At 67.3% G+C, this 50480-nt stretch carries 49 protein-coding genes (1 of these 49 cut by a window edge); 14 read left to right on the top strand and 35 right to left on the bottom strand.

Annotated features, from left to right (window positions below):
- Positions 1 to 435 precede the first annotated feature (435 nt).
- Complete coding sequence (locus KRX52_RS05710) at positions 436 to 2121, top strand: methyl-accepting chemotaxis protein (RefSeq protein ID WP_217680261.1); 1686 nt, start codon at positions 436 to 438, stop codon at positions 2119 to 2121.
- A 135-nt stretch (positions 2122 to 2256) separates the two neighbouring features.
- Here KRX52_RS05710 and KRX52_RS05705 read toward each other — a convergent pair whose 3' ends face one another.
- The 27 genes from KRX52_RS05705 to fliE all read right to left on the bottom strand — a co-directional run bounded on the left by KRX52_RS05705 (position 2257) and on the right by fliE (position 32010).
- Positions 2257 to 2658, bottom strand: a complete 402-nt coding sequence (locus tag KRX52_RS05705; RefSeq protein WP_254797418.1) for a flagellar protein FlhE — start codon at positions 2656 to 2658, stop codon at positions 2257 to 2259.
- A complete protein-coding gene (locus KRX52_RS05700; protein WP_217680260.1) occupies positions 2655 to 3167 on the bottom strand; it encodes a hypothetical protein in 513 nt (170 codons plus the stop codon). The genes KRX52_RS05705 and KRX52_RS05700 overlap by 4 nt, the downstream gene beginning before the upstream one ends.
- Positions 3167 to 5545, bottom strand: coding sequence for a flagellar biosynthesis GTPase FlhF (gene flhF / locus KRX52_RS05695; protein ID WP_217680258.1), 2379 nt, complete (start codon positions 5543 to 5545; stop codon positions 3167 to 3169). The genes KRX52_RS05700 and flhF overlap by 1 nt, the downstream gene beginning before the upstream one ends.
- On the bottom strand, positions 5545 to 7608 hold the full coding sequence (flhA, locus tag KRX52_RS05690) for a flagellar biosynthesis protein FlhA (RefSeq protein ID WP_437439689.1): 2064 nt from the start codon (positions 7606 to 7608) through the stop codon (positions 5545 to 5547). Before flhA ends, flhF begins: the two co-directional genes overlap by 1 nt.
- Before the next feature lie 17 nt (positions 7609 to 7625).
- A complete protein-coding gene (flhB, locus tag KRX52_RS05685) occupies positions 7626 to 8792 on the bottom strand; it encodes a flagellar biosynthesis protein FlhB (protein ID WP_217680254.1) in 1167 nt (388 codons plus the stop codon).
- Positions 8793 to 8937: 145 nt separating this feature from the next.
- Positions 8938 to 9987, bottom strand: coding sequence for a methyl-accepting chemotaxis protein (locus KRX52_RS20930; protein ID WP_217680252.1), 1050 nt, complete (start codon positions 9985 to 9987; stop codon positions 8938 to 8940).
- A 40-nt stretch (positions 9988 to 10027) separates the two neighbouring features.
- The gene (cheZ, locus tag KRX52_RS05675) at positions 10028 to 10711 is read right to left on the bottom strand and encodes a protein phosphatase CheZ (protein ID WP_217680251.1); all 684 of its coding nucleotides are present in this window, start codon (positions 10709 to 10711) and stop codon (positions 10028 to 10030) included.
- 24 nt (positions 10712 to 10735) lie between these two features.
- Positions 10736 to 11125, bottom strand: coding sequence for a chemotaxis response regulator CheY (gene cheY, locus KRX52_RS05670; protein ID WP_136491549.1), 390 nt, complete (start codon positions 11123 to 11125; stop codon positions 10736 to 10738).
- 107 nt (positions 11126 to 11232) lie between these two features.
- Positions 11233 to 12948, bottom strand: a complete 1716-nt coding sequence (locus KRX52_RS05665; RefSeq protein WP_254797417.1) for a methyl-accepting chemotaxis protein — start codon at positions 12946 to 12948, stop codon at positions 11233 to 11235.
- A 36-nt stretch (positions 12949 to 12984) separates the two neighbouring features.
- A complete protein-coding gene (locus KRX52_RS05660; RefSeq protein WP_217680250.1) occupies positions 12985 to 14046 on the bottom strand; it encodes a protein-glutamate methylesterase/protein-glutamine glutaminase in 1062 nt (353 codons plus the stop codon).
- Positions 14047 to 14189: 143 nt separating this feature from the next.
- Positions 14190 to 15065 (bottom strand): CheR family methyltransferase, encoded by an 876-nt coding sequence (locus tag KRX52_RS05655; protein ID WP_437439688.1) that lies wholly within the window; start codon positions 15063 to 15065, stop codon positions 14190 to 14192.
- 20 nt (positions 15066 to 15085) lie between these two features.
- On the bottom strand, positions 15086 to 16807 hold the full coding sequence (locus tag KRX52_RS20925; RefSeq protein WP_217680249.1) for a methyl-accepting chemotaxis protein: 1722 nt from the start codon (positions 16805 to 16807) through the stop codon (positions 15086 to 15088).
- 146 nt (positions 16808 to 16953) lie between these two features.
- Positions 16954 to 18669, bottom strand: coding sequence for a methyl-accepting chemotaxis protein (locus KRX52_RS20920; RefSeq protein ID WP_217680244.1), 1716 nt, complete (start codon positions 18667 to 18669; stop codon positions 16954 to 16956).
- Between the two features lie 63 nt (positions 18670 to 18732).
- Complete coding sequence (locus KRX52_RS05640; protein ID WP_367890524.1) at positions 18733 to 20058, bottom strand: methyl-accepting chemotaxis protein; 1326 nt, start codon at positions 20056 to 20058, stop codon at positions 18733 to 18735.
- 57 nt (positions 20059 to 20115) lie between these two features.
- Positions 20116 to 21762: a methyl-accepting chemotaxis protein gene (locus KRX52_RS05635; RefSeq protein WP_217680242.1), complete on the bottom strand. Its 1647-nt coding sequence runs from the start codon at positions 21760 to 21762 to the stop codon at positions 20116 to 20118.
- A gap of 166 nt (positions 21763 to 21928) precedes the next feature.
- A complete protein-coding gene (locus KRX52_RS05630; RefSeq protein ID WP_217680240.1) occupies positions 21929 to 22423 on the bottom strand; it encodes a chemotaxis protein CheW in 495 nt (164 codons plus the stop codon).
- 2 nt (positions 22424 to 22425) lie between these two features.
- Positions 22426 to 24627 carry a chemotaxis protein CheA gene (gene cheA / locus KRX52_RS05625; protein ID WP_217680238.1) on the bottom strand — a complete coding sequence of 734 codons (2202 nt, stop codon included), beginning with the start codon at positions 24625 to 24627 and terminating at the stop codon, positions 22426 to 22428.
- Positions 24628 to 24635: 8 nt separating this feature from the next.
- On the bottom strand, positions 24636 to 25547 hold the full coding sequence (motB, locus tag KRX52_RS05620) for a flagellar motor protein MotB (protein WP_217680237.1): 912 nt from the start codon (positions 25545 to 25547) through the stop codon (positions 24636 to 24638).
- The gene (gene motA / locus KRX52_RS05615; RefSeq protein ID WP_217680235.1) at positions 25544 to 26431 is read right to left on the bottom strand and encodes a flagellar motor stator protein MotA; all 888 of its coding nucleotides are present in this window, start codon (positions 26429 to 26431) and stop codon (positions 25544 to 25546) included. The genes motB and motA overlap by 4 nt, the downstream gene beginning before the upstream one ends.
- A gap of 186 nt (positions 26432 to 26617) precedes the next feature.
- The gene (flhC, locus tag KRX52_RS05610; protein ID WP_217680234.1) at positions 26618 to 27217 is read right to left on the bottom strand and encodes a flagellar transcriptional regulator FlhC; all 600 of its coding nucleotides are present in this window, start codon (positions 27215 to 27217) and stop codon (positions 26618 to 26620) included.
- A gap of 11 nt (positions 27218 to 27228) precedes the next feature.
- A complete protein-coding gene (gene flhD, locus KRX52_RS05605; protein ID WP_217680233.1) occupies positions 27229 to 27552 on the bottom strand; it encodes a flagellar transcriptional regulator FlhD in 324 nt (107 codons plus the stop codon).
- Between the two features lie 367 nt (positions 27553 to 27919).
- The gene (locus KRX52_RS05600) at positions 27920 to 28192 is read right to left on the bottom strand and encodes an EscU/YscU/HrcU family type III secretion system export apparatus switch protein (protein WP_217680231.1); all 273 of its coding nucleotides are present in this window, start codon (positions 28190 to 28192) and stop codon (positions 27920 to 27922) included.
- Positions 28179 to 29333, bottom strand: coding sequence for a flagellar hook-length control protein FliK (gene fliK / locus KRX52_RS21035; RefSeq protein ID WP_217680228.1), 1155 nt, complete (start codon positions 29331 to 29333; stop codon positions 28179 to 28181). Before fliK ends, KRX52_RS05600 begins: the two co-directional genes overlap by 14 nt.
- Positions 29330 to 29698 (bottom strand): flagellar protein FliT, encoded by a 369-nt coding sequence (locus KRX52_RS05590; RefSeq protein ID WP_254797416.1) that lies wholly within the window; start codon positions 29696 to 29698, stop codon positions 29330 to 29332. Before KRX52_RS05590 ends, fliK begins: the two co-directional genes overlap by 4 nt.
- Complete coding sequence (fliS, locus tag KRX52_RS05585) at positions 29698 to 30102, bottom strand: flagellar export chaperone FliS (protein WP_254797415.1); 405 nt, start codon at positions 30100 to 30102, stop codon at positions 29698 to 29700. The genes KRX52_RS05590 and fliS overlap by 1 nt, the downstream gene beginning before the upstream one ends.
- Positions 30103 to 30132: 30 nt before the next feature.
- A complete protein-coding gene (fliD, locus tag KRX52_RS05580; RefSeq protein ID WP_217680226.1) occupies positions 30133 to 31500 on the bottom strand; it encodes a flagellar filament capping protein FliD in 1368 nt (455 codons plus the stop codon).
- 180 nt (positions 31501 to 31680) lie between these two features.
- Positions 31681 to 32010: a flagellar hook-basal body complex protein FliE gene (gene fliE, locus KRX52_RS05575; protein ID WP_217680224.1), complete on the bottom strand. Its 330-nt coding sequence runs from the start codon at positions 32008 to 32010 to the stop codon at positions 31681 to 31683.
- Between the two features lie 275 nt (positions 32011 to 32285).
- Here fliE and fliF point away from each other — a divergent pair, with 275 nt between their 5' ends.
- The 13 genes from fliF (at position 32286) to fliR (ending at position 43338) form a co-directional block, all read left to right on the top strand.
- A complete protein-coding gene (gene fliF / locus KRX52_RS05570; RefSeq protein ID WP_217680222.1) occupies positions 32286 to 34046 on the top strand; it encodes a flagellar basal-body MS-ring/collar protein FliF in 1761 nt (586 codons plus the stop codon).
- Positions 34039 to 35034 carry a flagellar motor switch protein FliG gene (fliG, locus tag KRX52_RS05565; protein ID WP_217680220.1) on the top strand — a complete coding sequence of 332 codons (996 nt, stop codon included), beginning with the start codon at positions 34039 to 34041 and terminating at the stop codon, positions 35032 to 35034. Before fliF ends, fliG begins: the two co-directional genes overlap by 8 nt.
- Positions 35027 to 35764, top strand: coding sequence for a flagellar assembly protein FliH (gene fliH, locus KRX52_RS05560; RefSeq protein WP_217680218.1), 738 nt, complete (start codon positions 35027 to 35029; stop codon positions 35762 to 35764). Before fliG ends, fliH begins: the two co-directional genes overlap by 8 nt.
- A 3-nt stretch (positions 35765 to 35767) precedes the next feature.
- Positions 35768 to 37156, top strand: a complete 1389-nt coding sequence (fliI, locus tag KRX52_RS05555; RefSeq protein ID WP_217680216.1) for a flagellar protein export ATPase FliI — start codon at positions 35768 to 35770, stop codon at positions 37154 to 37156.
- Positions 37157 to 37179: 23 nt separating this feature from the next.
- Positions 37180 to 37650, top strand: coding sequence for a flagellar export protein FliJ (gene fliJ, locus KRX52_RS05550; RefSeq protein WP_217680214.1), 471 nt, complete (start codon positions 37180 to 37182; stop codon positions 37648 to 37650).
- Between the two features lie 8 nt (positions 37651 to 37658).
- A complete protein-coding gene (locus KRX52_RS05545; RefSeq protein WP_217680212.1) occupies positions 37659 to 38939 on the top strand; it encodes a flagellar hook-length control protein FliK in 1281 nt (426 codons plus the stop codon).
- Between the two features lie 123 nt (positions 38940 to 39062).
- Positions 39063 to 39551 (top strand): flagellar basal body-associated protein FliL, encoded by a 489-nt coding sequence (fliL, locus tag KRX52_RS05540; protein ID WP_217680211.1) that lies wholly within the window; start codon positions 39063 to 39065, stop codon positions 39549 to 39551.
- 3 nt (positions 39552 to 39554) lie between these two features.
- Entirely contained in the window at positions 39555 to 40607 is a 1053-nt protein-coding gene (gene fliM / locus KRX52_RS05535; protein WP_217680209.1) for a flagellar motor switch protein FliM, read from the top strand.
- Entirely contained in the window at positions 40600 to 41079 is a 480-nt protein-coding gene (gene fliN, locus KRX52_RS05530; protein WP_217680207.1) for a flagellar motor switch protein FliN, read from the top strand. Before fliM ends, fliN begins: the two co-directional genes overlap by 8 nt.
- Positions 41076 to 41507, top strand: coding sequence for a flagellar biosynthetic protein FliO (fliO, locus tag KRX52_RS05525; protein ID WP_217680205.1), 432 nt, complete (start codon positions 41076 to 41078; stop codon positions 41505 to 41507). The genes fliN and fliO overlap by 4 nt, the downstream gene beginning before the upstream one ends.
- The gene (fliP, locus tag KRX52_RS05520; protein ID WP_217680203.1) at positions 41504 to 42256 is read left to right on the top strand and encodes a flagellar type III secretion system pore protein FliP; all 753 of its coding nucleotides are present in this window, start codon (positions 41504 to 41506) and stop codon (positions 42254 to 42256) included. The genes fliO and fliP overlap by 4 nt, the downstream gene beginning before the upstream one ends.
- Positions 42257 to 42278: 22 nt before the next feature.
- Positions 42279 to 42548, top strand: coding sequence for a flagellar biosynthesis protein FliQ (fliQ, locus tag KRX52_RS05515; RefSeq protein ID WP_217680201.1), 270 nt, complete (start codon positions 42279 to 42281; stop codon positions 42546 to 42548).
- Between the two features lies 1 nt (position 42549).
- Entirely contained in the window at positions 42550 to 43338 is a 789-nt protein-coding gene (gene fliR, locus KRX52_RS05510; protein WP_217680199.1) for a flagellar biosynthetic protein FliR, read from the top strand.
- Here fliR and flgL read toward each other — a convergent pair whose 3' ends face one another.
- The 8 genes from flgL to flgE all read right to left on the bottom strand — a co-directional run.
- Positions 43339 to 44259: a flagellar hook-associated protein FlgL gene (flgL, locus tag KRX52_RS05505; protein ID WP_217680197.1), complete on the bottom strand. Its 921-nt coding sequence runs from the start codon at positions 44257 to 44259 to the stop codon at positions 43339 to 43341.
- A 19-nt stretch (positions 44260 to 44278) separates the two neighbouring features.
- A complete protein-coding gene (gene flgK / locus KRX52_RS05500; protein WP_217680195.1) occupies positions 44279 to 45907 on the bottom strand; it encodes a flagellar hook-associated protein FlgK in 1629 nt (542 codons plus the stop codon).
- 106 nt (positions 45908 to 46013) lie between these two features.
- Positions 46014 to 47051, bottom strand: a complete 1038-nt coding sequence (gene flgJ, locus KRX52_RS05495; RefSeq protein ID WP_217680194.1) for a flagellar assembly peptidoglycan hydrolase FlgJ — start codon at positions 47049 to 47051, stop codon at positions 46014 to 46016.
- Positions 47051 to 48163: a flagellar basal body P-ring protein FlgI gene (locus tag KRX52_RS05490; RefSeq protein ID WP_217680267.1), complete on the bottom strand. Its 1113-nt coding sequence runs from the start codon at positions 48161 to 48163 to the stop codon at positions 47051 to 47053. Before KRX52_RS05490 ends, flgJ begins: the two co-directional genes overlap by 1 nt.
- A 23-nt stretch (positions 48164 to 48186) precedes the next feature.
- Complete coding sequence (locus KRX52_RS05485) at positions 48187 to 48867, bottom strand: flagellar basal body L-ring protein FlgH (RefSeq protein ID WP_254797414.1); 681 nt, start codon at positions 48865 to 48867, stop codon at positions 48187 to 48189.
- 14 nt (positions 48868 to 48881) lie between these two features.
- The gene (gene flgG / locus KRX52_RS05480; RefSeq protein WP_217680190.1) at positions 48882 to 49664 is read right to left on the bottom strand and encodes a flagellar basal-body rod protein FlgG; all 783 of its coding nucleotides are present in this window, start codon (positions 49662 to 49664) and stop codon (positions 48882 to 48884) included.
- Between the two features lie 29 nt (positions 49665 to 49693).
- Positions 49694 to 50449: a flagellar basal body rod protein FlgF gene (locus tag KRX52_RS05475; RefSeq protein WP_217680188.1), complete on the bottom strand. Its 756-nt coding sequence runs from the start codon at positions 50447 to 50449 to the stop codon at positions 49694 to 49696.
- Positions 50450 to 50461: 12 nt separating this feature from the next.
- Positions 50462 to 50480, bottom strand: the end of a protein-coding gene (gene flgE / locus KRX52_RS05470; protein ID WP_217680186.1) for a flagellar hook protein FlgE. 1211 nt of this gene lie beyond the right edge of the window; 19 of the gene's 1230 nt are visible here — the last part of the coding sequence; its start codon lies beyond the right edge, outside the window — the gene reads right to left on this strand; it ends in the stop codon at positions 50462 to 50464.

Raw genomic sequence — 50480 nt, 5'->3', positions numbered from 1 at the left:
CAGGGGAAGCCCCCGGCAAATGCTCTTCGGGGGCAGGAAACTGAGTCCAGGGGGATGAAGTAGCCCGATTTTGGCCTGCCGAGCAGGTCTGTCGCGAATGGGGAGGGCTATTTCAGACCTTCCTTAGTGCGCAATTAGACGCACTGGCTTTGAACAGAACAACTGCTGTTCTTCGCCCATATAACGGCAATAGGCGCCTGATGAATCGCCACCTAAAAACAGCGCTCGAAAGTGGCTCGCCAGACCATTACCAGATGAGTATCGCGGCAACCAAACCGGGCACTCCAATCGAAACCATTGGAGCACCCTGACACAGATACGCCGCAGCGCTCAGTACTGGGTACACCCCTGCCCATTACATGACGCAGACAGGGAAACCACAGCGCATGCAACCCTGGCTTGAAACCATACTTAATTACCTTATGGCTGGAACTCATGAGCAGCAATAATTTCAACGCCCGCGAATATAACCTCAGCAACGATGACTTCCTGATTTCCAGGACGGATCTGTCCGGCAGGATCACCTACGCCAACCCAGCCTTCATCGAGGTCAGCGGTTTCTCGTGGGGCGAGCTGCGGGGTGCCGATCACAACATCGTCCGCCACCCGCAGATGCCGCGCGCCGCCTTCCAGAACCTCTGGGACACCATCAAGGCCGGACGCGCCTGGAACGGCGTAGTCAAAAACCGTCGCAAGAATGGCGAATACTACTGGGTACAAGCCCACGTCATTCCGTACTACGAGGGCGGCAACCTTGTCGGCTATGCCTCGGTGCGCACCAAGGTCGACGCCCAGCAGGCGGCTCTGGCCGAGCGCGTCTATGCCGACATCAACGCCGGGCGCAATCCGGGCTATACCCTGATCGATGGCGAGCTGCGTCGCCAGGGCCTGGCCGGCATGCTGGCGCGGATCAACCTGGCCTCGCTGCGCCTGCGCAGCCATGTCAATGCAATGATCGCCATCGGCATGCTCATCGCCAGCTATCTGCTCGGCAGCGGTGCCGGCGTCTTCCCGACCGAACTGGCGCTGATGATCCTCGCCACCTTCGCCCTGATCCTGGCGCTCCTCGGCTACGGCACCGCGCGCTCGATCGCCCGGCCGATCGAGGAGGCAATGCACTTCAACTCGCAGATTGCCGCCGGCAACCTGAGCGCGCGCCTGCCCGACTTCGGCCGCAGCGAGTTGGGTAGCCTGGCCCAGCTGATGGACATCATGCGCAAGAGCCTGACCAGCATCGCCAGCGACGTGAACCGCGGCATCGACAATGTTTCGCAGGCCTCGGGGAATATCGCCGGCAGCAATGACGCGCTGGCAGCACGCACCGAGGACCAGGCCGCTTCCCTGCAGCAGACCGCGGCGAGCATGGAGCAGATCACCTCGACGGTGGAACAGAACGCCAGCAATGCGCGCCACGCCAACCAGCTCTCCGAGCAGGCCTCGGCGTCGGTACGCGAAAGCGGCGAGGTGATGCACCAGTTGGTCAACAAGATGGAGGTGATCGCCGAATCCTCGCAGAAGATGAGCGAAATCATCGGTCTGATCGACGCCATTGCCTTCCAGACCAACATCCTCGCCCTCAACGCCTCCATCGAGGCGGCACGGGCCGGCGATCATGGCCGCGGCTTCGCGGTGGTCGCCACCGAAGTGCGCCACCTGGCCGGTCGTTCGGCGGCAGCGGCCAAGGAAATCCATGAGCTGATCGCCAATTCGACCACTGAGATCGCCGATGGCGTGACCCTGGTGAATACCGCCGAGCAGTCGATCGACGAGGTCATCAACTCGGTAACCAAGGTCAGCGACATCATGGCCGAGATTTCCGCGGCCTCGGCCGAGCAGAGTTCGGGCATCGCGCAGATCGGCCAGGCAATCGTCCAGCTGGATACCGTGACGCAGAAGAACTCCGGCATGGTGCAACATGCCAAGCACGTGTCGCGCAACCTCAACGATCAGGTGCAGGATCTAGCCCAGGCAATCACCATTTTCCAGACCGGCCAGCGTGACCTGCCGCCAGCTCCTGCGGCACACACCGAGCGGCCTGCACCGGCCGTGGTTCAGGCGTCCGAACTGCAGCGCGCCAGGCCACGCCAGGCCGAGAAAGTGGAGGAGTGGGAAACCTTCTGATCGACCCCGGGGGTGTTGTCGGATCAGCTGCCGCGGCGAGTCATGGCCTAGCCATGGGCGCCGCACTGGACTAAAAGCAGCCAGCCAACACCCACCAGTGGCGCCCCGCCACGGCCAGCAGTCAGCAGTCAGCAGTCAGCGGTACTCGACCAGCAACTGCAGATCTGCCAGCCGCAAGCCGGGGCCGGCAGCGGGCAGACGGAAGCACAGTTGCAGGGGCTGGCCGGCATCCAGACCGGCCAGCGCACGGGTGCGCCCGCGGTTACCGGACAGTGCGGTGCAATGTTGCGGATGACACAGCCAGGCAAGCAGCGGTGCGTCAGGCGGCGAGCTGAACTGCCAGTGCAGGCTGGCCAGCTGGCGGCCCCTGGCCAGTACGGGAGGTGTCAGTGGCTGCGCACAGGTGGCACGGTCGCTGCGAGCAACCAGCAGGGCCGGCGCCCTGCCCTGCCAACTGCCGGAGGCTCCCTCTGCGGCAGCCGCCTGGACGGCCGGCAGCCCGCCGAGCAGGGCGACCAGCATGGCCAGGCGGATCAACCTACGCCCCCCGGCACCTCGGGCAGCAGCAGCAACTGGGTATCGAGAAAGCCGTCCGCCGCCTGCTGCAGGTTACGCAGCAAACCCGCGTGGCTGGCGATACCGCTGTGCAGCACCAACAGGCGCTGCGGCCCGCCCTGTTCGCGCAGCAACCGCAGGGCGCGGTAGGCACGCCGAAAGCCGTCGGCGTCGTCATCGACCCACAGCGCCCAGCGCGACTGCTGGCTGGCCAGCACGGCCAGATGCGGGCTGTCCGCTTCCAGCGCCACCACCTTCCAGCGCGCCAGGTCGCCGACCCAGCGATGACCATTGGCCTGCCAGCGCGCCAGGGTCGCCTGTACCCGGCGGGTCTGGCTGCGCGGCGACCCGGGCACACCGATCACCAGCAGGGTGACCGGCTCCACGGCGCGCTCGACGGGCGCCGCCTCGACGCTGACTTGCGCAGCGCCGACCGGACCGAACTGCTCGGCCCAGCGGCGCAGGCCGGCGGCCTGATCGCCTCTCGGCATCAATACACGCCGGCTGCGCTGCCGGCCACCTGGCGGAAGGTGTCGCGGGCGGCCAGCAGGTGCAGCAGCGCATCCAGCTGCTGCTGGGCGCTGCGCTGGCGGCGACCGCCGGCCAGGCTGAGCAGCTGGGCACGCACATCCATGGCCCAGTCACCCTCGGCCCGCTCCAGGTGGCTGGCAGTGGCGGCCAGGCCGGCAACGAGGAACAGGCGCAGCTCGGCCTGCAGGGGAGCGAGCAGCCCTTCCAGGCTGAGCCAGGCACGGCCGGCCAGGCTGGCCAGGTCGTCGCTCTGCAGCTGGCGCAGCAGCAGATCCTGCTGCTGTTGCAGCCCCTGCTCGCCCGGCATGGCGCTGCTGGCCAGCCAGAACCGCTGCATAGGCGGCCGGCCGCTGTCGAGGTCGTGCAACTGGCCGAACCAGGCCTGCAGCGGCCAGGCGCCGCTGTGCTGGCCGCGCTCGCGACCGGCATCGAGGCCGACGTCCAGCAGGCTCAGCTCGAGCTGCACACCGTGGCTGCGGTAGCGGCAGGCCAGGCTGGCCTGCGGCATGGCGATCTCGGCCAGGGTCTGCAGCGCGTAGCGCTCGCCGAGGTAGTCGACCCGGCTGTTGCCCTTGGCCGCCGCCAGCCAGGCGCCGCCTTGCGCCGCCAGGGCGCGCAGGGTGGCCGGTTCCGGACTGGCCGCCAGCAGGTGCTCGGCCTGCGGCCACTGCTGGGCGGCCCACTCCAGCCGCGCCGTGGCGCCGGCCGGCAGTTGGTGAGCCAGCCACGGGCGGGCCTGCAGGCGACCCTGGGCGTCGAACGTCAGCAGCGGCATCTGCCAGGTCTGCCCCGGCTGTGCGCCGGTGCGCCCCCACAGCAGCAGGCCGGCATCGGCTGGCGGGCTGGCGGCGAGCAGGTCGGCCAGCCGCTCGCCCTGCAGGCTGCGCGGCAGCGCCGCCAGCTGCCAGGCGGCTTCGAGCAGGGCAAAGCCATCGACCTCGCGGCGCAGGCTGTCCAGTGCCGCGGCCATCGCCCGGCCGTGGCCGAGCAGGCCGCGCGACAGGGCTTCCAGGCGCGGGCCGGGGGCGCTCGGTGCTGTCGTGTCGGCGGCCACGAAGGGCGAAACCTGGCTGGCGGCCAGGGCCTGGCGCACCAGCGCCGGCGCCGCGGCCGGATGCAGGTCCTCGGGCACCTGCTGACCGCTGGACAGGTAGTGCAGGCGCAGGTTGTGGCGGATCAGGATGTCCAGCACCGGGCCGAGCCGGGCGGCCTCGTCGCTCTTGGTGACGATGCAGTCGTCGAGGCGACTGCCTGCGGCGCGCGCGGCACGCTGGTAGGTGGAGACCACTTCTTCGAGGGTGTCGCCGTGGCTGGCGGCGTTGAGCAGCAGCATCAGGCGCACCGCATGGCCGGCGCCGCCGAGCTGGGCGATCTGGCCGATCAGGCGCTGGTCGCGCTGGCTCATGCCGATGGTGTCGATGATCACCAGGCGCTTGCCGGCCAGCTGCGCCAGCACCGCGTCCAGCGCCGCTTCGGCGGGCAGCGCCTGCACCTCGACGCCGAGCAGGCGGCCGTAGATGCGCAGCTGCTCGTGGGCGCCGATCCGGTAGCTGTCGGTGCTGAGCAGGGCGACCTGGCCGCTGCCGTGGCGCATCACGTAGCGCGCCGCCAGCTTGGCGGTGGTGGTGGTCTTGCCCACGCCGGTGGGGCCAACCAGCGCCAGCACGCCACCCGCGTCGAGCAGATCGTTATCGTCGTCCGTCACCGGCAGACGCGCGGCCAGCTGGCGCTCCAGCCAGGCGCGGGCAGCCGGATCGTTGACCGTGGCGTTGCCCAGTTCGGCCGGCAGCGCGGCGAGGATCTCGTCGCACAGGTGGACGCCAAAGCCGGCCAGCAGCAAGAGCTGACGCAGGCGGCCGGCACCGCTGTCCGCGCTGGCGGCCGGGGTCATCTGCCGGTTGAGCAGTTCGCGCATGCCCTGCATCTCGCCGAGCAGCAGCTCGCCGAGGGCGGCGAAGTCCACCGCTGGCGCTGCGGGAGCCACAGGCTGCGGTGCGGCAGTGGCCGCCACGGCAGCGGCCGCCGCGCTATCCTCCTGGGTGCGCTGGTAGGCGGCGGCGCGCTGGGCGGCAAAGCCTGCCGGCGGCAGCGACGGCGGCTGGCGCATACCGGGGGGCAGATCCAGCGGCGCTGGCGACGGCGCCGGGCGTGCCACGGGAGCCTGAACCGCGGCCGGCTCGGGCACCAGCCGCTGGTGTTCGTCGTCGGCCATGGCGAGGATCTCCACACCCTCGGCCGTGGTGCGGTTGGACAGGATCAGGGCATCCTCGCCCAGCGCCGCGCGCACCTGGCGCATCGCCTCGCGGCTGTTGGCTCCGACAAAACGTCTGACACTCATCAGTTGTTGCCTCCGATCAGGCTGGTCACGCGCAGCATACGGTCATCGGGAATCTCGGCCAGCGACATCACCACCAGGTGGCGCAGGCGCCGGCGCAGAAAGCGCGCCAGCAAGGCGCGCAGGCGGTGCTGGACCACCAGAACCGGCGCATCGCCGTTGGCTTCCTGGCGGCCGAGAGCAGTTTCGGCCAGCTGCATCAGGTTGCCGGCCAGGCCGGGCTCCAGCGCGCCACCGTTGTTCATCGCCTGGGCCAGCACCTGCTCGAGGCCAGCGTCGAGGCCAATCACGCGCAGCTCGCCCTGGCCGGCGAACCACTGCTGGGTGATCGCCCGGCCGAGGGCCACGCGCACCACGCCGACCAGATCCTGGGCATCGCTCTGCGCGCTGGCATGTTCGGCCAGGGTGTCGAGGATGGTACGCATGTCGCGGATCGACACATCCTCCTCCAGCAGGCTCTGCAGGATGCGTTGCAGGGTGGTGAGGCTGATGGCCTTGGGCACCACTTCCTCGACCAGCGCCTTGTTGTCCTCGCCGAGCTTGTCGAGCAGCTGCTGGACTTCCTGGCGGCCGAGCATGTCGCTGGCGTGGCGGTGCAGCAGGTGGTTGAGATGGGTGGCCGCCACGGTACTGGCATCCACCACGGTGTAGCCGTAGACCTGGGCCAGCTCGCGCTGCTCGAGGTCGATCCACACCGCCGGCAGCCCGAAGGCCGGGTCGGTGGTGGCCTGCCCCTCCAGCTTGCCGGACACCTGGCCGGGGTCGATGGCCAGCCACTTGCCCGGCTGCAGCTCGGCGCGACCGACCTCGACGCCCTTGAGACGGATCACGTAGGTATTGGCGCCCAGCTCGAGGTTGTCGCGGATATGCACCACTGCCGGCAGGAAACCGACCTCCTGGGCAAACTTCTTGCGCACGCTCTTGATCCGTCCGAGCAGCTCGCCGTGCTGGCGGTGGTCGACCAGCGGGATCAGCCGGTGGCCGACCTCCAGACCCAGGGTATCCACCAGCTGCACGTCGTCCCAGCTGGCCTCGGGCGCCTCGGCCGGCGGCGGCAACTCGGGGTTCGCCGCCTTTTCCAGCAGCTGTTCCTCGCCCTGGCGGGTCAGCCACCAGGCCAGGCCGCCGAGCAGCGCCGTGAACAGCAGGAACACCAGGTTGGGCATGCCCGGCACCAGGCCGAGCAGGCCCAGCACGCCGGCCGCCAGCCACAGCACCTTGGGATTGGCGAACAGCTGGCCGATCATCTGCTGGCCGACGTCCTGGTCGGTGTTGACCCGCGATACCGTGACGCCGGCGGCGGTGGAGATCACCAGCGCCGGGATCTGCGCCACCAGGCCGTCGCCGATGGTCAGCAGGGTGTAGGTCTCCGCCGCCTGGGCGAACGGCAGGTCGTGCTGCAGCATGCCGATCAGCAGGCCGCCGAGCACGTTGACCACCATGATCACCAGGCCGGCCACCGCATCGCCGCGGACGAACTTGCTGGCACCGTCCATCGAGCCGTAGAAGTCGGCTTCCTGGGATACCTCGCGGCGGCGCTTGCGCGCCTCCTCCTCGCCGATCAGGCCGGCGTTGAGGTCGGCATCGATGGCCATCTGCTTGCCGGGCATCGAGTCGAGGGTGAAGCGCGCGCCCACCTCGGCGATGCGCCCGGCACCCTTGGTGATCACCATGAAGTTGATGATCACCAGAATCAGGAACACCGCCAGGCCCACGGCGAAGTTGCCGCCGACCAGGAAGTGGCCGAACGCCTCGATCACCTTGCCCGCCGCATCGCCCCCCTCATGGCCGTGCATCAGCACCACCCGGGTCGAGGCGACGTTGAGCGACAGGCGCAGCAGCGTGGTGAACAGCAGGATCGCCGGGAAGGCGGCGAAGTCCAGCGGCTTCTGGGTGAACATGCTGACCAGCAGCACCATGATCGACAGGGCGATGTTGAAGGTGAAGAACAGGTCGAGGGCAAACGGCGGCAACGGCAGGATCATCATCGACAGGATGATGATGATCAGCAGCGGGCCGGCGAGCAGCTTCATCTGGCCGTTGCCGCCCAGACCGGCGCGCCCCAGCCAGTCGGTCAGTGCATTCATGGGGATTCCTCGGGCTTGTCGCGCCGGTCAGGTTCATCGAGTTCGGCCGGTACCGGCAGGTCGTGCGGCGTCGGCGGCAGCTCGCCGCCCTCCTCGCGCACGCGCTTGAGTCGGTAGGCCCAGGCCAGTACCTCGGCCACGGCGGTATACAGTTCGGCGGGGATCTCCTTGTCGAGATCCACATGGCGGTACAGCGCGCGGGCCAGCGGCGGCGCCTCCAGCAAGGGCACAGCGTGCTCGCGGCCCAGCTCGCGGATGCGCGCGGCCACCAGCTCGGTGCCCTTGGCCACCACCCGCGGCGCGCCCATGCTGCCGTCCTCGTAGGCCAGCGCCACCGCATAGTGGGTCGGGTTGGTGACGATCACGTCGGCAGTCGGCACCTTGCTCATCATTCGCCGCCGCGCCACCGCCTGCTGCTGGGCGCGGATGCGGCCCTTGACGTGTGGATCGCCTTCGGACTCCTTGTGCTCCTGGCGCAGGTCCTCCTTGCTCATGCGCAGCTTCTTGGCATGGCTCCACAGCTGGTAGGGCACGTCGATGCCGATCACCAGCACCAGCGTCAGCACGCACCAGGCGCAGGCCAGCGCAGCCAGGTGCAAGGCATTGGCGAGCGCCTGGGACAGCGGCTGCCCCATGAGCGCCATCATCTCGCCCACATGCCCGGAGATGAACTTCACCGCCACCAGACCGACCAGCAGCGCCTTGGCAAGCGCCTTCGCCAGCTCGGCGAGCGCGTGGGTGGAGAACAGCCGCCCAAGCCCCTTGATCGGGTTGAGGCGGGAAAACTGCGGGGCTAGCGACTTGGCCGACAGCAGCCAGCCGCCGAGCAGCATCGGCGACACCAGGGCGATCAGCAGCAGGAGGATCATCAGCGGCAGCAGGGCGAACAGGCCGCGCTGGGTCAGACTCACGAAGTGCGCGACCATCACCGCCGGGTCGAAGGCGACGCGGCGCTCGAACAGGAACGACTGTTCCACCACCAGGCCGAGCTGGGCGTACAGCACGCTGCCCATCGCCCACAGTCCGCCTACCCCGCCAGCCAGCAGCAGGAAGGTGCTCAATTCGCGGGAACGGGCGACCTGCCCCTCTTCGCGCGCCTTCTCCAGGCGCCGGGGTGTCGCCGCTTCTGTCTTGTCGTCCTGATCGCTGCTGTCGTCAGCCATGGCCTTGTGCGCGCCTGCGGCGACTCATACGGGCAAAAAGGCATTGTGCGACCGCAAGGCGGTCGGCAATCGACGAAACAACGCGAAAATTCGCCGGTTTATCGCGCCGCGGGCGCTGGCCTGTACCGCCCCGGCGTGCCGGCACTCAGAGCTGGCGCATCAACTCGTCAATGCAGTTGACCACCACCATGCTGGCCTCTTCCATCTGCTCCAGCGCCTCGCGCATGCCCTGCAGGTCGCCTGCATACCCGGCCTGCAGGGCACGCTGCCCGGCTTCGTGCACTTCGCGGTGCGGTGCATCGAGCGCCTGGAAGCTGTGGACATGGGCATAGTGCCGGGCACCGTAGCCCTGGAAATACCATTTGCCGAGGCGGCATTCGGTATGACAGGTCAGCTGCACGCCAAACTCGGCGTTGTGGATGTGCCGGTAGACCTGATTCTTCCACACGGCATGATCGAGCTTGGTGGCATTCAGGAAAGAGGTCGTGGTGGTGTCGCGAATGATCTGCTGCAGATGCTCGGAGCGCTCGATCATCACACCGACCACCGCGTTGATCTGCAGCGAGGACGCCGAGACCTCAGTGGCGCTGTCCTGGGTCAGCAGCACGGCATCGCGGATGCTGGCGATCTGCTCGACGATCTCGCCGACCAGCGCATCGATCTGCGCCGTGGCCACGCCGGCACGCTGCGCCAGCTGGCGCACCTCGCCTGCCACCACGGCAAAGCCGCGCCCGGCCTCGCCGGCCCGCGCCGCCTCGATGGCGGCATTGAGCGCCAGCAGGTTGGTCTGGTCGGTGATCTTCTGGATATTCGCCACCAGGCCCTTGATGCTGCCGGCCGCGTGGTCGAGCAGTTCGGCGCTGCGCGTGCTGCTCTGGGCATGCTCGTTGATGCGCTGCGAGCGGCTGTCCAGCGCACTCACCGCACTGCGCGCATCGCCGAACACCTCGCCCAGCTTCTTCAGCTCCTTGCGCTCCTCGACCAGCGCCTCGGCGCGCTCAGCAATGCTCTGGCGCACCACCTCGAGCATGCCGCTGCCCTTGAGGTGACTGGCATAGACGTGGCTCAGCCCGTCCCGGGTCTGGTCGGCAGACTGCAATTGCTGCTCGAGCTGCTGGATATCCTCCAGCAACTTGCGAGCCTCCTGCTCGGCCGCTGCGCGCTGCGCCGCCTGTTTCCTGCTGGCAAATATCATTCAGAGAACCTGTGAATCACGTTGACCGATCCCGGCAGGATCAGAACCCCAGCTGGTTGAGCAGGTCGTCGACCTGATCCTGACTGACCACCGCATCACCGGCGGTCGGCTTGACCTGCGGGCCGTTGAGCAGCTGCTTGGGCTTCTCCGGCTCCCACTCGCTCTCGGCCAGGCGCTTGAGAATGATCGCCTCGCTGCCGTCCGGCACGCTTTCGATCAGCACCTGGATCAGCTGGTGCTCGATCTCGCGGATCACCTCGTTCATCTTCTTGATGACCTGACCGGTGAGGTCCTGGAAGTCCTGCGCCATGAGGATTTCCATCAGTTCGCGCTGGGTCGCCTGGGTATGGCGCGGTACCTCGGCCAGATAGCCGCGGGTATCCTTGACCAGCTCGCGGGCCTCCTCCAGCTCCACGGGGTTGGCGAACCACGCCTCCCAGCGCTGGTCCAGGGCGCTGGCACCCTTGGCCAGATCGTCCTGCAGCGGCTGGGCACGATCGATGGCATTGAGCGCCCGCTCGGCGGCCTGTTCGGTCATCGATGCCACATAGGTCAGGCGGTCGCGGGCATCGGGAATCGCCTCGGCCGCCTTCTCGATCTCCTTGTCCAGACCGAGCTCGCGCATGCTGTCACGCAGCATGCGGGTCAGTTGGCCGATGCGCTGGATCAGTTCGTCGGGGGCCACGTCCCAGTTGGCCGCTGCTTGCTGTGCGTCACCGCTCATAGCGCTGTCTCCTCGGGGCGTCGATTACTTGCCCAGCTTCTCAAAGATCTTGTTGAGTTTTTCTTCCAGGATCGCAGCAGTGAACGGCTTGACCACATAACCGTTGGCACCGGCCTGGGCCGCCGCGATGATGTTTTCCTTCTTCGCCTCGGCGGTCACCATCAGCACCGGCAGGTGCTTGAGGCTGTCGTCGGCACGAATCTGCTTGAGCATGTCCAGGCCATCGAGGTTGGGCATGTTCCAGTCGGAAACCACGAACTCGAACTTGCCTGAGCGCAGCTTGTTGAGGGCGTCCTGGCCGTCCTCGGCTTCCTCCACATTGTTGAAGCCCAGTTCCTTGAGCAGACTGCGCACGATCCGGCGCATGGTCGGAAAGTCGTCCACTACCAGCATGCTCATGTTCTTGTCGGCCATCGTCTTTCCTCGTCGTGTCATGGCGCTTGTCGATTCGGTGCGCCGTCACATCACTGCGCCGGCAACGCCCTGATTGCTCACTGTCCGCCGGGCTCGCGCCCGCCGGCTCAGAATTCTTCCCACTGCTCCTGCGCACTGGCCGGAGCACTCTGCCGGCGGCTCGGCGCCGCCTGCGCAAACTCGGCGTCGGCCGCAGCCTCCGCCCGGCGCACCGCCTGCGGCGGCCCGGCGACGGCGCGGGCCGCCGTTTCATGGCCGAGGCGGAACACCGCCACGGCTTGCTCCAGACGGTGCGCCTCCTCGTCCAGCGCGGAGGACGCGGTGGTGGCCTGCTGCACCAGCCCGGCGTTCTGCTGGGTCACCTCGTCCATCTGCGCGATGGCCACATTGATCTGGCCGATGCCGTCGCTCTGCTCCTGCGAGGCGGCGGAAATCTCGTCGATGATGTCGGTCACCCGCCGCACCGCAGCGACCATGTCGACCATGGTCCGCCCGGCCTGCTCGGCCAGCTGCGAACCTTCCTCCACACGGAGGGTGGAGTCCTCGATCAGCGTCTTGATCTCCTTGGCCGCCTCGGCGCTGCGCCCGGCCAGCGTGCGTACCTCGCCGGCCACCACGGCGAAGCCGCGGCCCTGTTCGCCGGCGCGCGCCGCCTCCACCGAGGCGTTGAGAGCGAGGATGTTGGTCTGGAAGGCGATCGAGTCGATCACGTTGATGATGCTGGCGATCTGCTGCGAGCTGGCGGCGATGCCCTGCATGGTGTCGACCACCTCGGCGACCACCTCGCGGCCCTTGCCGACGGTGTTGGAGGCGTCGCTGGCCAGCGCGCTGGCGGTGCGCGCGTTGTCGGCGTTCTGCTGCACAGTGGAGGTCATCTGCTCCATGCTCGCCGCGGTTTCCTGCAGCGAGGCGGCCTGCTGCTCGGTACGCGACGACAGGTCGACGTTGCCGCGGCTGATTTCCTGGGCGCCCTCGTAGATGGCCGCGCTGCTGGCGCGCACGGTGCCGACGATTTCACGCAGGTTGTCCTGCATGTCGCGCATCGCCTGCTGCAGGTGACCGACCTCGTTATCGGCGCTGACCTGCACCGTCTGCGACAGGTCGGCCTTGGCCAGGCGCTGCAGATGTACCACCGCTTCCTCGATGGGGCGCACGACCCGGCCGAACAGCATGGCGCGCAGCAGCAGCAGAACGAGAATCGAGCAGCCCAGCGCCAGGCCGCCGAGCAGCGCATACAGTTGCAGCGACTCTTCGTAGCGCTTCATTTCGGCATTGGCGAAGCGCGAAAAGAACGCGAACAGATCGACCATCGCCTCTTCCAGCACCGGCTGCTCCTGGCCGAGCACGCGCTTCTCCAGGCTGCGGTAGACGTCCAGGTCGCCCTTGCGCAGCGCCGCGCTCTGCTGGCGCAGCAGGTCGACCATCAGCCCCAGCTGGGCCTGGTAGCGCTCGACAGCCATGCGCCCCTCATCGGACACCAGTACGGGCATCTTCTGGAAGCGCTCGAGATAGTCGGCGGACTTGCCGATGTGCTCGTCGATCTCCTCCAGCAACTTGCGCTTGCTGGCCTCGTCGGCCTGGCGGCTGCCCTGCAGGCGCTCGTAGGTGATCATCGCGATCATCGCGTTCAGGCGGTTGCGGTCGGCGGTCTGCGCATAGTCGGACTGGTCGACGGCGATGCGATTGATCCGCTCGATCTCCAGCTTGGCGCTATGGCTGCTCAGCACGCCCAGGCCGGATACCGTCAGCAGCAGCAACAGGAAAACCGCCACCGCCCGGTTCACCGTCGCCTGAATGCTTTTACCCCGTATGTGTCGCAACATCGCTGCCTTCCTCAACTCGAACTTACGATTCGTCACTCAAACCCGCTGCGCTCGACCGGAAGCCGCTACCTGCTTGAGAATCCGCTCGGCCATCTGCTCCAGCGCTACCACCTCGCAGGCACCGCCCATGGCGATGCCTTCGCGGGGCATGCCGAACACCACGCAGCTGGCCTCATCCTGGGCGAAGGTGAAGGCGCCGGCCTGACGCATCTCCAGCAGGCCGCGGGCGCCGTCGCGGCCCATGCCGGTGAGCAGCACGCCGATGGCGTTGCGTCCGGCGCTTTCCGCCGCCGAGCGGAACAGCACGTCTACCGACGGGCGGTGGCGGTTCACCGGCAGGCCGTCGTCGAGGCGCGCGACATAGTTGGCGCCGCTGCGTACCAGCTTGAGATGCGCGGTACCCGGGGCGATGTAGGCATGCCCCGGCAGGATGCGCTCGCCATCCTCGGCTTCCTTGACGGCGATGTTGCACAGGCGGTTGAGGCGCTCGGCGAACGACTTGGTGAAGCCGCCCGGCATGTGCTGGGCAATGAGGATCGCCGGGCTGTTGGCCGGCAGCGGCTCGAGCACGGCGCGGATCGCCTCGGTGCCGCCGGTGGAGGCACCGATGATCACCAGCTTCTCGCTGGAGATCAGCGGCGCCTTGAGTACCGGCGGACGCGGCGCAGTGGCGGGGGCCGACTGGCGTGGCCGCGAACGGGCGGCGGCGCGCACCTTGTCGGCGATCAGCTCGCTGTAGTCGAGCATGCCGTGGCGGATACCCATTTGTGGCTTGGCGATGAAGTCCAGCGCGCCCAGCTCCAGCGCGCGCAGGGTGACTTCCGAGCCAGCCTGGGTCAGCGACGACACCATCAGCACCGGCATCGGCCGCAGGCGCATCAGGCGGTCGAGGAAGTCGAGGCCGTCCATGCGCGGCATTTCCACGTCGAGGGTCAGCACGTCGGGGTTGTGCTGCTTGATCAGGTCGCGCGCCACCAGCGGGTCGGCGGCCACCGCCACCACTTCCATGTCCGGCTGCGAGTTGATGATCTCGCGCAACAGGTCGCGTATCAGCGCCGAATCGTCGACGCACAGAACCTTGATCTTGGGGACACTCAAGCTGCTCTCCTTCGCGTTCAGCTCGCTGGCCTGCCGCCGGGCGCCTCTCTCACGCCAGGGTGAAAGAGGCGGCAATACCGCCCGCGGCGGGCAGCCGTGATGTAGTTCACAGCGGCATTGGAAGTCTTATCGGCCGCTGAGCTTCAGTCTTTAGGCCGGGCGGCGGAACGCAGGGTGTATACGGTCTGCCCGCGCAGCACGAAGTCGTCGCTGATGTAGGAAAAGTTTTCCGAGTGGCCGGTGATCAGCAGGCCATCCGGCTTCATGTACGGCACGAAGTGCTTGAGGATCTTCGCCTGACTCGGTTTATCGAAGTAGATCATGATGTTTCGGCAGAAGATCACGTCGAAGGGGCCGCTGATGTTCCATTGCGCGTCGTGCAAGTTGAGCTGGCGGAACTCGACCATGTTCATCAACTCCTGACGCACCCGCGCCAGGCCAACACGCTCGCCGCTGCCACGCAGGAAGAAACGGTGTGCCCGCTCCTCGCCCATCTCCAGTACCTGCTTGAGCGGATAGACTCCGGTCTTCGCCTTGCCCAGGGCATCACTGTCGATATCGGTAGCGATCACCCGCGACTGGCTGGCCAGTTGCGGGCCGAGTGCCTCGCTCAGGGTCATGGCGATCGAGTAGGGTTCCTCGCCGGTCGAGGCCGCCGCACACCACACCCGCACCGGCTCGCGCCGACCGGCCACATGGGCGGCCAGCAACGGGAAGTGGTGCGCCTCGCGGAAGAACGCGGTCAGGTTGGTGGTCAGCGCATTGGTGAACGCCTCCCACTCCCGCGCGCCGGGCTGGCGCGCGAGACGGTCGAGGTATTCGCCGAAATGGCTCATGCCGTGCAGACGCAGACGCTTGGCCAGACGGCTGTAGACCATCTCGCGCTTGTTGTCGGCAAGCACGATGCCGGCACGGTCGTAGATCAGCTGACAGATGCGGCGAAAATCCCCATCGGTCAGGATCAGGTCGCGGCCAAAGGCGGTGCTGGATACGGCTTCAGCGGTCATCGGATTGCTCATGACCTATTCCCTGTGAGTTGTCAAAATTCGCTCCACTCCTCGACCGCCGGGGCTTCGCGGCGAGCGGCCGGGGCAGTGGCTGGGGGCGTGGCCGGGGCACGCGGCTCGACGCGGCGCTCGCCCATGACCTCGCGGCGTGGCGCCTGGGCCGACGCCTGGGCCGGCTGGCTGCGCAGACGGAACACACCCATGGTGCGCAGGGCATCGGTCAGGTAGCCCTCGAGGTCGGCCGATGCCTTGGCCGCGCTCTGCACCAGACCGGCGTTGCGCTGGGTCACGTCGTCCATCTGCGCCACGGCCTGGTTGACCTGGGCAATGCCGCTGCTCTGCTCGTCGGAGGCCGCGGCAATCTCGCCCATGATGTCGTTGACCTTGGTCACCGCCGCCACCACGCCCTCGATGCTCTGCTCGGCGCGCTGCACCAGCTGGGCGCCCTCGTCGATCTGCTGCGAGGAGCTGACGATCAGCCCGCGGATCTCCTTGGAGGCATCGGCCGAGCGGCTGGCCAGGTTGCGCACCTCGCTGGCCACCACGGCAAAGCCGCGACCCTGTTCGCCGGCGCGCGCCGCCTCGACCGAGGCGTTGAGGGCGAGGATGTTGGTCTGGAAGGCGATCGAGTCAATCACGTTGATGATTTCGGTCATCTTGCGCGAAGTCGTGGTGATCTGGCTCATGGTGCCCACCACCTGCCCCATCACCTCGCCACTCTCGCGTACGGTGCTGGAGGCGTCGCTGGCCAGCTGGCTGGCGTGACGGGCGTTGCCAGCGTTCTGCTGTACGGTGGCGGTCAGCTCCTCCATGCTCGCCGCGGTCTGCTGCAGCGAAGCGGCCTGCTGCTCGGTCCGCGAGGACAACTCCTCGTTGCCGCGGGCAATCTCTTCCACCGCCACCGACAGCGAGTTGACGCTGCGGTTAACGTCACGGGCGATGCTGGTGACGCTGTTGCGCACCGCCGCCTGGAAGCGGATCAGCTCGGCCATTTCGCTGATCTGGCAGTCGGCCAGGCGAGCCTCCAGATTGCCGGCGGCCAACTGCGCCATGTAATGGACCGACCCCTCCAGCGCGCGATGCACCGTGCGGCCGGTACGCACCATGCGAACCAGCAGGAACAGGCCGACCAGCGCCATACCCGCCTCCTCGACCAGATCCGCCGGCCCTGCCCCGTTCATAAGGGCGAGGACCAGGTCGGTGCTGCTGTCGACGACCACCAAGCCGGCGGCGGCCATGATGCTCCACAACCGGGCCCGCAGGGACGGCCGACGCAGGTGAACCAGCCAGCCGAGCGGCCCACGGCGCACCAGGCGACCCCGATCCAGGCCGAGAAGCGTGCCGCGCCCCTCGCGGATCGCCCGATAGGCCTGGCTCGCCGCATCGATCTCGCTGCGGCTCGGCTTCGAGCGCACCGAGGTGTAGCCCACCACCCGACCATCCTCGACGGTCGGCGTGACGTTGGCGCGTACCCAGTAGTGGTCGCCGTTCTTGCGCCGGTTCATCACCAGGCCGTTCCAGGCGTGGCCCTGCTGGATGGTTTCCCACAGGTTGGCGAAGGCCGCCGGCGGCATGTCCGGATGGCGTACCAGGTTGTGGTTGGCGCCGTGCAGCTCTTCCCAGTCATAACCGCTGACCTGGATGAAGGCGGGGTTGGCATACACGATCCGGCCCTTGAGATCAGTACGTGAAATCAGGAAATCGCTGTCCTGAAGCTCGTACTCGCGCTGGGTGACCGGCTGGTTGTTACGCATACAGACTTGCTCCACGGGTGTTGCCGGCCGGCTGGTCGCCGGCGAATTTAGTGTTCAGCCGCCTGCGGCGGGGAAAACCCGCAGCGGTCGGCGTTGAATCGCGTCCGGAGACACTCCATGCGAAACCTCCGTGTTTATCGAACCCCTCAGAACTCGCTCCACTCCTCGACCGCCTCGGCGTTGCTGCGCCGGGCCGTTGTAGTTTTCTGCGCCGGGACTGCCATGCGCCCGGACGCCTGATCGGCCGCCGCGCGCCGCGGTGGCGACACCAGCGCCTTCTTTTGCTGGCCCTCCAGCTGGAACACGCCCATGGTGCGCAGGGCATCCTCCAGGTGGCCATGCAGCTCGGCCGAGGCCTGCGCCGCGCGCTGAACCAGACCGGCGTTGCGCTGGGTCACGTCGTCCATCTGCGCCACGGCCTGATTGACCAAGGCAATGCCGCTGCTCTGCTCGGCAGAAGCGGCAGCGATCTCGCCCATGATGTCGTTGACCTTGGTCACCGCGGCCACCACACCCTCGATGCTCAGCTCGGCGCGCTGCACCAGTTGGGCGCCCTCGTCGATCTGCTGGGAGGAGCTGACGATCAGGCCGCGGATCTCCTTGGAGGCCTCGGCCGAGCGGCTGGCCAGGTTGCGCACCTCGCTGGCCACCACGGCAAAGCCGCGGCCCTGCTCGCCGGCGCGCGCCGCCTCGACCGACGCGTTGAGGGCGAGGATGTTGGTCTGGAAAGCGATCGAGTCGATCACGTTGATGATTTCGGTCATCTTGCGCGAGGTCGCAGTGATCTCGCCCATGGTGCCGACTACCCGGCCCATCACCTCGCCGCTCTCGCGCACGCTGCTGGAGGCGTCGCTGGCCAGCTGGCTGGCATGCCGCGCGTTGCCGGCGTTCTGCTGCACGGTGGCGGTCAGCTCCTCCATGCTTGCCGCGGTCTGCTGCAGCGAAGCGGCCTGCTGTTCGGTGCGCGAGGATAGCTCCTCGTTGCCGCTGGCAATGCCATCCACCGCCATCGCCAGCGAGCTGACGCTGTTGTTCACGTCGATGGAGATGCCGCGCACGCTCTTGCGCAGAGCCTCCTGGAAGCGCATCAGCAGGGCGATCTCGCTGATCCGGCTGTGACTCAGGCGGACATCGAGGTTGCCCGCGGCCAATTGCGCCATGTAGTCGGCCGATGCCTCCAGGCCGCGTAGCAACACCCGCCCGGCACGATGAGTCATGACCAGCAACAGCACACCGAGCACGGCCATGCCCCCTTCGGCCAGCATCTCCAGGCCAGCACGGCCCTCGAGGTACTTGGTCACCAACGACACACTGTTGCCGGTCACCATCAGCACGGCGATCAACTGGATCAGGCCCAGGCGAAAGCGCATCGAGGACGTCTGCAGACGCGCCAGCCAGCCGGCCGGGCCGCGTCGCACCAGGCTGCCGCGGTCGAGGCCCAGGTGATTGCCACGCCCCTCGCGAATCAGCCGATAGGCCTCGCTGGCCGTCTCGACCTCGGTGCGGGTCGCCTTGCGGCGAATCGAGGTATAGCCGACCACCTGACCGTCCTCGACGGTCGGCGTGACGTTGGCGCGCACCCAGTAGTGGTCGCCGTTCTTGCGCCGGTTCATCACCAGCCCGTTCCAGGAGTGGCCACCCTTGATGGTTTCCCACAGGTTGGCGAAGGCCACCGGCGGCATGTCCGGATGGCGTACCAGGTTGTGGTTGGCGCCATGCAGCTCTTCCCAGGAATAGCCACTGACCCTGATGAAGGTCGGATTGGCGTAGGTGATCCGCCCCTGGAGATCGGTTCGCGAAATCAGGAAGGTGTCATCCGCCAACTCGTACTCGCGCTGGGTGACCGGCTGGTTGTTGCGCATTCGGACTCTCCATGGATGGGACAGGCTTTTTATTGTTGTGGGGCTGTCAGGGCTGGTTACGGGTTAGAACGTCTGCCAGTCGTCGTCCGTATTCGAGGGCTTGGTTGCGCCTTGCGGCGCAGCAGGGCGAACCTGCACGGCCACTTCGCGCTCGGCGCTCTCGTACTGCTGGCGCGCCCAGGAGTCGGCTGCCGACTGCCGTGACGGCGGTCGCTGCGACTGTTGCTGGGCGATGCGGAACACCTCGACCGCCTCGCGCAAGCGCTGGGCTTCGCCAACCAGATCGCTCGCCGAGCGGGCAGAGTCCTGCACCAGTCCGGTGTTCTGCTGGGTGACCTGATCCATCTGGGTGACCGCCTGATTGACCAGGCCGATGCCGTTGCTCTGCTCCTGCGAGGCCGCGGCGATCTCGTCCATGATGTCGGCGACCTTCTGCACCGCCTGGACGATTTCCTGCATGGCGTTGCCGGCCTGGCCGACCAGACTGCTGCCGGTCTCGACCCGCGCCACCGACTCGCCGATCAGGGTACGGATGTCCTTGGCGGCATCGGCGCTGCGGCTGGCCAGGCTGCGCACCTCGCCGGCGACCACGGCAAAGCCACGCCCCTGCTCGCCGGCGCGCGCCGCCTCAACCGAGGCATTGAGGGCGAGGATGTTGGTCTGGAAGGCGATCGAGTCGATCAGCTTGATGATCTCGGCGACCTTGTGCGAGCTGCTGCTGATCTCGCCCATGGTGCTGACCACCTCGTTCACCACCTCGCCGCCGCGCTGCGCGGCCTGGGCAGCGGTGGCCGCCAGCTGGCTGGCCTGGCGCGCGTTGTCGGCATTTTGGCCGACCGTGGAAGTCAGCTGCTCCATGCTCGAGGCCGTGTCTTCCAGGGCCGCCGCCTGTTCGATAGTGCGCGAGGACAGGTTGCGGTTGCCTTCGGCGATTTCCTGGGCGCCGTCGTGGATCAGCTGGCTGCTGTGCCGCACGGTGCCGACGGTAGCGGTGAGGCGCTGCTGGATATTGCCCAGCGAGGTGAACAGCTGGCCGATCTCGTTGGCGTTGCCGCGCTCGATGGCCTCGGCGAGATTGCCGGCTGCGATCTGCTCGCAATGCGCCACGACCCGGTGCAACGGACGGATCACGTTGAGGTTCACGCCCCAGATCACCGCGACGATGCTGGCCGCCGACACCAGCAGGATCATGACGATGATCCAGCGCATGACACTGGCGAACCCGGCGAAGACCTCCGGCTGGCCGGCCTGCTGCAGCGCCGCGATGGTCTGCTCGGCGAAGCCGAGGCTGTACAAGCCAAGAGCACTCAGGCTGCACACCAGCACGGCGAACAGTCCCAGCACCAGGTTCCAGCTCAGCCGCACCGTCATGTCGTTCAGTAGTTTCACCTTGCTCTCCTCATCGCTGGCGCCTGCCGCATGCCGGCAGACCTCGCAGTCATACCGTCAAACCCAGGCGGCCTCGCTCTGCTCGGCACTGGCCGAACGCTCGAAAGACGCACTGCGGCGCTCGTTGGCCGCCACCCGGGAACGCTGGCCAGCTTCGTCATCGGCGATCACGAAGCGCACCACGTGCTGGTTCAGGCGCACGCTCTGCTGGCTGAGGCGCAGCGCAGCCTGCGCACTGTCCTGCACCATGCCGGCGTTGCGCTGGGTCATCTGGTCCATCTGTGCCACCGCCACGCTGACCTGCTCGATGCCATGACTCTGCTCAGCCGAGGCAGAGGAGATCTCGCCGATCAGGGTGTTCAGCCGCCCCATGTCGCTGACCATGCCGCGGATGAGTTCGCCGGTCTGGCGCACCCGCTCGTTGCCGGTGCGCACCTGACCGCCGGAGCCGTCGATCAAGCCCTTGATCTCGTGCGCCGCCTCGGCGCTGCGGCTGGCCAGCTTGCGCACTTCGCCGGCCACGACGGCAAAGCCGCGGCCCTGCTCGCCGGCCCTCGCCGCCTCGACCGAGGCATTGAGGGCAAGGATGTTGGTCTGGAAAGCGATCGCGTCGATGGTGTCGACGATGCTCGACATCTGGCTGGCGCTGGACTGGATCGCCGTCATGGCGTCGACTACCTGCTCCATGGCCGTACCGCCCTTGCGTGCGTTGTCGGCACAGTTGGCGGCCAGGCGGCGCGCCTGGTCGGCGCTCTCGGCGTTCTGCCGCACCGTGGCGGTCAGCTGCTCCATGGTCGAGGCGGTTTCCGCCAGGGCGGCGGCCTGCTGCTCGGTGCGCGCCGCCAATTCGGCATTACCCGCGCTGATTTCCTCGGACTCGATCTGCACTTCACGAGCGCTGCGGCTGATGTCGCCAATGGTGTGGTCGAGCGATTCGCGCATGCGGTTCATGTCCGCCAGCAGGCTCTGGGTATCCCCCGCCCGCAGCCGCGGCGCCTTGCTCAGGTCGCCCTCGGCAATCTGCCGGGCCACGTCCACGGCATAGCGCGGATCGCCACCCAGACGGCCGAGCAGGTCGCGGATCACCCAACCCATCAGCAGCGACAGCGGCACACCGACCAGCAGCAGACCAAAGCCCGATTGGATCAGCTTGCGGATGAACATATGGTTGATGTCGGCGATGTAGGTGCCGGTACCGATGTACCAGCCCCAGCTCTGGAAGCCTCTCAGGTAGGAGCGCTTGTCTTCGGCCTCGGTGCCGTTGGCATGTTTCCAGCGGTAGTCGAAATACGCCCGGCCCTGTCCGGCCTTGACCGCTACGGCCATCTCGGCGAACAGGCGCCGACCGTCGGCGTCCTTGAAGCCATCCACCGAGGTACCGCTGGCGATGGTCGGGTGAGCCACAACGGCGCTGTCGTCGAAGACGAAGAAATAGCCGCGCCCATCGTCGTAGCGCATGCTCTTGATCAGCTCGGCGGCATGCAGTTGCCCCTGCTTCAGGCTCATGCTGCCGCGCTCGACCTGCGCAGCGACGTCGCCGAGCACCGAGAGAGCAATCTCGACCTGGCTTTCCACCTTGGCCTTGCGCTCCTCGAACATCACGCTGCGGGTCACCCAGGCGCTCCAGAACATCAGCACCAGCATCGCCAGCCAGGCCGCAATCAGCGTGCCCCACAGTTTTTGGCTCGTCGTCAGATTGCGCATCCCATAAACCCCGTAGTGTCTTTTCTTATGCTTATGGATCGCCGACCCACCGCCGCGGCACAGTCCCGCCCGGCCTGTTCATCTATCGGCAATCCCAGGGCAAATCTTGATGGCCCAGCGGCGCGACATAGCCGCGCGCGCCGGGTCGTCGCTCCGCTTGCCGTGGTCAGGCCGCGGTCTTTTCCACCAGCGCCATTTCCTCGCTGGTGAGCATGCGGTCGATGTCGACCAGCACCAGCATGCGGTCCTCCAGGCTGGCCAGGCCGCTGAGGTAGTCGGAGGACAGCGACAGGCCGAACTCCGGCGCCGGCTTGATCTGCTCGGGGGTCAGGCTGAGCACGTCGGACACGCCGTCGACCACCACGCCAACCACCCGGCCGGCCACGTTGACGACGATGACCACCGTCTGGCCGTCGTACTCGACGCGGTCGAGGTTGAACTTGATGCGCAGATCGACGATGGGCACGATCACGCCGCGCAGGTTGGTGACGCCCTTGATGAACGGCGGCGCGCTGGCGATCCGGGTGACGTTCTCGTAGCCGCGGATCTCCTGGGCCTTGAGGATGTCGATGGCGTATTCCTCGTCACCCAGCGAGAACACCAGGAATTCGCGGGTCTGGGCTTCGAGGGCCGCAGGGTCGGACGGATGGCTGAAGGACATGGCTAGATAACCTCCTGAAGGGGGGCAACGGCGCTGCGCGGATCGCGGGCGGCGGATTGACTGCGGTTGAGGCGTTGCAGGTCGCCGACATCGAGGATCAGCGCGACACTGCCATCGCCGAGGATGGTGGCCGCGGAGATCCCCGGCACCCGGCGGTAGTTGGTTTCCAGATTCTTCACCACCACCTGTTGCTGGCCGATCAGGTCGTCCACCTGCAGCGCATAGCGGCGGCCCTCGCCTTGCACGATCACGGTGATCGCTTCGGTCGGCGCGGTGCGCGCAGCGGCCACATCCATCACCTGATGCAGGGCCACCACCGGCAGGTACTCGTCGCGCACCTTGAGCAGCAGGTCGGTGCCGGCCATGGAGTAGAGATCCTCGCTGCGCGGCTGCAGCGACTCGATCACCGCACTGAGCGGCAGGATGAAGATTTCCCTGCCGACGCGGACCGACATGCCGTCGAGGATCGCCAGGGTCAGCGGCAGGACGATACGGATGGTAGTGCCCTGCCCCAGCCGCGAGAGGATCTGCACATGGCCGCCCATGGACTGGATGTTGCGGCGCACCACGTCCATGCCCACGCCGCGCCCGGACACGTCGCTGACCTGCTCGGCGGTGGAGAAGCCGGGCGCGAAGATCAGTTGCCAGACCTCGTCGTCGGGCATGTTGTCAGTCACCGCCAGGCCCTGGCTACGCGCCTTGGCCAACAGCTTGTCGCGATTGAGGCCGGCGCCGTCGTCGCGCACCTCGATGAGGATGTTGCCGCCCTGGTGCTGGGCGGACAGGGTCAGCCGCCCGGTGCGCGGCTTGCCGGCGGCCTCGCGCCGCTCCGGCGACTCGATGCCGTGGTCCAGGCTGTTGCGCACCAGGTGGGTGAGCGGGTCGATGATCCGTTCGACCAGGCTCTTGTCCAGCTCGGTGGACTTGCCCTCGGTGACCAGCTCGACTTCCTTGTCCAGCTTGGCCGCCAGGTCGCGCACCTGGCGCGGGAATCGGCTGAACACGTAGTCCATCGGCACCATGCGGATCGACATCACCGCTTCCTGCAGGTCACGCGCATTGCGCTTGAGCAGGTTCATGCTGTTGATCAGCTCGCTGTGCACGCCATGGTCGAGCTGGCTGGCGGTCTGCTCGAGCATCGACTGGGTGATGACCAGTTCGCCGACCAGGTTGATGATCTGGTCGACCTTGTCCACCGGCACGCGCAGGCTGCTGGATTCGGCGCTGGCCGCGGCGGGTTTGGCCGCGGCGGCACTGCTCGGCGCAGCCTTGGCGGGCGCGGCCGGCGCAGGCACTGCCGCAACGGCCGCTGCGGCAGGAGCACTGGACGGCACCGGTGCCGGCGCCACGGCAGGTGCAGCAGGCGCCACGGAGGCAACGCTGGCCGGCGGCGCAGCAAAGGCAGCCACCAGCTGCGCAATCGGCTCCAGCACAGCCGGCGCCGCCGTTGCGACCGACCCCGCCGCCGCACTGTCGACGATGCCCAGCACGCAGATTTCCAGCTGCTCGGGCTCGACGATGAAGCAGAGCACCGCGGCGATGTCGTCGGCATCCTCGCCCGTCAGCAACTCCACCTCGTAGCGCTGCACATCGCCGCCCTCGCTGCGAATGGTGCCGAACTGCTTGAGTTCGTCGACCAGCAACAGGCGGTCCTTTTCGCTGACACCAAGCAGGGCCACGCACAGGCGGGCCTCGCCGGCACCGGCCTCGGCGCTCACGGCCGGTTCCGGCGCGGGCTCGAACACCGGCAACGCCGCCGGCAGGGACGCAGCAGGCGGCGGGGACGGCACATGGGCGGCGGCAGCCGAGGCCTGGCCGATCTCTTCCAGGGCAAGCTGCTGCAGGGTTTGGCATATGCGCGCAAAGGCCTCCGCATCCGGCTCGCTGCTGTTGCGGTAGGCATCCAGCTGATCTTGCAGCATGTCCTTGGTTTCCAGGAAGGTGTCGACGATATCGCGGCGCAGCTTCAGTTCGCCGCGGCGCAGGTGGTCGAGCAGGTTCTCGAAGATGTGCGTGGTCTTCTGCAGCACCTCGAAACCGAAGGTGCCCGCGCCGCCCTTGATCGAATGCGCCGCGCGAAAGATGGCGTTGAGCTGCTCGCTGTCGGGATTGTCGATATCCAGCTCCAGCAGATGACGCTCCATGTCGCCCAGCAGCTCTGCGGCCTCCTCGAAGAATGTTTCGTAGAAATCCGTGATATCCATGCGGGCGCTCACTCAGGCTTGAGGGTTGGTTCGGCAGCAGGCGGGGGCGTGGCAGGCACGGTCTCGGCGGCCTCGTCCGGATCCAGGGCGAAGGAGCTCTGCTGCATGATTGCGGCGGCCGTGCGCTTGTCGAGAACGATCACGGCGATGCGCCGGTTCATCGGATCTTCCGGCCCGACGCCGTCGAACGGGATGCGATCGGCCATGCCGGCCACGCGCAGCAGCTTGTCCAGCGCCAGGCCGGCAGTCACCAGCTCGCGGCGCGAGGCATTGGCGCGTTCGCTGGACAGCTCCCAGTTGCCGTAGCCGGCCGCGCCACCGGGATAGGGGCGGCTGTCGGTATGGCCGACGATCTGGATGCTGTTGGGCAGTTCGTTGAGCAGCGGCGCGATGGTCTGTAGCAGGCTGCGCATGTAGGGGGCGACCCGCGCGCTGCCGACCTCGAACATCGGCCGCTGCTCGGTATCCACCAGCTGGATACGCAGGCCCTCGGGGGTCAGATCCATGCGGATCTGTGCACGCAGCTCGCGCAGCACCGGATCCGCATTGATGGCCGACTCGATGCGCTTCTCCAGATTCTTCAGCCGCGCCTGCTCATCGCTGGTGCGCGTGCGCTCCCGGAAGTCGATGCGCGCCTTCGCGCCCTCGACATGGCTCGGGTCGTCGCCGCCACCGGGAATCGCACTGTCGCTGGCGCTGGACTTGTCGCCCCCGGCCATCGCCACCAGCAACGGCGTGCTGAAATATTCACCGACGGCAGCGCGGGTTTCCTTGCTCGACGTGGCGAGAATCCACATGACCAGGAAGAACGCCATCATCGCGGTCATGAAGTCGGCAAAGGCAATCTTCCAGGCGCCACCGTGATGGCCATGCGCCGCTTTCTTGCGGCGGATGATGATGATCGGACGCTCGCCGCTCATGCGGCCTCCGCGCTGGTGGCCGCCGCGGATTTCTGGTTGCGCACATGCTCCTCAAGCTCGATCGCTGTCGGCCGCTCGATGCTGTCCAGCGCCTTGCGGCCGAATTCCACGGCGATCTGCGGCGCGTAACCGTTGACGCTGGCCAGCAGGGTCACGCGCAGGCATTGCAGCATCTTCACCGCCTCGGCTACCTGGCGGTCGATGCGGCTGGCCAGCGGCGCGACGAAGCCGTAGGCCAGCAGGATGCCGAGGAAGGTGCCGACCAGCGCGTGTGCGATCATCATGCCCATCTGATCCGGCGGTGCGCCGGCGGCCATGCTCAGGGTCTTCACCACCCCCATCACCGCAGCGACGATGCCGAAGGCCGGCAGGCCGTCGCTGACCTTGGTCAGAGCATCGGCCGGCATGTGCGCCTCGTGCTCGAACGACTCGATCTCGTGGAGCATCAGCTCGTCGAGTTCGTGGGCGCTCATGTTGCCGCTGATCATCAGGCGCAGGTAGTCGGTGAGAAAATTCATGATCATCGGATCGGCGAGCAGCTGCGGATGCTCGCCGAACACCGCGCTTTCGGCCGGACTATCGATATCCCGCTCGATGGCCAGCATGCCGTCGCGGCGCGCCTTGGCCAGCAGCTTGTACTGCAGGGCCAGCACCTCCATGTACATCGCCTTGTCGTACTTGAGGCTGCGCTTGAGGGTGGAGGCGGTCTTGAAGGTGCCCTTGATCGCCTTGCCGTGGTTGGAAGCCAGGAACGCGCCCAGCGCCGCACCGCAGATGATCAACACCTCGGTGGGCTGGTACAGGGGACCGAGGCTGCCGCCGGACAGCATGTAGCCGCCGAACACGGAGATGAGCACCACGGCGAATCCGATCACGATCAGCACGACAACACTTCCTTGGGTCAGATCAGGAGTTGACCTGAGTGCTATCGGCAATCGCTGGCGAAACTTGAGGTTTTTTGTGTGCCAGTAGACTGAACGTCATGGCGATCAGCCTGGCGGGAGGGTTGCGCCGGAGCGCACCAGGGCGGACTTCCGGGGGGCCGCCAAGCGGCACCCCCGGACAGGCATTCAGCAGTGACCGACCGCCACGGGGCCGGTATCGAAGGATGCATCGCTCGCGCTCGCGGCCGCTTCCAGGCTGGCCTCGCGCTGCTTGCGAGTCTTGCCGGCGCGCGACGGCGGCTGGCAGATGCCACAGACATAGCCCCGCTTGGGTGCATGGGCATGGGCGACGAAACGGCCACTGCAGCTGGTGCAACGCACCAGTTCGAGCATCTCGCTCTCGAAGAAGCGCACCAGGGTCCAGGCGCGCGTCAGACCCAGCACCAGCTCGTCTTCATCGGTCAGCCCGACCTGCTCGAGATACAGGCGATAGGCCTTGACGAAGGCTTCCATGCGCTCGCAGCCATGGCTGCTCAGCAGATTTTCGTAGATGTTGTAGAACAACGAGGAATGGATGTTCGGCAACCAGGTAATGAACCAGTCGGTGGAAAACGGCAGCATTCCCTTCGGCGGCGACACGCCGCGCACTTCCTTGTACAGACGGATGAGACGACCACGGCTGAGGTCGGTTTCCGTTTCGAGAACCTGCAACCGCGCGCCCAGCTCGATCAGATCGATCGCCAGCTGCACCTGCAGCATTTCATTCAGCAGACTCTTTTCTGTCATGACAAGCCCGTTCAACCAGCCGAAACACCCGCAGGAGCGACGGCAGACATCAGCAGGGCAGCATGGATCTGGCCCAGCCCCTGCTCGCGCTGTCCCTGGGTCAGGCGCGCCAGCTGCTCGGCGTCATCCAGCACCATACGACACAGCAACTGACGGGTACGCGACAACTGCACGAGCTGCTTGGGCGACAGCGCAGCCACCACATCAGCCGTTTGCGGATTGAGCTTCAACCGGAACATGGCAGCCACCGAATCCTCACGCAGCAGCTTCTGCGCAAGCAGCAGGTAGGAAAGATTCAGCTCCTGGATATCGTCCAGCAGACTATCGACACTCATGGGTATTCCTTGCAGATCTGGCGAGATCTAGGCTGCACGCCGCCTAGCGATTTTATTTATACACATCCGTGACAGCGCCTTCGGCACTGGCAGCGGTAGTTGTTTTTTTGAGTATGTTGCGCAGGCAGGGCGACACTCGATTGACGCTTAAGTTTCGCCGCGGAAGAAGATTACCACGCCAAAATGTGAACCAGATAGCACAAAAAACAGTATCAAGATCGCCATAATGAGAAACACTCTCAGAGATGACGCTAAGTTCTGCAAATTCCGACTATTTGGCGCCAAAATGCCGAACAGAAAAAACCTATACAAAACAAGGTCTTTCCGCCAGGCAAGCGGAACCTTGATTCACATCAATAAATTGACGTCATTCCTCGCTCGCCTCCAGGCGTACCACCCAGGCCAGCAACTCGGCCACGACCTGGTACAACTGCGGCGGAATCTGCGCATCGAGGTCGAGCCGCATCAGCAAACCGACCAGCTCCGGGGAGTCATGGATGCGCACCCCGTGGCGCTGCGCCTCGGCGATGATCCGTTCGGCCACCTCGCCATAGCCCTTGGCCACCAGGCGTGGCGCGCCATCGCCCTCGCCGTAGGCCAGCGCCAGAGCCTGGCGGCGATTGCTCCTATCCTCGGCCATCTCCCACCCCCTCCGCCGCCTCGAGCAACTGCAGGCGCACACTGCTGAACCCACACGCCGCCAGGTTTTCCTGCAGCTCGGCATGGCTGGACTGGAAATAGCGGCGCAGGCTGGCGGAGTCGGTTTGCAGGGTCAGCGCCAGGCGCTCGCCATGCAGACTGATGGCGGCCTCCAGGGCGCCATGCCCCGCCAGACGCAGCCCCAGACGCACCTTCCACTCCCCCTCGTCCGCCGGCTCACGTCCGGCAGCCTCGCCCTCCTCGTCCAGCTGGCGCTCGGGCAGTGCCGGCGCCTCGATGCTCAGCCCCATGAACACGCCAGCCCAGACATTGCCCTCCCAGCGCAGCTGCGGCTGCGCCAAGAGCTCCAGCTGCTGGCGCAGCAGGGAAGCCACGGATTCCCGCCCACCCCCAAGCGGCTCCGCGGACGGCCCCGCCGCCTCGACATCCTGCATCTCGTCGCCATTGACGGCGAACGCCGCGGCTCGTGTCACCGGCTCGCCAGACGACAGCGCCGGGGCAATGGCGCCCTGTAGCCCTGCAGGAGACGGCTGCGAACCGGCCGACAACGGCGCCGGGACGGCAGGCTCGCCGCCTCGCGGCGCAGCCTGCATCTGCGGTTCGTGGCGCAGCGACTCGAGCGGCAGCTCGCCGCGAAACCAGCGCGCGACGTGGGATTCATAGAACAAGCCGCTGTACTGGATGCTCTGCTGCAGGCGCGCGGCGATCAGCGCTGCGGACGGCTCGCTAGGTACTTCAGCCAGCAACGGCGTCGCCGGCGCAATCGCCGAGGGCGGCGCCGGAAAGCGCTGCAGCAGGTCGCCAATCGCCCGCGCGGCGGCACTGAACGAGGAGACGGTCGAACTCGGTGCGGCAGGGCCACCAGGCGGCGGCGCCACCTGCGCCGCGCTGTGGCGCGGCAGCGAGGCTGACGTCGCCGGTGCCTGCTGGGCACGAGCGGAGTCCTGCGCCTGCGGCAAACCGCGGGCATCCAGCCGCGAGTCGCTGTGCAGCGGCCGCGGCCCCTCCAGCGGCACGACAGGCCCGGCCGGCTGGTTCAGGTCCCTGGGCAGGGGAATATCCACACGCCTGCCCAACACCTGATGCAGCAAGGTATCCAGTACAGGCGTGATGCCACTCACATGCAGCCTCCATCGAACCCCGGCCCAGCCGGCAGCTCGGGACGATAGGCCCGGCCCAGCTCGATCTGGCGCCGCGACACGTCGATCAGTCGGCCGAGTTCGTCACGACGGGCGAGCAGGCAGCTGCGGATCTCCGCTTCCAGCTCGAGGATCTGTTCGAGCAGGCAGGCACGCCGCAGCTTATCGCCACCCTCGACCCCCAGCCGGCGCTCGCACTGGGTCACGCTTTCCAGCTCGACCAGGTACAGCGACTTTTCCATCACCAGATTGGTCCAGTCGCCCTGGCGGGCGAACTCGGCCATGCGCTGCGACTGACGGAGCAGCTGCTGGTAGCACTCGATGACGCTCGCTTGGCTGGCCATCATCAATATCCGTCCACTTGCTGGCCGATCTCGCGCCAGGCGGAGCCGATGTCCTCGAGCAGACGGGCAGCCTCGTCGAGACGCTGCTCGTCGTTGCGCAGATTGGCCTGCAGCAGCAGGCGCACCACATAGTCATAGATCTGCTCGAGGCGCTCCGCCAGCTCGCCACCGCGTTCGTGGTCGAGCGCCGCCAGCAGACCCTGATTGACGATGTCGATGGCGCGGGAAATGGCCTTGCCCTTCTCCGCCACGTCGCCATTCTGCATGTGCAGCCGGGCGGCACGGATCGAGGTCTGCGCGCCATCGAACAGCATGCCGATCAGCCGATGCGGGCTGGCCGACATCACGCTGCTTTCCACACCGACGCGCGCATAGGCTGCCGCCCCACGCATGGCACTGGTGACCATGTTATTCCCCTCTGTGCGATTGGGTTGTTATCAGCCTTTAAGCTGGGCGTTCAGCGCGTCGAACTGCTGGGTCAGGTAGCTGGTCGTCGCATTCATTTCCGAGAGCATCATGTCGAGCTGGGTGAACTGCTTGCGGTAGCGCTCGACGGTGGCGGAGATGGTTTCCTCCACCCGCGTGTAACGCTCGTTGAGCGACTTGACCCGGCTCTCGACGCCCTTGGTGACATTGGACAGGGCGCCGCCATCCTTGAGGATGGCGTCCAGCGCCGTGCCCAGCTGGCCGGCCATGCCGCCCGCCGTGCTGCTGCCCGTGAAGAAACTGCTCAACGCCGACAGGTTGCCGCTGACCAGACTGTCCAGCTTGTCGCTGTCGAGCTTGAGGGTGCCTTTGAGTTCCAGCTCGATACCGATGTCGGCCAGGCGGGTCAGCGTGCCCTCGCCCAGCGTGCCGCTGAGCACGCTGCGCAACTGGCCCTGCGCGCTGCGCAGGGTGGCATCGCCGAGCAGGTCGCCGGCCACCTGGGTGTCGGCGTTGTACGAGGTCAGGCTGGAGATGGTGCTCTGCAGCGCGTTGTAGGCCGTCACGAAGCCGCTCACCGCCGACTTGATCGCCGCGTTGTCGCGCTCGACCGTCAGCACATGGGTGGCGCCCTTCTCGGCGAGCGAAAGGGTGACGCCCTGCACCGCCCCCTCGACCACGTTAGACTGGCTGGTGATCGGGATGCCGTTGACCTCCAGGGTGGCGTTGGCTGCGGCAACGGTCTGCGTCATCACACCGCTCTGGGTGGCAGAGTCGTAGCCCAGCAGACCGCTCAGCGCCCCCGTGCTGTTCACCGTCATTTGCGCATCGGTGCCGGTGGCCGTGGCGGTAAGCACCAGGCGATACGGCGCCGCAGTGCCGTCGTTGACGATGCTGGCGCTGACCCCGCCGCCCTGCTTGTTGATCGCATCGCGCACGTCTTCCAGCGAGCTGGCGGCCGCCGTGAGATCGACCGTGAGGGTCTTGCTGCCCTGAGTGATGGTCAGCGTGCCGGCGCCCAGATCCGCCGTGCGGTCGGCCACGCCGGTGCTGGCCAGGCTCTGCGCCTGGGCCAGCGTATTGACCTTGACCTCGTAGCGACCGACCACGGCGTCGCTCTTCGCCGCCGCAGCCACGCCAGTGCCGCTGATGCTGCTGGTGACGCCCTGGAAGGTCTTGCTGTCATTGAGGGTCTTCGCCGCCGCCTGCAGACTGGTCAGCGAGCTTTTCAGGCGCCCATAGGCCGACAGCTTGGTCTGCTGGGTCTTCTTCTGCGTGGTGATCGGGTCCAGCTTCATGCGTTCAGCCGTTTCCAGCTGATCAAGCAGGCCGCCGAGGTCGAGGCCTGAACCGACGCCCAGCGATGAAATGGTGGCCATGGGATTCCCTTTTGCAACTCCGCCGCGCAGCGTTTCGCCGCCGCTGGCGCGCCATGTTCAAGCGATGCCGGAGAGTCTGGCTATCCGGCGCTGTTAAGCCAGATATCGGCCGCCGCCAGGCCGACTTTAGTCTCTACATGAAAAGTACCGACCCGAGCGACCGCTTCGAGCCTGCAGGCCTCACACCTGCATGTTCATCACGTCCTTGTAGGCGGTCAGCAGGCGGTTGCGCACCTGCACGCCCATCTGGAAGCCGACGCTGGCTTTCTGCATGTCGACCATCACATCGCTCAGCTCCACGCCGGGGGCGCCGGACTGCAGGGCGATGGCCTTGTTGCTGGCGGTTTGCTGCAGCTCGTTGATGCGCTGGACCGAAGCACGCAGCTCGGCAGCGAAACCGCCCTGCCCGGCGACCAGCGAAGTCTGCAGCGCATTGCCGGGCTGGCCGGCCGCCTGGGAGGCCAGGATGTGCAGCTGTTGCAGGGCAGACTGGACGGCAGGAACACTCATCGACGACTTCCGCTTGGGTACTGGATGGGGATGCTGGCAAGCCTAGCAATCCGCCACTCGCGGGCAAGCGCCCAATTGACAGCAAAAGCGCTGGCTTTTCAGGACTTTGCCCGCGTGCGCCGTCCGCATAATGACACTCATCATAGATCCGCCCATCCCTGCCACAGCGCCTCCAAGGCATCCCTGGCCGGGCTCGGCGACCCCTAGCGACCGATTTTGCCAGCGGATATCGCAATGCCCTTTGTACCGACCCCGACCGGCCAGCGGAGCAGCGCATGAGCAATGCCACCCTGGGCACTGCCAACGGCTCGGCCGACAACCCGAGCGGCAGCGCGGCCGAACGCCTGCTGGCGCAGCTGCGCAGCAAACCGCTGGTGCCGCTGCTGATCGCCGGTGCGGCGGCGATTGCCGTGATCGCCGCCCTGCTGCTGTGGGCGCAGGCGCCTGACTACCGGGTGCTCTATTCCAACTTCAGCGAGGCCGACGGCGGGCGCATCATCGCCGAACTCGACAAACGCGCCGTGCCCTATCGCCTCAGCGAGGGCGGCACCGCGCTGCTGGTGCCAGCCGAGCAGATGCACAGCCTGCGCCTGCAACTGGCCGAGCAGGGTCTGCCGCAGGCCGGCAATGTCGGCTTCGAGCTGATGGACAAGCAGGCCTTCGGGGTCAGCCAGTTCGCCGAGCACCTCAACTTCCAGCGCGGCCTGGAAGGCGAGCTGGCGCGCTCGATCGAGTCCCTCGGCCCGGTCGCCAAGGCGCGCGTGCACCTGGCCATGGCCAAGCAGTCGATCTTCGTCCGCGACCGCCAGCCAGCCAGCGCCTCGGTGGTGCTGACCCTGCATCCTGGGCGCAGCCTCGGCGAAGGCCAGGTCGATGCCATCGTGCACATGGTCGGCTCCAGCGTGCCGGAACTGGCCGCCGAGGCGGTCACCGTGGTCGACCAGAGCGGTCGCCTGCTGTCCATGCCCGGCAACAGCGGGCGCGACCTCGACGGCACCCAGCTGAGCTATGTCGACGAGGTGGAAAGCTCCTACCAGCGGCGCATCGAACGCATCCTCAGCCCGATCCTCGGCGCGGAAAACGTGCGCGCCCAGGTGGCGGCGGAAGTCGACTTCGCCACCCGCGAACAGACCGCCGAGCGCTATGCGCCCAACCAGACCGCGGGCGACGCGGCGATCCGCAGCCAGCAGCTGAGCGAGAACTACAGCGGCGGCGACGAACTGGCCCGCGGCGTGCCAGGCGCGCTGTCCAACACCCCGCCTGCGCCACCGGCACCGCCAGCGCCCCCCGCCCCGGCCAAGCCCGGCCAGGGCGCGGCCGGTAAAGGGGCCGCCGCCCAGACCGCCGAGACGGCTTCGGCCGCCAAGGCGGATCCGCGCAACTCGCTGCGCCGCGACAACGTGGTCAACTACGAGGTGGACCGCAGTGTCGAGCATGTGCAACAGCGCCGCGGCAACATCAAGCGGCTGACCGCCGCCGTGGTGGTCAACTTCCGCAGCGGCATCGACGCCGACGGCAAGCCGACCCGCCAGCCCCTCAGCGAAGAGGAGCTGGCGCAGATCAACCGCCTGGTACGCCAGGCCATGGGCTTCTCCGCCGAGCGCGGCGATGCGCTGGAGGTGGTCAACAGCCCGTTCACCGAGGCTCAGGACGACGTGGCACAGAGCGTCTGGTGGCAGACCCCGGAATTCTTCGTGATGGCCACCTCCATCGCCCGCTATCTGCTGGTCGCCCTGGCCGCCCTGCTGCTCTGGCTGCTGCTGTTGCGTCCGCTGCTGCGTCGCCATGCGCCGCCGGCCGTCGCCTCTGCCACCCCGGAAGCCGTCGAAGGCTCCGCCGTTGCCGCAACCGCCAGCGAAGCCAGCGCCGCCGCGACCGACGAGGCCAGCGCCGCGGCCAGTGGCGAACTGCAGCGCCGCCTGCGTCGCCGCTCGGCCGTCTATGAACACAACCTGGCCAGCCTGCGCGAAATGGCCCAGGAAGACCCACGCCTGATCGCCATGATCGTCAGTGGCTGGATGAAGAAAAATGATTGAGATGAGCGGCGCCCGACGCAGTGCAATCCTGCTGCTCAGCCTGGACGAGGACAGCGCGGCGGAAGTGTTCAAGTACCTGTCTACCCAGGATGTCGAGACCGTCAGCCTGGAAATGGCGCGCCTGCAGCAGGTCTCCCATGACGAAATGCGCCAGGTACTCGATGACTTCTTCGACGAGACCGAGCAGTATGCGGCGGTCAACCTGCTGTCCAGCGACCACATCCGCGCGGTGCTGACCAAGGCGCTGGGCAGCGAGCGCGCCGAGACCCTGATCGAGGACATCCTCGACGCCAGCGGCACCAGTTCGGGCATCGACAAGCTCAACCTGATGGAACCGTCGATGGTTGCCGAGCTGATCCGCGACGAGCACCCGCAGATCATCGCCACCATCCTCGTCCACCTCGAGCGCCCGCAGGCCGCCGATATCCTGCAACTGTTCGAGGATCGCCTGCGCAACGACATCGTCCTGCGCATCGCCACCTTCAACGGCGTGCAGCCGGCGGCGCTGCAGGAACTCACCGAGGTCCTCGGCGGCATGCTCGACGGCCAGAACCTCAAGCGCAGCAAGATGGGCGGCGTGCGTACCGCTGCCGAGATCCTCAACCTGCTCAATTCCAACCAGGAAGAGTCGGCCATCGAGACCCTGCGCGCGCACAACGAGGAGCTGGCGCAGAAGATCCTCGACGAGATGTTCCTCTTCGAGAACCTGCTGGACGTCGACGACCGCGGCATCCAGTTGATCCTCAAGGAAGTCGACACCACCTCGCTGGTGGTCGCCCTCAAGGGGGCGGAGCCTGCGCTGCTCGACAAGTTCCTGCGCAACATGTCGCAACGCGCGGCCCAGCTGTTCCGCGAAGACCTCGAAGCGCGCGGCCCGATCCGCGTCTCGCAGGTCGAGTCCGAGCAGAAGGCCATCCTGCTGATCGTCCGCCGCCTGGCCGACAGCGGCGAGATCGTCCTCGGCGGCGGGGACGACTCCTATGTCTGACCGCCGGCCGCCGCATATCGGCGAGCAGTGGCGTCCCTGGCAGATGGACGAGCTGGGCAGCCAGCAGGAACCGCTACGCCAGCAGCGCGAGGCGCAGCGCCAGGAGGCCGTGCGCCAGGCTGCCTTCAAGCGCAATGCCGAACTCCAGGCGCTGCGCGAACAGGCGCAGCAGCAGGCCCGCGAGCAGGGCTACCAGGAAGGCTTCGCCGAGGGCCGCAACGCCGGCTACGCCGCCGGTCTCGAGGAAGGCCGCCAGGCCGGCGAGGCCGAGCTGCAGCAGCAACTGCAGCAGACCCTGCAGCCTTTGCTCGGCCTGGCCGCGCAGTTTCGCGCCGCCCTCGCCCAGCTCGACGAGCAGATCGCCGGCCAGCTGGTCGATCTGGCCCTGGTCACTGGCCGCCAGCTGGCCGGCGAAGCGCTGCAGCTGCATCCCGAGCAGATCCTCGAGATCGTCCGCGAACTGCTGCACAGCGAGCCGGCCCTCAGCGGCCAGCCGCGCCTGTGGTTGCACCCGGCCGACCTGCTGCTGGTCAAGGTCCATCTGGGCGACGAACTGGAGGCGGCCGGCTGGCGCCTGCAGCCGGACAGCGAGATGACGCGCGGCGGCTGCCGGGTAGCCGCCAGCAGCGGCGAGCTAGACGCCAGCCGCGAGCGGCGCTGGGAGGCGCTGGTCGCGCAGGTCCGTCATCGCCAGCAGGGCCATGCCGACGCGCCGGGCACGGGGGACTAGACCATGCACGCCAACCCGCACCAGCAGCACTGGCAGCAGACCCTCGGCAGCGTCACCGCACGTATCGCCGCGGCGTCGCGCTACAGCGCCAGTGGGCGGATCGTGCGCGCCACCGGCATGGTGCTGGAAGCGACCGGCCTGCAGGTGCCGCTGGGCGGCGTGTGCCGCATCGAGCTGTCGCCGCGCCGCGCGGCGCACCAGCCCGCCTGTTTCGCCGAGGCCGAGGTGGTCGGCTTTGCCGGTGAAAAGCTGTTCCTCATGCCGCTGGAGGAAATCAGCGGACTGCGCCCCGGCGCACGGGTCTTCCCGCTCGGCGAGAGCAGTGACGAGCGCGCCAGCGCGCGGCGTTTCCCGCTGGGCAGTGCGCTGCTCGGCCGGGTCCTCGACGGCGGTGGCCAGCCCCTGGACGGTTTGCCGCTGCCGGAAGGCTGCCACTTTGCGCCGCTGGCCACCGAGCCGATCAACCCGCTCAACCGCGCACCGATCGAGAGCCAGATCGACGTCGGCATCCGCGCCATCAACGGCCTGCTCAGCGTCGGCCGCGGCCAGCGCATGGGCCTGTTCGCCGGCTCCGGCGTCGGCAAGTCGGTGCTGCTCGGCATGATGGCGCGCTTCACCCGCGCCGACGTGATCGTGGTAGGCCTGATCGGCGAGCGCGGTCGCGAGGTGCAGGACTTCATCGACAACATCCTCGGCCCGGAAGGCCGCCGCCGCGCGGTGGTGGTCGCCGCGCCGGCCGACACCTCGCCGCTCAAGCGCCTGCAGGGCGCCGCCTACGCCACCCGGCTGGCCGAGGACTTCCGCGACCAGGGCCGCGACGTGCTGCTGATCATGGACTCGCTGACCCGCTACGCCATGGCCCAGCGCGAGATCGCCCTGGCCATCGGCGAGCCGCCGGCGACCAAGGGCTACCCGCCGTCGGTGTTCGCCAAGCTGCCCAAGCTGGTGGAGAAGACCGGCAACGGCCCGCGCGGCGGCGGCTCGATCACTGCCTTCTATACCGTGCTCAGCGAGGGCGACGACCAGCAGGACCCGATCGCCGACTCGGCGCGGGCGATCCTCGACGGTCACGTGGTGCTGTCGCGCCAGTTGGCCGAGAGCGGCCACTACCCGGCCATCGACATCGAAGCGTCGATCAGCCGGGCGATGACCGCCATCGTCAGCGAGCAGCAGCGCCGCCGCGCCCAGCAGTTCAAGCAGGCGCTGTCGCGCTACCAGCGCAACCGCGACCTGATCAGCGTCGGCGCCTACGTCGCCGGCAACGACCCGCAACTCGACCAGGCGGTCAATCTGTATCCGCGCCTGGAGCGCTTCCTCCAGCAGCGCATCGACGAGCGCGCCGGCCTCGAGGAAACCCAGCAGCAACTGTCCGCCCTGGTACCCGGGGCATGACATACAGGAATAGGTGATCCGGCATGTCCCGCACATCCGCCCTCGACACCCTGATCGAGCTGACCCGCGAAGCCGTCGACAATGCCGGCCGCCACCTGGCCGGCGCCCAGCGCAGCCAGCAGCAGGCCCAGAGTCAGCTGGACACCCTGCAGCACTACCGGCAGGAGTACAGCCGTGGCCTGCAGCAGGCCATGCAACAGGGCATGCAGCCGGCCAGCCTGATCAACTACCAGGCCTTCCTCGGCTCGCTGGACGACGCCATCGACCGCGCCCGGCAGAGCCTGCGCGAGCAGCAGCGCCAGGTCAGCCAGCGCCAGCAGCAGTGGCTGGAGCAGCAGCGCAAGCTCAACTCCTACGACACCCTGGTCGAGCGTCGCGCGCAGGCCGAGCAGCTGCGTGACAACCGCAGGGAACAACGTCTTACCGATGAACTGAGCGCCCAGTTGCGCCTGCGCGGCAACGCCTTCACCTCTTCTACCGGCAGCAGTCGGTGAGCAGCCCCATGAATATCAGCATTCTTCCCGCAGCCGCCGCGGCCGGCCCCCAGCCGCGCAGCAGCCAGACTCCATCCGCCAGCGGCGGGAGCAGCTTTGCCCGCAGCCTGGAGCAGGCGAACTCCAAGGGCGACAGCAAACCAGCCGCCACGGCCATGCCCCCGAGCAGTGCCGCCTCGCCCGACACCCCGCCAGCGAAGCCATCCGGCGCAGCGGCCGGCAGTGCCGCGGCCGCAACGGAACACCCGCAGCAGCAAGCCGCGGCCACCCCGGACAGCACGCCCCCGGCCACCCCGATCCTGGACGCCGCGCTGCCAGCAGCCGCGCTCGTCGCCGCCTTTCCGGCGACGGGCGCGAACAGCGGGGAAGCGACGCCCGTACAGCCAGTCGATGCCTTCGACGAGATTCGCCGGCGCCTGGCGCTGATCGAGCAGGCCGGGCAGCTGCCGGTCGACGCAGCTGCCGCCGGCAACCTGGCCGCTCTCGTCGCACCACTGGCCCAGACGAGTACACCACCGGCCAGCCCGCCGGCTGCCCTCGACAGCCACGGCGACAGCGGCGCAAACCTGCCGCTGGACTCGCTGCACAGCCTCGGCGGTCGCCAGCCGGGGGCCGACAACGACGCGGATCAGCTCGCCCCGCCGGCAGCGGAGCCTGGCGCTCCCGCCGCCACAGCCACAAGCAGTTCCGGCAACGGCACTGCGCCTGTCCAGAGCGAGGGCAGCGCCGGCCTGGCGGCCCTTGCCGACACCTCGCCGCGCGGCGAGCCAGCAGCCACCCTGCTGCTCGGCCCGAACGCCGGCAGCCCGGCACCCTCCTCCGGCAATTCGCAGATGGCCAGCCCGACGCTCGCCACCCTGAGCGCACCACTGGCCAGTCGAGAATGGCAGCAGGGCCTCGGTCAGCAGCTGATCGGCCTGCACCAGCGCGGCGAGCAGCAGATCGAACTGCACCTGCACCCCAGCGACCTCGGCCCGCTGTCGGTCAGCCTCAAGCTCGGCGATCTGGGTGCCCAGGCGCAGTTCCTCTCCGCCCATCCGCAGGTGCGCGCGGCCATCGAACAGGCCATTCCGCAGCTGCGCGAAGCCCTGGCGGCCCAGGGCATCAGCCTCGGCGAGACCTCGGTCGGCGAGCAGCGTCAGCCTCCGCGCGATCAGCAGGCCGGTAATGGTGCCCGTGCCGACGCGGCGGTCACCGCAACGGGCGAATCTGCCGATGGCGCCCTGCTAGCGCCTCCAGCCGCCCCCCTGCGGGTCCTCGCCAGGGGCCAGGTCGACCTCTACGCCTGACCACGCCCCTACGGGCAAACCCAGAAGATAGGCTCGATAGGCTGGCTTTTTCGAGCCATCAAGCCGTGACGGCTGTCGCCATACTTGCCAGCCTGTTATCCGCCCTCGAGTTCGATACACACCATGGCCAACCCAGAGTCAACCGGCAAGCGCACCCCCTGGCTGGTGATCATCCTGCTGATGCTGCTGTTCTCGGCCGGCAGTGCGGCCGGCGTCTACTTCCTGCTGAGCAGCGGCAAGCTTGGCGCACTGACCGCCAGTGCGCCGGCAGCGGCCGAGCCGGTCAAGGCACCGGTACCGCTGTTCGTCACCATCACCCCGTTCACCGTCAACCTGCAGGGCGGCCCCGGCGAACAACGCCTGCTGTACATCGGCCTGGCGCTGAAGGTCGGCAATCCGGCCAGCGAGGCTTTGCTCAAGGAGCACATGCCGGAAGTGCGCAGCCGCCTGCTGATGCTGATGGCCAGCCAGAAGGCCGAAGAGCTGGTCACGCCTGCAGGCAAGGACGCGCTGACGGCACAGATCCTCAAGCTGTTCGACACGCCGCTGGCCACGCCGCAGCCGCCGCTGGCGATCGACGGCGTGCTGTTCTCCGACTTCATCGTGCAATAGCCCATGTCCCAGAACGACCTGCTCTCGCAGGAAGAGATCGACGCCCTGCTCAAGGGCGTCAACGGCGAAGATGAAGCCCTGCCCGGCGATGCGCCCGGCAGCCCGCGCGTGCGTCCCTACGACCCGGCCACCCAGCACCGGGTGATCCGCGGCCGCCTGCCGGCCCTGGAGATCATCAACGAACGCTTCGCCCGACGCTTCCGCACCAGCCTGTTCAACCTGATCCGGCGCAGCGCCGACATCACCGTGGACAGCGTGCGCTACCAGAGCTACAGCGAATTCGCCCGCAACGTGCCGGTGCCGACCAACCTCAACCTGATCGCCATGAAGCCGCTGCGCGGTACCGCCCTGGTGGTGTTCCCGCCGAGCCTGGTGTTCATGGTGGTGGACAACCTGTTCGGCGGCGACGGTCGCTTCGTCACCAAGAACGAAGGCCGCGAGTTCACCAACACCGAGCAGCGCATCATTCGCCGCCTGCTGGGCCTGGCCCTGGAGGCCTACACCGACTCCTGGCGCGCGGTGTATCCGCTGGAGATCGACTTCCTGCGCTCGGAAATGCAGGTCAAGTTCGCCAACATCACCAGCTCGCCCAACGAGATCGTGGTCAACACCACCTTCCACCTGGAAGTCGGCAACCTGGCCAGCGATTTCAACATCTGTATTCCCTATTCGATGATCGAGCCGCTGCGCGAGCTGCTCAACGGCCCGCTGACCGACAGCAATCCCGCCGAGGATCGCCTGTGGAACCAGCGCATGGCCGGCGAGATCCGCCAGTCGCAGGTGGAGCTGATCGCCGACTTCGTCGAGATCCCCAGCAGCATCGCCCGGATCATGGCGCTCAAGGTCGGCGACGTGCTGCCTATCGAACTGCCCGACATCGTCAGCGCACAGGTCGATGGTGTGCCGGTGATGCACTGCGAATACGGCAGCCAGAGCGGTCTGCGCGCCCTGCGGGTCACCCAGCTGGTCGACCACACGCCGTCCACCGCCAAGGCTTCCGCCGATCTGTTCGCCAAGGGCGCCCTGCCCGACGCCAAGGACTCCAAGAATGACTGATCCCAATTCCCCCGAGCCATCCGACCTCGACGCCGACTGGGCCAGCGCCATGGCCGAGCAGGCCGACAGAGCAGCACCCGCCGCGGCGGAAGACCCCTGGGCCGCCGCTTTCGCCGAGCAGGCCGCTGCCGCGCCGGCCAGTGCAGCTGTGAAGAACGCCGGAGAAAGCGTGTTCAAACCGCTGGACAAGGGTGCCGGCGGCGGCAGCATGCGCGATCTGGAAATGATCATGGACATCCCGGTGAAGCTCACCGTGGAGCTGGGGCGCACGCGCATCACCATCAAGCAGTTGCTGGAGCTGGCCCAGGGCTCGGTGATCGAGCTGGAAGGCCTGGCCGGCGAGCCGATGGATATCCTGATCAACGGCTACCTGATCGCCCAGGGCGAGGTCGTGGTGGTGGATGACAAGTACGGCATCCGTATCACCGAGATCATCACCCCGTCCGAACGCGTGCAGAAGCTCAACCGATGAGCAGCCTGGCCTCCGCCCCGCAGGCCGGTGCCGCGCTTGCCGGCAGCGCCGGAAACGATGCCCTGTTCGGCCTGGCCGCGCTGGGCAAGACCGGCCTCGCCCTGCTGCTGGTCATTGGCCTGATCCTGCTGTGCAGCTGGCTGCTGCGGCGTCTCTCCGCCGGTCAACGCCTGGCCGGCCAGCCGCTCAAGGTGCTCGGCAGTACCGCGCTGGGCCAGCGCGAGCGGGTGGTGATCGTCGAGGTCGCCGGCACCTGGCTGGTGCTCGGCGTCGCTCCCGGACAGATCAGCAAGCTGCACGAGCTGCCGGCGCCGCCGACCGAGTCCATGACCGACGATCCCGGCTCGGCCCTCGCGGGCAGCTTCGCCGTGCGTCTGGCCCAAGCGCTCAAGCACAACCTGCGCGGCGCCGCGCCCCGCCAGCCATGAAGCGCCTGCCTCGCCTGCGTCCGCCGGCCCTGCTGGCGCTGCTCCTGCTGCCGGGCCTGGCCCTGGCCGAAACCGGCCTGCCCGGAGTGATCAGCAAACCGCTGGCCGACGGCAGCCAGCAGTGGTCGCTGAGCCTGCAGACCCTGCTGCTGCTCAGCTCGATGGCTTTCCTGCCGGCCATGCTGCTGATGATGACCGGCTTCACCCGCATCATCATCGTCCTCGGCCTGCTGCGCACCGCCATCGGTACGCCCTCGACGCCGCCCAACCAGGTGCTGATCGGCCTGGCGCTGTTCCTCACCTTCTTCGTCATGTCGCCGGTGCTGACCCAGGTGCACGAGCAGGCCTGGCAGCCGTTCTCCCGCGACGAGATCAACTTCGAGCAGTTCATCGAGACCGGCAGCCGGCCGTTCCATGCCTTCATGCTCGGCCAGACCCGCGAGACCGACCTGGCGCTGTTCGCGCGCCTGGCCAAGGTCGAAGACCTCCAGGGTCCGGAGCAGGTGCCGATGCGCGTGCTGCTGCCGGCCTTCGTCACCAGCGAGCTGAAGACGGCGTTCCAGATCGGCTTCACCATCTTCATTCCGTTCCTGATCATCGACCTGGTGGTGGCCAGCGTGCTGATGGCGCTGGGCATGATGATGGTGCCACCGGCGACCATCTCGCTGCCGTTCAAGCTGATGCTGTTCGTGCTGGTGGATGGCTGGCAGCTGTTGATCGGCTCGCTGGCGCAGAGCTTCTACCCATGACTGCGGCCATCGGAGCAGTGCTATGACCCCCGAATCAGTCATGGACCTGGCCTACCAGGGCATGCGCATCACCCTGTTCATGGCCGGCCCGCTGCTGCTCACCGCCCTGCTGGTCGGCCTGCTGATCAGCCTGTTCCAGGCCGCCACCCAGATCAACGAAATGACCCTGTCGTTCATTCCGAAGATCCTCGCGGTGTTCACCGTACTGGTGCTGACCGGGCCGTGGATGATCAAGATGATCGTCGATTTCACCCGCGACCTATTCACCAGCATCCCGCAGATGATCGGCTAGCGTGGTCGAGGTCGACTTCGCCCAGCTGCAGCAGTGGCTGGCCGCCTTCGTCTGGCCGTTCGTGCGCCTCACCGCCTTTCTTGCCGCCTCGCCGCTGTGGGGTCACGACAGCATCCCTACCCAGACCAAGATCGGCCTGGCCGTGCTGTTGGCGGTGCTGCTGGGGCCGAACCTGCCGCCGCTGCCGGCGGTGCCCCTGGTGTCCTGGACCAGCCTGGGCATTGTCATCGAGCAGACGCTGATCGGCGCGGCCATGGGCCTGACCATGCGCGTGATCCTGGCCGTGGTGCAGGCCGCCGGCGAGATCATCGGCCTGCAGATGGGCCTGGGCTTCGCCAGCTTCTTCGCCCCGGATACCGGCACCAACACCATGATCCTGTCGCGGCTGCTGTACATGTTCAGCCTGCTGATCTTCCTCGCCCTCGACGGCCACCTGATCGTGCTGGAAATCCTCGCCGCCAGCTTCACCAGCCTGCCCATCGGTCAGGCGCTGGACCTCTCGGCCGGTGAAGTCCTGGTGCGCCATGCCCGCATTATCCTGGCCTCCGGCCTGCTGCTGGCGCTGCCCTTGGTGGCGGCGCTGCTGATCATCAACCTGGCGATGGGCATCCTCAATCGCGCTGCGCCGCAGCTGACCGTATTCTCGATCGGCTTCCCACTGACCATGTGCGTAGGCATCGTGCTGCTGATGGTGATGATGAACGACCTCGGCCGCTTCCTGGAAAGCCTGTTCGGCGACGGCCTGACCTTCCTGCGCCAACTGGTGGAGAGTCTGGCGCTGGCGGCCTGATTACAGCTGGTTGAACAGCGACAGCTTCTGCACGTCGACGAAGGCTTTCTGGGCCGCCTGCAAGCCGACCTGGCGCAGGGTGTAGTCGGAAATCGCCTTGTTGTAGTCGAGATCGAGGCGATCGGAGAGGACCTGCTCGTAGTTGAGCATGCGGTTGCCGCCCACCACATCCAGCACATCCAGCTCGTTCAGCCGCGCACCGACCGAGGCGCGCACCGCGAGGACATTGTCGAAGCTCTTGCCCAGCGCCTTGCCGGCCGTGGCGAGCACGGACTGCAGGTTCGCCTTGTCGGCCTCGCTTGCCACCGGCGTGGCGAGGGTGCCAATCAGGTTTTCCAGGGTAGCGAACAGGTCGGCGTCATCGGCACTCTTGAAGATGGCTTGCCCGTTGTCGACGCTGGGCATCAGCCGCGCCGAATCGACCTGCTGCCCCTTGACGCCACTGTCACCGACATAGCTGACCTTGCCATCCGCGCCCTGCACGAACGGCGGCGTGTCGTCCTGAAAACCGCCGAACATGAAGCGCCCGTTGCCGTCCGCCGAATTGGCCTGACCGAGCAGCCCTTCGTAGATACCCTGCAACTCCAGGCCGATGGCCTGGCGATCGACATCGCCCAGGGTGTCGTTGCCGGCCTGCACCAGCAGGGTGCGCGCCCGCACGATGAAGTCGGAGGTGCTGTTGAGCACGCTCTCCTCCTGGGACAGGCTGTTGCGCGCACTGACCCGGGCATTGGCGTACTGCTGGTCGACGGCCTTGGCCTGGTCGATGCCCACCGCCAGCGCGGCGGCCTGCGGATCGTCCGAGGGGTTGACCACCCGCCGGCCGCTGGAGATGTGCTGGCCGATCTTGAGGAACTCGCCCTGCTGGCGGTTCAGCGAGTTGAGGCTCTGCTCGTACATGGTGATGGTGCTGATGCGCATCGCGCTTATCTCCTGGCGGTCAGGCACGAATGCCGAGCAGGGTGTCGAAGACCGCCGCGCCGATCTCGATGACCTTGGCGTTGGCCTGGTAGAACTGCTGGTAGCGGATCAGGTTGGCCGCTTCCTCATCGAGGTTGACCCCCGAGTCGGCCTGCTGCAGGGCGCTGAGCTGCTCGCTGAGGCCCTGCTGGGCCGTCAGGTTGGCCGCGGCGATGTTGGTGCGGTTGCCGATGTCGCTGACCATGGCTGCATAGCCCTGGCTCAGGGTCGCCTGGCCGCCGACCAGCGAGCGGGTCTGCAGGGCCTGCAGTTTCAGCGCATTGCGATTGTCCCCCGTACCCGTGCTGCCTTGCGGCTGGCCGGCGGCAATCCGTGCGGCATCGCTGAGCTTGCTCGCCAACTGGCCAGCGGCGCGGCGGGTGGGCTGCACCAGGAAGCGGTCGCCTTCTGCCGGAGTGCCATTGACCTGCAAGGTCATGCCACCGAACTTCAGGGTACCGTTGGCCGCGTCGTAGTTGGCCTCCACCGCGGTGCCAATATCGCGGCGCAGCACGCTGTAACCGGCGGCCTGGGTCCAGGTCACGTCGTAATCGCTGGTGGTCAGGTTGCCCAGCTCGGCCGCGGCGTAGCTGGCGCTCAGCGAGGCATCGCCGTTGTTCTGGACGTTGCTGAAGCTGACTGGCTGGCCGATGGCGAAGAAGTCGCTGCCGGTGTCGCCATAGAGGTCGACACCCTGGGCATGCTGCTCGTTGAACGACACCGCCAGCGACACCGCCAGCTGACCCAGCTGGTTCTGCGCGCGGTCGAGGGTATCCCGGCGGAAGGTCATCAGCCCGCCCAGCTCGCCGGTGCTGAAGGTGCTATCGGCGAACTCCAGCAGGTTGCCGCCCGGATCCCGGTAGCCAACCACGAAACGGCTGGCGTCCTCGGACGAACGCATGGCTTCGAGACTGAAGCTGCTGCTGCCGCTGACCAGGCTCAAGCCGTTGCTCAGGGTCAGGTTGTAGCCGCCACCGTCCTGGATGGTCAGCCGCGCGTCGACCCGCTGACTCAGCTCGGCGACCAGTTGGTCGCGCAGATCGAGCAGTCCGTTGGGAGCCGCGCCGGTCTTGGCCTTGGCCATGCTGATCTCGCGGTTGAGCTTGGCGACCTGGGAAGCGGAGTTGTTGATCTGGGTGACCTGATCCTTGATCTGCCCGTTGAGGCTGCTCTGCATGTCACTGAGGTAGCCGTCGAAGGAGCGGAACTGCCCGCTCAGGGTTTGCGCTGCCCCCAGCACGCCCTGGCGAGCGGCGGGATCGGCGGGCGAGGCCACCACATCTTCCAGGGCGGAAAAGAAGTTGCTCATCAGCGGCGCCAGTCCGGCTTCGCGGTCGGCCATCAGGTTGTCGATCTGACTGACCTGGGCGTGATAGGCGCTCAGCCCGCCAGCGACGCCATTGCTGCGGTTCAACTGGTCGCTGACGAACTGGTTGAACTGGCGCTCGATATTGGCCACCTCCACACCGCCACCGGCGAAGCTCTCGCTCAGCTGCGGCAGCTGCCGATTGTAGCCAGGGGTATAGACGTTGCTGATGTTGCTGCTGGTGGTGGCCAACACGGTCTGCGCGGTATGCAGGCCACTGACGCCGATGGAAAAGATGCTCATGAAGCCGTTCCTGTTCAACCTTGCTCAGGTTATCGGCAGCACCGCCACGATCTTGATAGCCGTTAGCGTGACAGGCCGCACATTCGAAGACCGTGCGCCGGACGCCTCAGAGCTGCGCGACCTGGCGGCTGGGATCGAAGGGCGCCAGGGTGGTCATCACCGCGATCAGCTTGTCGGCATAGGCCGGGTCGGTGGCGTAGCCGCCGCGTTGCAGGGCGCGCGCCGCCTGCTGGGCATCGGGGGCGCTGACTACACCGGCATAGCGCGGATTGCTGACGATCAGCCGGGCATAGTCGGTGAACGCCGCCTCGAAGGAGTCGTAGACGCGGAAACGCTCGACCCGGCTCTGCGCCTGGCCGTCGACATACTCGGTGGTGCGCACCTCGGTGGTCGGCCCCTGCCACTCGCTGCCGGCCTTGATGCCGAACAGGTTGTGGCTGTTGGCGCCATTGGCCGTGGCAATCTCGTGGCGGCCCCAGCCGGTTTCCAGCGCGGCCTGGGCGAGGATCAACTCGGCCGGCACGCCGCTGGAGCGGCTGGCCGCGCGGGCCGGCTCCTGCAGTCGAGCGGCGAAGCTGGCCACGTGACTCGCCCGCCCGCCGTCCATGTCGCCGCTGGCGCTGAGCACGAGGGCTGGCCCGTCGGGCACGGCACTCACCACCGCGGCCGAAGCTGAGCCAGCGCCGAGCGGGTTCGAGCGGCGGCTGCCCGTCGACTCCACCACCGGCATGCCGCCGGCGGCCGGGTCGAGCTGCAGGGCGCCGTACAGCGGACGCGGCGTGCCGCGCGGAATCCCGGCGATCAACGCGCCCTCCGCCGCTGGCACGGCCGCCGCAGCGACGCCCGCCTGGCTCTGCAACTGCTGCGTCAGTTGCTCGGCGAGCCCCAGCCCATGGCCGGCCAGCTGCTGCGACCACTGCTGGTCGAGCATCTCGGTATAGAAGCGGCTCTGCTGGCTGTCGAGCAGGCCGGACTGCGGGCTCGCCTCGCGCATGCTTTTCAGCATCATCTGCAGGAACAGCGCCTCGAACTGCTTGCTCGCCCCGCGCAGTCCCGCCGCCGGGTCCTGGCGCGCGGTCTGCTTGAGGCGCTGGACGCCCTGCAGGTCGAGGGCAAACTGACTACCCAGATCGGCAACGCTCATCAGATGATCTCCAGTTCCGCGCGCAGGGCGCCGGCGGCCTTGAGCGCTTCGAGAATCGACATCAGGTCCTGCGGCGTGGCGCCCAGCGCATTCAGCGCCTTGACCACCTCGAGTAGGTTCGCGCTCGGCGCGACCATGCGCAGACCGGTGCCCTGCTGCTCGACGGTGATCTGCGAATCCGGCACCACTACGGTCTCGCCGCCGCTGAACGGCGCCGGCTGGCTGACCTTGGGCTGGTTGTCGATCACCACCGACAGGTTGCCGTGGGCTACCGCGGCGTTCTGCAGCCTCACCGTGCCGTTGAGCACCACCGCGCCGCTGCGCGAGTTGATGATCACCTTGGGCGCCACCTCGCCGGGAAGGATGTCCAGGCTCTCCAGCCGCGCCATGAAGTTGACCCGGCCGTTGGGATCGCGCGGCGCATCCAGCAGGATCAGCCCACCGTCCTGGGCGCTGGCCACGGTGCGGCCGAAGGCATAGTTGATCGCCGTGACCATGCGCTGGGCCATGCCGAAGTCCGGCTGCTTGAGCTGCAGCTCGAGCAAGCCGAGGTCGTTTTGCAGCTGCAGCGGCACCGCGCGCTCGACGATGGCGCCGCGACTGATCCGCCCGCCGGCCTGCTGGTTGATCTGCACGCTGCTGCCACCCGACTGCGCGCCAGCGCCGCCGACCAGCAGGTTGCCCTGGGCCAGCGCATAGGTTTCGCCGTCCACGCCCTTGAGGGGCGTCATCAGCAGCGTGCCGCCACGCAGGCTGCGGGCGTTGCCCACCGAGGACACCACCACATCCAGATGCTGTCCCGGCCGGGCGAAGGCCTGCAGATCGGCGGTGACCATCACCGCGGCGACGTTACGCAGCTGCATGTTGGTGCCCGGCGGCACGGTGATGCCCAGCTGCGAGAGCATATTGGTCAGGCTCTGGCCGGTGAACGGCGCCTGCATGGTCTGGTCACCGGAGCCATCCAGCCCCACCACCAGACCGTAGCCGACCAGGGCGTTGCTGCGCACGCCGGCAAACTCGGCCAGGTCGCGCAGGCGCTCGGCCTGGGCGCTGCCGATGGCGCAGAGCGCGAGGAGCAGCGCCAGCAGGCGCGAGGGACGCAGGAAGTTCATGTGCATGGCAGGTCGCGGCCCCGTCAGAACGGCGAAATGTTGAGGAAGATGCGTTGCAGCCAGCCCATGTGCTGGGCCTCGTTGATGTAGCCGTCACCCACGTACTCGATGCGCGCGTCGGCCACCTGGGTCGAGGGCACGGTGTTCTGCCCGGTGATCGTGCGTGGATTGACCACCCCGGAGAAGCGGATGAATTCGGTGCCCTGGTTGATGGCGATCTGCTTCTCGCCGCGCACCCGCAGGTTGCCGTTGGCCATCACGTCCAGCACCGTCACGGTGATGGTGCCGGTGAAGGAGTTGTTCGCCTTGGCGCCGCCGCTGCCGCTGAAGTCGTTGTCGCCTTCCAGATCGGTAGCCCATTTGGACAGCTCCTTGAGCTTTTCCGGCACCAGGGTCGGTGTCAGGCTCGCCGAGCCGCCACGACTGGTGTTGGCCGAGGCGTTCTTGCTGGCGCTGACCTCCTCATTGAGGACCACGGTGAGGATGTCGCCGACCATGCGCGGCCGGCGGTCCTCGAACAACGGCTGGAAGCCGCGCCGGGCCTGGTAGATCGCGCCGTTGGCCGGCGTCTGCGGCCGTTCGGGAATCAGCACCTGCTCCTGCTCGCCCACCACCGAAGGCCGCGGCAACTGCGCACAGCCGGCCAGCGACAGAACCTGCAGCAGTCCGGCCAGCAGCCAGATGCGCGCGTGCGACGACAGCATCTGCGCGCCCCTCATTACAGCTGGGTCAGGCGGGCAAGCATTTCGTCGGAAGTCTCCACCGCCTTGCTGTTGATCTCGTAGGCGCGCTGGGTCTGGATCATGCTGACCATCTCCTCCACCACGTTGACGTTGGAGGTTTCCACATAGCCCTGCATGATGCGGCCGGCGCCATTCAGGCCCGGCGTGCTTTCATTGCGCGGACCCGAGCTTTCGGTTTCCAGGTAGAGGTTCTCGCCGATGCTCTGCAACCCCGGGGAATTGATGAAGGTGGCCAGCGACAACTGGCCCACCTCACGGCTCTGGGTGCTGCCGGGCTCGGTGATCGAGACCACGCCATCCTGAGCCACGGTGACCGACAGGGCGTTTTCCGGAATGGTGATCGACGGCTCCAGCGGGTAGCCACTGGCCGTGACCAACTGGCCGTTATTGTCGATCTGGAAGCTGCCGTCACGAGTGTAGGCGGTGTTGTCGTCGGGCATCAGCACCTGGAAGAAGCCGTTGCCGTTGATCGCCAGATCCCGCGAGTTTTCGGTGTTCTGCAGGTTGCCCTGGCTATGCACGCGCTCGGTCGCCACCGGACGCACCCCGGTGCCGATCTGCAGGCCGGACGGCAGGTTGGTCTGCGCCGAGCTCTGCGCGCCGGGCTGGCGCAGATTCTGGTACAGCAGGTCCTCGAAAATCGCCCGCGAACGCTTGAAGCCATTGGTGCTGACGTTGGCCAGGTTGTTGGCGATCACGTCCAGCTGGACCTGTTGCGATTCCAGGCCGGTTTTCGCCGTCCACAGCGATCTGATCATCTTGTTTCTCCGAAAGGGTCAGGCAGGGCTCAGCCCTGCAGCGAGAGCAGGCCGTTGGCGCGCTGGGCGTTGTCGTCGGCAGTGCCGATGACCTTCATCTGCATGTCGTAGCGGCGGGCGTTGTCGATCATCGCCACCATCGCCTCGGTCGGGCTGACGTTGCTGCCCTCCAGAGCCCCGGAAGCCAGGCGCACATTCTCGTCGGTCGGCAAGGCCGCGCTGGCGCCGCTCGCATCGGGCGGCTGGCGGAACAGGCCGTCTTCGCCCCGCACCAGACTGCCGGGAGCCGCCGACACCAGCTTCAGGCGGCCCACCGGACTGATACTGTCCGGCGCCTCACCCTCGCCGATGGCGCTGAGGGTGCCGTCGTTGCCGATACTCACCGAGCTGCCCAGCGGTACCGTCAGCGCCCCGCCATCGCCGATCACCGGGCGGCCGAGCACACTGACCATCCCGTTGGCATCCACCTGCAGGTCGCCGCGACGGGTATAGGCCTCGCTGCCATCGGCCGCCTGCACCGCCAGCCAGCCATCGCCCTGGAGCGCGACATCCAGTTCGCGACCGGTCGTGCTGATCGGCCCCGCCGTGAAGTCGGCAACCGGCGTGCTGGCCACCACCGACGTGCGGGTGGCCAGCCCATCGCCAGCCACCGGCTCGGCACGCATGACCGCGAGCTGGGCGCGAAAGCCCGGCGTCGAGGCGTTGGCCAGGTTGTGGCTGACCACGGCCTGCTGGTCGAGGCTGTAGCGCGCGCCACTCATGGCGGTATAGAGGATGCGATCCATCGGTCAGGCCCCTCAGCGCAGGTTCACGGCC

This window comes from Geopseudomonas aromaticivorans (assembly GCF_019097855.1).
Taxonomy (GTDB): domain Bacteria; phylum Pseudomonadota; class Gammaproteobacteria; order Pseudomonadales; family Pseudomonadaceae; genus Geopseudomonas; species Geopseudomonas aromaticivorans.
The sequence above is the reverse complement of the archived record's forward strand: the minus strand, read 5'-3'. Positions and strand labels throughout refer to the sequence as shown.

What these genes read in the sequence shown, in the direction of transcription:
- fliP (WP_217680203.1), top strand. Translation starts at nt 41,504, where the DNA reads ATGAAGCGCCTGCCTCGCCTGCGTCCGCCGGCCCTGCTGGCGCTGCTC.
- KRX52_RS05590 (WP_254797416.1), bottom strand. Translation starts at nt 29,698, where the DNA reads ATGATGGCCAGCCAAGCGAGCGTCATCGAGTGCTACCAGCAGCTGCTC.
- cheA (WP_217680238.1), bottom strand. Translation starts at nt 24,627, where the DNA reads ATGGATATCACGGATTTCTACGAAACATTCTTCGAGGAGGCCGCAGAG.
- fliO (WP_217680205.1), top strand. Translation starts at nt 41,076, where the DNA reads ATGAGCAGCCTGGCCTCCGCCCCGCAGGCCGGTGCCGCGCTTGCCGGC.
- fliQ (WP_217680201.1), top strand. Translation starts at nt 42,279, where the DNA reads ATGACCCCCGAATCAGTCATGGACCTGGCCTACCAGGGCATGCGCATC.
- cheZ (WP_217680251.1), bottom strand. Translation starts at nt 10,711, where the DNA reads ATGAGCGGTGACGCACAGCAAGCAGCGGCCAACTGGGACGTGGCCCCC.
- KRX52_RS05545 (WP_217680212.1), top strand. Translation starts at nt 37,659, where the DNA reads ATGAATATCAGCATTCTTCCCGCAGCCGCCGCGGCCGGCCCCCAGCCG.
- fliJ (WP_217680214.1), top strand. Translation starts at nt 37,180, where the DNA reads ATGTCCCGCACATCCGCCCTCGACACCCTGATCGAGCTGACCCGCGAA.
- KRX52_RS05600 (WP_217680231.1), bottom strand. Translation starts at nt 28,192, where the DNA reads ATGGCCGAGGATAGGAGCAATCGCCGCCAGGCTCTGGCGCTGGCCTAC.
- flhC (WP_217680234.1), bottom strand. Translation starts at nt 27,217, where the DNA reads ATGACAGAAAAGAGTCTGCTGAATGAAATGCTGCAGGTGCAGCTGGCG.
- KRX52_RS05490 (WP_217680267.1), bottom strand. Translation starts at nt 48,163, where the DNA reads ATGAACTTCCTGCGTCCCTCGCGCCTGCTGGCGCTGCTCCTCGCGCTC.
- KRX52_RS20930 (WP_217680252.1), bottom strand. Translation starts at nt 9,987, where the DNA reads ATGATATTTGCCAGCAGGAAACAGGCGGCGCAGCGCGCAGCGGCCGAG.
- KRX52_RS05710 (WP_217680261.1), top strand. Translation starts at nt 436, where the DNA reads ATGAGCAGCAATAATTTCAACGCCCGCGAATATAACCTCAGCAACGAT.
- flgK (WP_217680195.1), bottom strand. Translation starts at nt 45,907, where the DNA reads ATGAGCATCTTTTCCATCGGCGTCAGTGGCCTGCATACCGCGCAGACC.
- KRX52_RS05630 (WP_217680240.1), bottom strand. Translation starts at nt 22,423, where the DNA reads ATGTCCTTCAGCCATCCGTCCGACCCTGCGGCCCTCGAAGCCCAGACC.
- fliD (WP_217680226.1), bottom strand. Translation starts at nt 31,500, where the DNA reads ATGGCCACCATTTCATCGCTGGGCGTCGGTTCAGGCCTCGACCTCGGC.
- KRX52_RS05475 (WP_217680188.1), bottom strand. Translation starts at nt 50,449, where the DNA reads ATGGATCGCATCCTCTATACCGCCATGAGTGGCGCGCGCTACAGCCTC.
- fliF (WP_217680222.1), top strand. Translation starts at nt 32,286, where the DNA reads ATGAGCAATGCCACCCTGGGCACTGCCAACGGCTCGGCCGACAACCCG.
- flgG (WP_217680190.1), bottom strand. Translation starts at nt 49,664, where the DNA reads ATGATCAGATCGCTGTGGACGGCGAAAACCGGCCTGGAATCGCAACAG.
- fliI (WP_217680216.1), top strand. Translation starts at nt 35,768, where the DNA reads ATGCACGCCAACCCGCACCAGCAGCACTGGCAGCAGACCCTCGGCAGC.
- fliH (WP_217680218.1), top strand. Translation starts at nt 35,027, where the DNA reads ATGTCTGACCGCCGGCCGCCGCATATCGGCGAGCAGTGGCGTCCCTGG.
- KRX52_RS05485 (WP_254797414.1), bottom strand. Translation starts at nt 48,867, where the DNA reads ATGCTGTCGTCGCACGCGCGCATCTGGCTGCTGGCCGGACTGCTGCAG.
- motB (WP_217680237.1), bottom strand. Translation starts at nt 25,547, where the DNA reads ATGAGCGGCGAGCGTCCGATCATCATCATCCGCCGCAAGAAAGCGGCG.
- fliL (WP_217680211.1), top strand. Translation starts at nt 39,063, where the DNA reads ATGGCCAACCCAGAGTCAACCGGCAAGCGCACCCCCTGGCTGGTGATC.
- fliE (WP_217680224.1), bottom strand. Translation starts at nt 32,010, where the DNA reads ATGAGTGTTCCTGCCGTCCAGTCTGCCCTGCAACAGCTGCACATCCTG.
- KRX52_RS05635 (WP_217680242.1), bottom strand. Translation starts at nt 21,762, where the DNA reads ATGCGCAATCTGACGACGAGCCAAAAACTGTGGGGCACGCTGATTGCG.
- fliM (WP_217680209.1), top strand. Translation starts at nt 39,555, where the DNA reads ATGTCCCAGAACGACCTGCTCTCGCAGGAAGAGATCGACGCCCTGCTC.
- KRX52_RS05665 (WP_254797417.1), bottom strand. Translation starts at nt 12,948, where the DNA reads ATGTTGCGACACATACGGGGTAAAAGCATTCAGGCGACGGTGAACCGG.
- KRX52_RS05700 (WP_217680260.1), bottom strand. Translation starts at nt 3,167, where the DNA reads ATGCCGAGAGGCGATCAGGCCGCCGGCCTGCGCCGCTGGGCCGAGCAG.
- flgJ (WP_217680194.1), bottom strand. Translation starts at nt 47,051, where the DNA reads ATGAGCGTTGCCGATCTGGGTAGTCAGTTTGCCCTCGACCTGCAGGGC.
- KRX52_RS05655 (WP_437439688.1), bottom strand. Translation starts at nt 15,065, where the DNA reads ATGAGCAATCCGATGACCGCTGAAGCCGTATCCAGCACCGCCTTTGGC.
- KRX52_RS20925 (WP_217680249.1), bottom strand. Translation starts at nt 16,807, where the DNA reads ATGCGTAACAACCAGCCGGTCACCCAGCGCGAGTACGAGCTTCAGGAC.
- fliG (WP_217680220.1), top strand. Translation starts at nt 34,039, where the DNA reads ATGATTGAGATGAGCGGCGCCCGACGCAGTGCAATCCTGCTGCTCAGC.
- flhB (WP_217680254.1), bottom strand. Translation starts at nt 8,792, where the DNA reads ATGGCTGACGACAGCAGCGATCAGGACGACAAGACAGAAGCGGCGACA.
- flgL (WP_217680197.1), bottom strand. Translation starts at nt 44,259, where the DNA reads ATGCGCATCAGCACCATCACCATGTACGAGCAGAGCCTCAACTCGCTG.
- flhF (WP_217680258.1), bottom strand. Translation starts at nt 5,545, where the DNA reads ATGAGTGTCAGACGTTTTGTCGGAGCCAACAGCCGCGAGGCGATGCGC.
- KRX52_RS20920 (WP_217680244.1), bottom strand. Translation starts at nt 18,669, where the DNA reads ATGCGCAACAACCAGCCGGTCACCCAGCGCGAGTACGAGTTGGCGGAT.
- cheY (WP_136491549.1), bottom strand. Translation starts at nt 11,125, where the DNA reads ATGGCCGACAAGAACATGAGCATGCTGGTAGTGGACGACTTTCCGACC.
- flhD (WP_217680233.1), bottom strand. Translation starts at nt 27,552, where the DNA reads ATGAGTGTCGATAGTCTGCTGGACGATATCCAGGAGCTGAATCTTTCC.
- fliS (WP_254797415.1), bottom strand. Translation starts at nt 30,102, where the DNA reads ATGGTCACCAGTGCCATGCGTGGGGCGGCAGCCTATGCGCGCGTCGGT.
- fliN (WP_217680207.1), top strand. Translation starts at nt 40,600, where the DNA reads ATGACTGATCCCAATTCCCCCGAGCCATCCGACCTCGACGCCGACTGG.